Raw genomic sequence first — 42,100 nt, forward strand, 5'->3', positions numbered from 1 at the left:
GCTCGAAAAAATGGAGTAGCTCTTGGTTATCCGAGTTTCGTCTTTCAGTAAGTCCGCATAAATGCTTTCAGCATCATCCCATGCGTCTAATAGTTCATTGTAATTCTCTGGTGCATAGAGAGACAATTGAGCATGGTCTTCAAGCTTGACTTCCCATTCGGAGTAAACGCTTTGGACAGACTGAAATGAACGGACCTCTATTGTAGATTCATTATTGTTGTTTGTGGTTTGGTTCGCGTCTGTCTGCTCTGAGGGTGTGCTTTGACAACCTGAGATAGTAAATAGCATACTGATCGTTAATGCTACTTTGTTCGCTCTCACTTATGCATATCCTTTTTATACAATATTCGCTCAATGCAAATTATTTCTAGTCACAATATATTACAACCACTTAGCAATAAACATCATTGATGATTTAAGCGGGTGCAAATCACCCAATATAACCAAAATAAACCCATCACTCGATGATTAATCAATCAATTTGGTATCACTTATCAATTCTCCTTATTTGCTATTGCCTGAGCCGAGAATGCGCACTAAGGTGAAGGTAGAGAACGTTATGAATATATAGGTTAATTATGAAGTACAACGCTGAACATATTGCTGATTTAAACCTCCTTCTTCAATTTGATGTAAGTAGTGCTGCTACTGGAATTAAAGTTCATCAAGAGGCTGCTCAAGAAACTCAAGACGCTGTTAAGCGCCTATTCGAAAAAAACCTTTGTACTCAGCCAGACGGCGGTTACCTAACAGATGAAGGTATCGAGATGGCAGAGCGCGCAGACAAGCTTCTTCGCGTACTAAACTAAAGCTCCATTGTTCTAGTAAAAACTCCACTTGCTTCGGCCGTGGAGTTTTTTCATTTTTGGGCAAAGCTTTGTTAGGCTTATTGTAAATTCGTCATTTCCAGTTGTGAGGAACACATGGCTTCTATATTTATTGTCGGTGCAGGATGGGTAGGTGCACCTTTATCTGAACATTTAGAAAAACATGGTAACCGAGTGGTGGTCACGAAAACGACCCAAGCGGGAGCAGACGCCATTGGTAGCGAACAAATTCCATGTGAAGTGTTTAGCTTTGATTCATCCGATCCACAACAGACTATCGGGCGACTCTATTCGCTGTTACTCGAAAACAACACTGAAATTGTGATTGGCAGCTTCCCTCCTGGCTTTAGAAAAGGAGCAGGACAAGAGTATGCCGACTATTGGCAGCAACTCACCAATGCATGCCAAAAGGCCAACATTAAAAAGCTCATTATGGTCAGTTCAACTACGGTATACCCAACTAAGCCGGGTGTGTTGAACGAGCTGGATGCATCACTCCCTCTTTCGACATCAGATAACGAGCAAGCGTCTTTATTTTCCGATAACGCGCGAATCATGCTGCAAGCTGAACAGTCAGTGATTGATTCAGGTATCGACTACACCATTCTTCGCTTTAGTGGCTTAATAGGCCCAAGCCGTCACCCATCACGCTTCGCAAGCAAATTAAAACAAGTCAGCACACAAGCTCCAGCCAACATGCTGCACCTTGATGATGCAATTGGTGCTGTCGATTTCGCTATCAGTCAACTGCACAACGAAGTGGTTAACGTGACGACGCCAAATACGGTCAGTAAGGCGGAGTTTTATGCCGCAGCACTGAAAAGCGCCAACAGCAGTGAGCCTCTACCCGCTGTTGTTGATACCCCAGACAAATTAATCTCTTCGAAGAAGATTCTCGATTTAGGTTATTCATTTAAATTCGAATCCACATTGGATGCACTTCATGACTGAACAATCTATAGCTAACAAATATCCCAACATAAAACTGCATCGCTCAGTCGATACCCTTTGGAACTTTATGTCGATGGGTCACAAGGTTACGCCTTCCGACTGTATCTTTGTATTGTGTAGCAACGATACTCGCGTCGCGGAATATGCAGCCGAGCTTTATCACCAACAGATCGCACCTTACATCGTTTTTTCTGGTGGTGTGGGACGCTTTACCGAAGGGTGCTTTACAGAAGGGAATTTTGAGCGCTCAGAAGCTGAAACATTCGCTTCTATCGCACGAGATTGTGGTGTGCCTGACTCTGACATTATCATAGAGAAACACGCGACAAACACTGGGGAAAATGTCCGCTTCACTCATGAGTTACTGAAAGAGCAAGGGTTATCACCGAAGAGGCTAACCTTAGTTCAGAAGCCCTTTATGGAAAAACGAACTTACGCGACCTTTAGTAAACAGTGGCCTGACGAAACGTCCGAGATAACCGTGACATCACGTTGGCAAACTTGGGATGATTACTTTAATGAAGAGTTGCCGTTAGACATGGTGTTAGGTGCATTGATTGCTGATTACGAACGAATCAAATCCTACCCAGAGAAAGGCTTTCAGGTTGAGATGCCCATCCCCGATGACGTTGACCACGCCTATCAAGCATTGAAGAAGCTCGGATTCGAATAAGTCTCCAATAAAGTAAAAACTAGGCTTGGCATAAAGTAAAAACATAAGTTCAGTAAACAAAAACGGTGACGCTTGGTCACCGTTTTTTCATTTTTTCCTGTTAGTAACAACAGCAAATAGTTTTGCTTATTTACCTAATGCTTCTTTGTAGTGCAGACGGCAAACAGAAACGTATTTGTCATTGCCACCAATTGCCACTTGATCACCTTCAGCGATCGCCACACCGTGCTCATCGGTACGAATAACCATGTTCGCTTTACGGCCACAATGACAGATGGTTTTCAGCTCCACCAGCTTGTCCGCCCAAGACAGTAAATAGCGGCTACCTTCAAACAGCTCGCCCAAGAAGTCGGTGCGTAAGCCATAACACAGTACAGGAATATGAAGTTTATCCACTACTTCTGTAAGCTGATACACCTGCTCTTTCGACAAGAATTGACACTCATCGATCAACACACAGTGACGCTTCTCTTCGTCGTTCAGCTTTTTGATCGCATCAAACATGTTGGTGTCATTTTTAAAAAGTTGAGCTTCAGATTGCAGACCAATTCTTGAGCTTACTTTACCGATACCATAGCGATCATCCAATGCAGCCGTGAAGATCACTGGCGTCATACCGCGTTCTTGGTAGTTGAATGACGATTGAAGAAGCGTTGTTGATTTACCCGCATTCATTGCCGAGTAGTAAAAATACATCTGAGCCACAGAAATATTCCTGTTAAATAAAATTGAATATGAAAAGGTGAAATTAGAGAATTTTTGCTAGAAAAAAGGGCTGAAAATCAGCCCTTTTTATAAGATTTACTTACGACGCCAAGTCGTACCTTCTGGGCCATCTTCTAGAACAATACCCAACTCGTTTAGCTTATCACGTGCCAGGTCGGCATTTGCCCAATCCTTTGAAGCACGAGAATCGTTACGCAGTTTGATCAACGCTTCGATTTCAGCCACTTCGTCATCGTTACCAGCCGCATCACCTTGTAGGAAGGCTTCTGGTTCTTGGTGAAGAATACCGATGATGTCCGCTAGTTCACGCATCAATGCACCAAGTCCGCTTGCTTTTTCAATGCTCTCAGGCTTGATACGGTTGATTTCACGTGCCATTTCAAACAGCACTGAGTAAGCTTCAGGCGTGTTGAAATCATCGTTCATCGCAGTAGAGAAGCGAGTTACGTACTCTTCGCCACCAGCAGGAGCCGCAGTAAGGTCTAGGCCACGAAGTGACGTGTATAGACGCTCTAGCGATGCGCGAGCTTGGTTTAGGTTGTCTTCACTGTAGTTCAGTTGGCTACGGTAGTGACCAGACATTAGGAAGTAACGCACTGTTTCAGCATCGTAGTGTGCTAGCACATCACGGATAGTGAAGAAGTTACCTAGTGACTTAGACATTTTTTCTCTGTCTACCATCACCATGCCACTGTGCATCCATGTGTTTACATAGTCAGTACCATGTGCACAGCAAGATTGCGCGATTTCATTCTCGTGGTGTGGGAATTGTAGATCTGAGCCGCCACCGTGGATATCGAAGTGATTACCTAGAATAGACGAGTTCATTGCTGAACATTCAATGTGCCAACCTGGACGACCTGGACCCCATGGTGATTCCCATGTTGGTTCACCTGGCTTAGACATCTTCCAAACAACGAAATCTAGCGGGCTACGTTTTGCAGAGTCTATGTCAACACGAGCGCCAGCTTGAAGCTGATCAAGGTCTTGCTTAGAAAGCTTACCGTATTCTTCGAACTTCTTAACTTCGAACATTACGTCGCCGTTACTTGCAACATATGCGTAGCCACGTTCAATCAGCTTTTCAACAAGTTCGATGATTTCAGTGATGAATTCCGTTGCACGAGGTTCAACGTCTGGACGCTTCATGTTCAACGCATCGAAATCAGCGTGCATTTCGCCGATTAGACGCTCAGTCAGAGATTCACAAGACTCGCCGTTTTCGTTAGCGCGCTTGATGATTTTGTCATCAATATCTGTGATGTTACGAACGAAGTTCAAATCGTAACCAAGGTAACGAAGGTAACGAGTTACTACGTCGAAAGAAACGAACGTACGACCATGACCAATGTGACAGAGATCGTATATGGTTACCCCACAGACATACATGCCGACTTTGCCAGCTGTAATTGGTTTGAATTCCTCTTTCTGTCTTGTGAGCGTGTTATATATCTTCAGCATGATCTCTATCTATTTTATGGATTAATCAAAAATAAGCTCGCAGTATAACAAGTCATACCTTAATAGGTAATCCCCAAAAGCAGGAATTATACCAATCACAGTAAGTAGATGGTCATAAATAGCGCAGAAAAAATGCTTGAGAACAAGGAAGAAATTTTCGATAAGTAGTTATTCTACATTCAAAATTTCTAACGACGTTATCAAGTGTTTTAACAAGCTAGGATGACCAGTTATTTGCGACGATTGGTATTATCTCAAACATCCGAGTTAAGTTAATGATTTGGTGATTTGAAAGTCCGCCAACATGCGCTAGAATTCGAACTTCATATTAAAAAGACAGTAAGGTAACAATCATGATCATCCTTCACACAAATTTTGGTGACATCAAAGTTCAACTTAACGAAGAAAAAGCACCAGAAACAAGCGCAAACTTCCTACAGTATTGCCGTGACGGTTTCTACGACAACACACTATTCCACCGTGTTATCGATGGTTTCATGATTCAAGGCGGCGGCATGACTTCTGGCCTTAAAGAAAAAGCGACTCGTGCAACGATCAAGAACGAAGCAAACAACGGTCTTGCGAACAAAGTTGGTACGCTAGCAATGGCTCGTACTATGGAACCGCATTCAGCGAGCTCTCAGTTCTTCATCAACGTTAACGACAACTCTTTCCTAAACTTCCGTAGCGAAAGCCTAGACGGTTGGGGCTACTGTGTATTCGCAGAAGTTGTTGAAGGCATGGACATCGTAAACAAGATCAAAGGTGTTAGCACTGGTTCTATGGGTATGCACCAAGACGTACCTCTAGAAGAAGTGATCATCACTGGTACTACAATCGAAGCTTAATTCATCGCTTTCGGTTAGTATTGATGAGCCGATAAAATCAGGATATAGGGAGCGAATCGCTCCCTTTTTTTAGACCTATGAAAACATATTTTATATCAGATCTGCACCTTGCTCCGTCACGACAAGACATCACCGACTGCTTCCTAACCTTCATGAAGAAAGAAGCGGTAGAAGCAGATGCACTCTACGTATTAGGTGACCTTTTCGAATTCTGGATTGGTGACGACGACAAAAGTGAGTTCGCGACTTCTATCCGCCAAGCATTTATTGATTTGGTAAAGACAGGCGTACCTTGCTACTTCACTCAAGGTAACCGTGATTTCCTTGTTGGCAAAAAATTTGCCAAGCAAACGGGCGTGAAACTGCTAGACGAAGTATCGACTATCGATATTTATGGCCAAAAAGCGGTTGTGTTACATGGTGATACCCTATGTACTGAAGATGTAAAGTACCTCGCCTTTCGCGAAAAAGTGCATCAGCCATGGTTACAATGGGTCTTCAACCGAATCCCATTTTTCATCAAGAAGAAAATTGTTTCGAAGGTTCAATCAGATATCAAAGATGACAAGCAGACCAAGTCTCTCGACATTATGGATGTGACACAGCAAGAAGTCGAAGATGTGATGGAACGAAACAATGTCGATTTGATGATCCACGGCCATACTCATCGCCCAGACATCCATACATTTAATGCTAATAATTGCACTAAAACTCGTATCGTACTTGGCGATTGGTATACGCAAGGCTCTGTGCTGGTGTTCACGCCGCAAAGTTTTGAACTACAGAATCGAGCGTTTAGCAATAGCTTTTAACATCACGCTTAAACTTTCACTTTGATTATTATTGTCGGTCAGACTTTCTTAGAAAGTGTATGGTAATTTCTAGTGAATTAGCTATTATCTCTCTACCAGAAATAAACCGAACACAGTACCAAGTTGAAATATTCATACGTAGCGCGTCAACCAATACTCGACACAGGCAAGAAAACCATAGGTTACGAGTTGCTATTCAGGGATGGTCCTAAGAACACTTTCCCTGAAGTAGAGCCGGAGCTCGCTACTAGCCGTTTGCTTTCCGATCACTTCTTATCGACCCACTATAATACGTTGGGTGATAAGCTTGGGTTCGTGAACTTCCCATACGCAAGCCTAATCAACTTAGTCCCTACTCTGTTCCCCAAAGAAAGCCTCGTTGTTGAAGTTCTTGAAGACTGTGAACCGACAGACGAGTTACTTGAAGCCATCAAAACCATCTTTGACGCGGGTTATACCATTGCGCTAGACGACTTTGTGCCAAGTAAAGCTTGGAAGCGCTTCTTACCCTACGTTTCAATTATCAAGTTCGATATCCGTTTGACGCCAATTGTCAAAGCAGCGATGTTTATGAACTCTCTCAAAGGGCTAGATATCAAGTTCCTTGCTGAGAAAGTAGAAACGTACGAAGAATACCAAGAAGCGAAAAAAGCAGGCTTCACCTACTTTCAAGGTTATTTCTTTAGCAAGCCAGAAATGATCCAAACGCGTGCGCTCAACCCAGCATTCCTGACGACCGTTCAGCTGTTAAAAGAGATTGCGCACGACCCTATCGACTTTGGTGAAGTCGAGCGTTTGATTACGCTCGATGTGACCATGTCATATAAGCTACTTACCTACGTCAACTCCGCTGGCGGTTCACCAACAACAATTCGTTCATTCCGCCAAGCGCTTATTTACCTGGGTGAACAAAAGCTGCGTAAATTCGTCTCACTTGTGGCTATCGCCTCTGCGAAAGAAGATAAGCCGGACTCACTCTATGGTTTAGCGGTCATACGCGCACGCCAATGTGAACTCTTGGTCGAGAAAATGAATGTTAAGGTAGAGCCTGGACAAGCCTTTTTGACAGGTATGTTTTCTCTATTGGATTCACTCTTTGACCAACCATTGAAACAAGTACTCGATTCAGTGCCGATCGACCTAGAGATCAAACAAGCCTTGATTCAACGTAAAGGCGTGTTGGGTGCAGTATTGGCGATGGTGGTTGCGTATGAACAAGCTCGATGGGATGAAGCGACTCGTATTCGCCAGCTTCTCAAACTGAGTGAAGCTCAACTTGGTCAAGCTTATGACGAAGCGACGACTTGGGCGCAAGAGTTATTGTCTCCAGCTTTGAAATAGTAAACTTCGCGCTAACACTTTGATAATTTCAATAACTTCAATAGAAACTAAACTTTGGTGAGCGATCGTTTCTTGGTAAACTCCCACGCATTCATTTATGGCCTCTTAATAGAGGCCATTTTTACAGGATCTGACTATGTCTTTATGCCCATGCGGTAGCAATAATACTTACCAACAGTGCTGTGAATCAGCGCACCTTAACCACAGTTCCGTTGAAACACCTGAGCAGTTGATGCGCTCTCGTTATTCAGCGCACGTGTTGGGTTTGGTTGACTATGTTGTTGCGACTTACCACCCTAGCTGCAATGCCGAAGCACAAAGAGAAGGCATCGCAGAATCTATCGACAGTGATTGGGCAGGGTTAGAAGTCATCGATACTGCGGCAGGCTCGCACCAAGACGAAGGCTTTGTTGAATTTAAAGCTTACTTCAATGAAGACGGCGCACAATACTGCATGCAAGAGCGCTCTCGTTTCGTTCGTGAAAACGGCCTATGGTTCTATATCGACGGTGAGTTCCCAGAGCAAAGCCAACCAGAACCAGAAATCGATCCTCGCTTAAACCAAACGGTTGAAAGCTTCAAGATTGGCCGCAACGACCCATGCATTTGTGGAAGTGGGAAGAAATATAAAAAGTGTTGCGGGTAACTCGCACGGCTAAGAAGTCAGATTAATAGAAGAGATTCCTGATGTCGCTTAGGCTCCTCGGAATGACGTAAAGTCAGAGTTTAGAAAAGTGACGTAGGGCTTAGAAATCTTGAAATCTTGAAATCTTGAAATCTTGAAATCTTGAAAATTCAAAAGCTAAAAAGCCCCGTAAACATATTTGTTTACGGGGCTTTTATCTATCTGTTACGTAGTTCGATTAATCTAAACAGAGCTTACTTATGGCGCTCTTTTAATTTGTTCACCACATCGTTCATCGATAAGCCTTGGTCTTGTAAAAGAACCATCAAGTGATAAATCAAGTCTGCTGACTCACACACTAATTCCGCCTTATCGCCCGACGTCGCCGCAAGCGCGACTTCAACGCCTTCTTCGCCCACTTTTTGCGAAATACGCTTGGTGCCACGGGCATATAGACTGGCAGTATAAGAAGATTCAGGGTCTGCGTCCTTGCGGGCAGCCAGTAGCTGCTCAAGCTGATGAAGCCACACCATCTGAGACTCTTCTTGCTTGTCTCCATCCCAACATGTTGTTGTACCTGTGTGGCACGTTGGGCCAATGGGATTAACTTTAACCAGTAAGGTGTCGCTGTCACAGTCCAAGGCGATGTTTTGCAGTTGCAATACGTTGCCCGACGTTTCACCTTTCGTCCAAAGACGCTCTTTGGTGCGAGAGAAAAACGTCACATTGCCTGTTTCACCGGTTTTCTCAAGTGCTGCTGGGTTCATGTATCCCATCATTAACACTTGGCTCGATTGGTAATCTTGAACAATAGCTGGCACTAAGCCATCGACTTTTTCCCAGTTAATACGCTCTGACAATGCGCCTACTTCTGTTTTTGATAAGCTTGCGGTTTCAAAACTCATAGTCGCACCTCTACATCTTGTTGTTTTAAATATTGTTTAAGTTCACCAATATTGATGACTTGCTTGTGGAATACCGAAGCCGCTAGCGCTCCATCCACGTTGGTCTTCTTATAGGCTTCAGCAAAGTGCTCCATCGCGCCAGCGCCACCAGAGGCAATCAATGGCACATTACACACTTCACGCACCATGTTTAACTGATCGATGTCGTAGCCGTTACGAACGCCATCTTGGTTCATCATGTTTAACACAATCTCACCTGCGCCACGCTTCTGTACTTCCTGCACCCAATCTTTGGTTTCCCATTTGGTTGCTTTAGTACGCGCTTCATCGCCAGTGAATTGGTAAACCTGATATTTACCGGTTTCTTTATCGAAGTATGAATCGATGCCGACAACGATACACTGCACGCCAAACTTATCAGCAAGGTCAGTGATCAGTTCAGGGTTAGCCAGTGCAGGTGAGTTGATCGATACTTTATCTGCACCAAACTCAAGAATGCGCGCTGCATCTTCTGCTGATTTAATACCACCAGCCACACAGAAAGGAATATCGATCACTTCAGCTACGCGTTTTACCCAGCTCTTGTCGACAACACGGCCATCGCTTGATGCGGTGATATCGTAAAATACCAGTTCATCAGCGCCCTCTTCTGCATAGCGTTGTGCTAGCGGAACGATGTCACCAATAATTTCGTGGTTGCGGAACTGAACGCCCTTAACAACCTGTCCATCACGGACATCCAAACAAGGGATTATTCGCTTTGCCAACATGCAAATGCCTCCTCTGCGGTAAACTTACCATCAAGTAGCGCGCGCCCCACAATCACTCCAGCAACACCGCTGCCTTTAAGCGCTTCGATATCAGCTAGGCTGCCAATGCCGCCCGATGATTGGAACTGAACTTGTGGGTACTGCTTACAAAGATCAACGTAAAGCTCTACGTTTGATCCTTCTAGCGTGCCATCACGTGAAATATCAGTACACAGAACGTGTTTAAGGCCAACCGTGAGGTAGTCTTCAATTAGCGCTTCAATGGTCACGCCTGAATCTTCTTGCCAACCTGAAATCGCCACTTTACGTGTACCACTTTCGTCAATGTTGATGTCCAGAGCCAGCACAATTTTTTCCGCGCCGTACTTCTCCATCCAACCTTTCACCAACTCAGGTTGCTTAACGGCTGTAGAACCAACCACAACGCGCTGTGCGCCAGCTTCTAGCAGATCAACGACATCTTGTTCGTTGCGCACGCCACCACCAATCTGGATATTCGCAGGCGTGCTAGCAAGGAGCTTAGCAATCAAGTCTAACTGACGAGCCGTTGTGTCTTTTGCGCCCGTTAAGTCAACAAGGTGCAGCCAGCCAGCGCCAGCTTGTTGATACAGATTAAACTGCTCTGCTGGGTCTACTTTGTATTCTGTTACTTGCCCGTAGTCTCCTTGGAATAAGCGAACTACTTGGCCTTCAATTAAATCTAACGCGGGAATAATCATTTACATTCCTTATATGGCAACATTAGCCGCTGCCTAATCCTTATTACAATTCCAAGAAGTTCTGAATCAGCTTAGAGCCTGCTTTTGAAGAGCGCTCTGGGTGGAATTGAACACCATAATAATTGCCACTTTGAACCGCCGCAGTGAACGGATTACCGTAATCGCATTGTGCGATTGTGTAGTCGCCCACTGGCATTGCGAAGCTATGAACAAAGTAGAAGTATTCGCCTTCTTCAATGTCTTTAAATAGCGGGTGATTAGGCGTTGCTGTTACTGTGTTCCAACCCATGTGTGGTAATGGTAAGTCGCCTGTTTGAAGTAAACGAACTTCACCATCACACAAACCTAGGCATTCAACTAACTCGTCAGCCTTCTGGCCTTTCTCTTGAGACAGTTTGCCTAACAGCTGCATACCCAAGCAGATACCTAGCAGAGGCTTCTCTACTTGCTTCACAAGGGTCACAAGGTCACGCTCTTGCAGGTTCTTCATTGCCTCACTTGCTGTACCTACACCGGGTAGGAATAGCTTGTCGGCAGCAAGAACCACTTCTGGTGCTTTTGAAATTTCAACTGCGTAGCCCAGGCGTTCAATCGCAAACTTCACCGATGAAACGTTGGCACAACCAGTATCAATAATAACGACTTTTTGCTCTTTCATACCGATCCCTTACAGAACGCCTTTGCTGCTTGGCAACTCGTTACCTTCAACTTTGATTGCTTGGCGAAGAGTTCGGCCAAACGCTTTGAACAGGCTCTCAATGATGTGGTGATCATTATTGCCATCAGAAGACAGGTGTAACGTACAAGCCAATGTGTCGGTTAGAGAGCGGAAGAAGTGAACCACCATCTCTGTTGAAAGATCCCCTACTTGCTCACGGCTGAATTTAGCATCGAACTTCAGGTATGGACGGCCAGAAAGGTCTAGCGCACACTGAGCCAAACACTCATCCATTGGTAGGCTGAAACCAAAACGGCCAATACCACGTTTGTCGCCAAGTGCATCTTTCAATGCTTGGCCTAAAGCCAGAGCGGTATCTTCTACTGTGTGGTGATCATCGATGTGCAGGTCGCCCTTCACAGTCAGGTTCATTTGGAAACCACCGTGTGTCGCGATTTGATCAAGCATGTGGTCGAAGAAACCCATGCCGGTATCGATCTTGTTGCCACCAGTTTCATCAAGGTTTACTGCCACCTTGATATCGGTTTCTTTAGTGGTACGAACTACTTCAGCAATACGCGCATTAACCGTCAGATCTTTAACGATTTGCGGCCAGTTAAGCGTGCCTTCAGTTTCCGCATCCGGGCCATATTGAATACCGCGAATAGCCATGTTCTCTGCCAGTTGAAGATCCGTCATTCGGTCGCCAATCACCACAGAGTGTTGGAAGTCGACTTTACCGCCTTGTAGGTACTCTTTAACCATACCCAGTTTAGGCTTGCGGCAAGAGCAGTTATCTTCGTCAAAGTGAGGGCAAATAAGCACGTCGTCAAACTTAACGCCTTGAGACTCGAAGAACTCCATCATCATATTGTGTGGTGCATCGAAATCTTCTTGTGGGTAGCTATCGGTACCTAAACCATCTTGGTTTGTGACCATCACTAAGCGGTAACCAGCATCTTGCAAAGCAAGCAGGCTAGGAATCACTAGAGGTTCGAATTTTAGCTTGTCTAAACGGTCTACTTGAAAGTCAACTGGCGGCTCAACAATTAAGGTGCCGTCACGGTCTATAAAAAGTATTTTCTGTTGTTTACTCACTTGAACTTCCTTTTAATTTTAAATCTGGTGGCCTAGCTAAAATCAAACGCTAACCCAAAATATTGGTTTCACTTGCCAGCCCAATTAATCAACTCAAACTGGCAAATGTTATTACTGGTAAGCCTTTCGTTACTGATAAAAGTTACGAATGAATCCAAGTGTCTTTTCGCACTCTTCGCGGTTACCAATACTAATACGAACACAGTCTTCAATCGGTGAATTACGCAAAATAATGCCCGTATCCCAAGCCGCTTTAAATAACTCATCGCCGTTCGGAAATTTAACCAGTAGGTAGTTACCCCAACCATCAAATACCGTCACTTGAGGCATGCCTAATAGGCCCGCTTGCAAATACGCTCGGTTAGCACTTAAATCCAGAACCTGAAACTTAGCTCGCGCTAGTCCTTGCTCTGAAAGTGCTTGAACGGCAATGTCAGCAACAGGGATTGGCACAGGATAAGGAGCAATCACTTTTAACAATACATCGATAAGCTCTTTATTCGCTAGCGTAAAGCCACAACGTAAGCCCGCCAAAGCAAAGGCCTTCGATAAGGTGCGCAGAATCGCTAGGTTTGGATATTGCTCAAGCAAATCAACGGTTGACGCTTCTGGACAGAAATCGATATACGCTTCATCCATCACCACAATCGCTTTGTCTTGTGTCATTTCAAGCAACTTGATGATGTCTTTGCGATCAACCAAATTACCAGTTGGGTTATTTGGGCTACAAACAAACACCACTTTTACGTTGTCGAGCTGAGCTTCGATAGCTGGAAGATCCAATTGCCATTCAGATGTCAGAGGCACAACCTTACGCTCAACACCAATCGTCTCTGCACTGATTGCGTACATACCGTAAGTGGGTGGGCAGTAAAGAATAGCGTCTTCGTTCGGCTCACAGAAAGCACGAATCAGTAATTCAATGCCTTCGTCAGCACCACGTGTTGTCAGAGTTTGCTCTGATTTCACGCCTGCGTATTGAGCGTAAGCGTCAATCAGTTCTTTTGGCTGACACTCGCTGTAACGGTTAAGACGAGACAAGTTCAGATTGTACTCGTTATCAAACGGAGATTCGTTGGCGTTCAACCATACATCTCCGCTGCCACCAATGCGTCTTGCAGACAAGTAAGGTGTCAGAGCCTGAACTTGTTTTCTTGCTAACTTTTCCATGCCCTACCCTTATTTCGCTTTATTTAACTTTTCAACTCGGATGGTCACAGCGCGTTTGTGTGCATCCAAGCCTTCGGCTTCCGCCATTGTTACTACTGTTGGCGCTAGGCCTTTCAAGCCGTCAGCTGTTAGCTCTTGCACCGTCATTCGCTTAGAGAAATCAGCCAAACCTAGGCTTGAATACGTCTTGGTATAACCGTAAGTCGGAAGAACGTGGTTTGTACCTGATGCGTAGTCACCTGCAGATTCTGGAGACCAGTCACCAAGGAAAATTGAGCCGGCATTGTCTAACAATGGCAGCAATTCACGTGGGTTCTTGGTTTGAACAATTAAGTGCTCAGGACCGTAGAAGTTCGAAATCGCAATAGCTTGAGTGAGCGATTCAGCAATGATGATTAAGCTTGAAGCCAATGCTTGCTGAGCGATGTTCGCACGAGACAGTTCTTTCAGTTGCTTCTGAACCGCTTCTGTTACTTGGTCTGCAACCACTGGAGATGGTGTTACTAGGACAACCTGAGAATCAGGTCCGTGCTCCGCTTGGCTCAACAAATCCGCTGCAATAAAGTCTGCATCGGCAGTTTCATCGGCAATCACTAACACTTCAGACGGGCCCGCAGGCATATCAATCGCCGCGCCGCGGAAGTCATTGCTCACTTGACGCTTAGCTTCCGTTACGTACGCGTTACCTGGGCCAAAGATCTTATCGACCTTAGCCACACTCTCGGTACCGTAAGCCATCGCAGCCACCGCTTGACCACCACCAACGTTGTAAACCTCATCGATCTTACAAAGCTTAGCGACATACAAGATTTCATCAGCGATTGGCGGAGGCGAACAAAGCACAACCTTACGACAACCTGCGATTTGAGCGGGAACACCTAACATAAGAACCGTTGACGGAAGTGGCGCACTGCCACCTGGAATATAAAGGCCAACAGTATTAATAGCGCGCGTCACTTGCTCACACACAACACCAGGCTGTGTCTCAACCTTAATTGGCTGTGGCTTTTGAGCTTCGTGAAACTTCGCAATGTTGCTATAAGCTTGCTCTAACGCTTGCTTCATCTCTGGTGTTAGACGAGCACACGCCTCTTCAATCTCACCTGAACTGACTCGGATAGATTCTGGAGTCACACCATCAAACTTTGCAGTCAGCTCTCTAAGCGCGGCATCGCCTTCATTTCGTACTTTTGCAATAACATCAGAAACAGTCGCTGTGATGTTTGCACCTTCAGTAATAGCTGGACGCTCTAATACCGAGTCTTGCTGTGATTCACTTAAAGATTGCCAAACAACGGTTCTCATCGTCACTACCCCATCATTTTTTCGATTGGTAATACTAGAATCGAGCTTGCACCCAACTCTTTCAGCTGTTCCATTGTTTCCCAGAACAAGTTCTCTGTACTTACTAGGTGAACGGCAACTTTGTCTTTATCTGTTGATAGTGGAAGAACAGTAGGATCTTCAGCACCAGGCAATAGTGCTTTGATTTGCTCTAGTTGAGATGTTGGCGCGTGAAGCATGATGTACTTCGACTCTTTCGCTTGTTGAACACCCTGCATACGAGTCAGTAGTTTTTCAATCAATGCAGTTTTGTCTGCGTCGAACTCACCAACACGTTGAATCAGTGTTGCTTTAGATTGGAAGATAGCTTCTGCTTCTTTTAGGCCATTTGCTTCTAGCGTTGCGCCTGTAGAAACTAAATCTGCGATAGCGTCTGCTAGTCCTGCGCGAGGAGCAACTTCAACCGAGCCTGTTAGCATACAAGTGCTAAATTCAACACCCTGCTCATCCATGTAGGCTTTCAGTAGTTGTGGGTAAGTTGTCGCAATACGTTTGCCCGCAAGATCTTGTGGGCCGTTGTAGACTTCATCTTTGTTGATTGCGATAGAAAGGCGGCAACCACCGAAATCTAAACGACGTAGTGTGCGAAACTCTGATGGCTCTTTTAGAGCAACACGGTCTAGGCGAACTTCTTCCAGTTCATTTTCACCGATGAAACCAAGGTCAACCACACCATCCATGATAAGACCTGGGATGTCATCATCACGAACTAATAACAAGTCGATTGGCATATTTAGTGAATGAACAACTAGGCGCTCACCCATGATGTTAAATTTAACACCACATTTTTTAAGTAGGTCTTGGCACTCTTTACTTAAGCGACCTTTCTTTTGAATTGCGATTCTTAGGCGTTGTGTCTGCATTGCTGTATCCCTGTGCAAATATTTGAATTTATTGATTATTTAAAAGCGCTAAAACTAAAAAACCCTCGGAAGACTTTGTCATCCCGAGGGTTTAAATCTAAATTCTTTGACTTAACCTCCGGGAGAATTCTTGCTCCCGGGTATACGTAAATCTCCCCGAAAGACTAGATAGGGTGATGATGGTGATGAATGTTCATTACTAATTTACGCATACTTATAAGCTCTTCAGTTGTTTGCTTTCTTATCTCCACACTAACTAAGCTGAGATCCTTTTTCAACCATTTATTCGAACTTTTTTCACGAAACTTAAAATTAAATTAACAAGCACAAAAAAGGGAGGCCAATGCCTCCCTGATAGTTTACTGATTAGCTTTCAGTTTTAGCTTTTGCACGTCGCCATTTTGCAGCGAGAGAAGTAAGCCAATGCAAAACATACAGCCACAAACGTTAGAGACGCTGCGCCAAATGCGATGCCAATTGAAGATGTCATACCTAGGGTAATGAAACCAATGCACGATACGAACGCCACAGACAGCGCGTATGGAAGCTGAGTCGATACGTGGTCAATGTGGTTACAACGAGCACCTGTAGAAGACAGAATTGTTGTGTCTGAGATTGGAGAACAGTGGTCACCAAATACAGCACCTGCTAGAACCGCACTTAGCATCGGCAGAATTAGCGCGATGTCAGATGCCGCAGCCATGTCACCTGCGATAGGTAGCATGATACCGAACGTACCCCAAGATGTACCTGTCGAGAAAGCCATAATGCCAGCTAGAAGGAACAAGATAACTGGTAGCCAGTGGTAATCAATGCTGCCCGTTACTAGAGACGATAGGTAAGAACCTGTTTTCATGTCGCCGATTACAGAACCGATAGTCCAAGCGAACACAAGAATTAGGATAGCGCCAAACATAGAGCTTGCACCGATCCACATCGTTCTTGCGATGTCTGCCATAGACAGCTTCTGTTTGAATACAGTTGCTAGAGCTACGATTAAGCCGATAACGCCACCGTAAACAAGTGACTTGCCTACATCCGTGTTTTCAAACGCACCTAGAAGATTAAATGCTTGACCATCAGCAGTAAGCGCTTGGCCACCGGTGTAAAGCATCGCGGCAACCGTTGCTACGATTAGCGATACGATTGGCATAACCAGATCAGACACTGAACCGTTTTCGCTCTCTTCGATGTCTAGCTCTTCGTTTAGATCGTGCGCTTGCTTCTGGTCGTTATCGCCTTCAAAGCCACGGCCTTGAGATGCTTCGATCTCATGCTCACGCATCTTACCAACGTCTAGACCGAACCATGCCACTGCAAACACCATTAATAGTGCGAATACAGCGTAGAAGTTCATTGGGATAAGACGAACGTATGCACCCAGTGCAGAATACTCTGTCACACCGTGTGTCACTAAGATGCCACCAATGATAGTGATGATGTAAGCACCCCAGCTAGAAGCAGGCATGATCACACACATAGGAGCAGCCGTTGAATCTAGGATATAAGCTAGCTTAGCGCGAGACACATAGAAGCGGTCTGTTACAGGACGAGAGATAGCACCAACCGCTAGGCTGTTAAAGTAGTCATCAACAAAGATGAATACACCTAAAAAAGCAGCAAGTAGTTTTGAACCACGTTTGCTCTTAACGCGAGACTGTGCCCACTCCGCGAATGCGCGAGTACCGCCAGACAGTGTTAATAATGCCGTTGTCATTCCAAGAATAATTAGGAATGCAATGATGCTCATGTTCCAAGTGTTGATGCCGCCATCTTCGATGAAAACACCAGATGCTTTGGTAAACACGTAACTAGCTGCGTTACCTACTGAGTAGTCAGCAAGTAGAATCGCACCCATGATGATACCGACACCCAAAGAAACCAATACACGGCGGGTAACAATAGCAAGGCTCAAAGCCACAAGGGGCGGAAGCAAAGATAAAGGTGATGTTGCAAAATCTATTAAATTCATGATCTTCAAAAACCAGTTTTTTATTTGGCTAGAGATCTACTGCAGATAAACTTGATACGGCTGACCAAGCTCATGTTGAACTAAGCGAAAGGGAAGTGAACACTTCACCCAACCCTACAGTAGCGCTCCATAGTTTAAAATTAAGACTATGGCAGTGTTGTACCTATTGAGCACAACCCCAGCAAATTGCTTAGATATACAATTTACTTCGGCAATTACACCTTTCATTCCCGTTCATTGGCATCACCCCAACGGAAGTTACTTTTTATAATTGCACCTCTACGTGCGATAACATTATTAACCGTGCAAACCAGAGTTTAACAACAAATTAACCAATACCTCGCATCAGGTAGCCGCAATTGTACTCATCAAGAGCAACAATGCAACATATCATTCCGAGAAAAATAGCTTTTTGCTAATGAACTAATCAATAAGAGAATAGTCTACATAAGTTAACTACTCCACCAGTCACATATCAGTTTTTAAGATAATCTTAATAATTATTATAAATTCGATAGAAATACGGCTCTGAATTTTCAACTATTCATCTCACTTTTATATTTAAATATGTAATAGAAGAAATACTATTTGTTTTATTCCTAGGCTCTGTTTATTATTAGGAGGATTATTTAGTTTACCTTGATGGAAAATATCATGTCTGAATTAACAAAAACTCTATTAAATATCCGCAGCCTTCGTGCGTTCTCACGTGAATTAACTCTTGAGCAACTTGAAGAAGCGCTAGACAAGCTGACTATTGTTGTACAAGAGCGTCAAGAGTCTGAAGCTGAAGAGCGTGCTGCTAAAGCAGAGCAAGAAGCTAAGCTTTCTGCTATTGCTGAACAAATTGCAAAAGACGGAATTGATGTTGCAGATCTAATTGCAGCACTTTCTGGTGAAGCAAAATCGAAAACAACTAAAGCTAAACGCGCTCCTCGCCCTGCGAAATACAAATATGTAGACGGAAATGGCGATGAGAAGACTTGGACAGGTCAAGGTCGTACGCCTTCAGCTATCCAAGAACAGCTAGATGCTGGTAAATCTCTAGAAGAGTTTGCTATCTAAACATTTAGTTTACTTAGTGAGTAATCAATTACACGCTAAGCAATAGAATTAATATTTAAGTCGACCGAAGTATTATTTACGACTTCAATATATTCAGAAACAAAAAAGGCTCCTTTCGGAGCCTTTTTTATATTTGTACTATCAGTATTAGAAACCAACTGATACTGATAGTACTACTGATTAAAGAAGGTAACTTATCTTTCCCAGTACGCTTCTTCTAGGCTATCTTCTCTTTCAGGAAGGCCACGAGATAAACGTGGAGAGTGTTGAACCAACACTTCATAGCTAGCACGGTTAGAATATTTACAAACTTGTGAGAACGAAGAGTACGTCAAGAATGAATGTTGGTGCTTACTTGAGTTTGGCACGTTTTCTTTGTGGTACTTATTCGCAGCCATATCATGTAATAAAGCTGATAACGCAGCATCACCTGCACCATTGGTATTTTTGATCTTTTCTGGACCACCCATGTATGGCGCAATGTGCGAATACACTTTGGTTGGGTTTTCACATAAATCTTTATGCGCAGGACGGCTAAATTCAAAACGGTTGAATTCAGCAATTGAACCTGGAAGTAAAGGCAATGATGTTTCTCGTTTCGCTGCGTCTTCCGTGTAACCCGCCATAAATAGGCCAACAGGGCCTGCAGTACATAATACTAGGTCTACCCAGTCTAGCGCTTTATCAGAGGCCGCTAACGGATCGCTTTCGCCAGTTAAGGCTTCGGCTTCATCTTCATTCATTGCAACAACAGTTACGTGTTGCTCAAGGAAATCTTTCCAGAATTCTGGATCATCTTGAATAACAAATTTAGTACCAAGGGTTAAAACAACAGGTACATCGTATTTCTTCGCGTATTCGATCGCTTTCATTGTTGCTTCAGGCATAGGGTCACCTGGCTTACAACGAACTAAATAAGCCGTTAAAACTAAAGCAGAAGCACTTTTGAAGATCTTTTCAGGAATGCTTTCTGGTTTTAATTGGTTCATTTGTCCTTCGCTAATTGCGAAAGTACGTTCACCGTCTTCTGTAATTAATGCAAAGCAGCGACCAATTGCGCCATCTACCCCTTGTAAATGGTTCAGATCCATTCTGCTTGATGTATTACATAAATAGCGGTAACCGTAGCTACCAATCTTAATATCTTGGCTCATTACACCCAGTAGAGTAGAACGGTCATCCGCTAGCACTGAATAGTTGTGTAATGTGTTACCAATTGTGCCACCAGCGTATTCATTGGTAATCAGGCACTGTTCTTTTAATTCTTGATATAAAGATTCAGCGGCTGCGTCACCAATAACCAGTGAATGTCCCTTGCTCAAACCATACTTCTCAATAAGTTCAGAACTCACCTTTGCTTCAATATCCACCAATGTTTGGTCAATACCGATAATATGAGTGCGTGACATTCTTTTACTGCTTTGAGCTTGGCTCACTAGAGGATCACGAGCGTGAACCGGAAAGTAGTGCTTTGATTTACGTTGTCCAGGGAATTTCATAGGGCTAGTCTAAGTCAAGGGGAAATAGGTGGCGGATTCTACCGCGCTATATTTAACGCGGCAATCTTTCAAACTATAGCAAACGTTTGCTGAAGGTTTTTTTTATTCGCCTTCCATAAAGCTCAGATCAGGCAGCATACCCAAATGCTCTGCGTAACGTTTTTGGTTAAACTCCGCGCCGTTTTTCATAACGTCAAAGACTTCAATGGCCAGTGCACATGCCATAGCCGCAATTGCCTCTTCACGAGGAGTACCAGTCATCATTAAACGCATCAGCGTCTCTTTAACTTTTACAGGTTCGCCATCTTCAAGCTGGTTTTCGATAATCTCAATCAGCTCTTCTTCTTGCATAAATTCATTTTGTTCAGACATTTTTTTATCTCCGGTCTTGGATTTCGAGCGACTATGCCACATATACTTCTGACATCCTAGCGACTCACCTCGCTCTCATGCGATTCTCTAACAAAGTCAGCGCACTATTTGTGCAAATGAAACTGTGATTCCGGTCTCGGATCTGTCACGGCGTTTCTCTTTCTGTTAGAATCTGCGACCAAGTAATAGTAACGGTGTTTAGACATGTCAGATATCAGCTCTGGAAACAGCGAAAAGAAAGTAATTGTCGGTATGTCCGGCGGTGTAGATTCGTCAGTATCGGCGTATCTTCTTCAGCAACAAGGCTATCAGGTAGAAGGCCTTTTCATGAAAAACTGGGAAGAAGACGATAACGAAGAATACTGCACGGCAGCTGAAGATCTTGCTGATGCTCAAGCGGTATGTGACAAACTAGGTATCCACCTTCACACTATCAACTTTGCTGCAGAATACTGGGACAACGTATTCGAATACTTCCTTGAAGAGTACAAGGCAGGTCGTACACCTAACCCAGATATTCTTTGTAACAAAGAAATCAAATTCAAAGCATTCTTAGAGTTTGCGGATGAAGTGCTAGACGCAGACTACATTGCGATGGGGCACTACGTTCGTCGTACTTTCCCAACTCAAGAAGAGCTTGATGCTAGCGTAAAACCAAAAATGCTACGCGGTCTAGACAGCAACAAAGACCAAAGCTATTTCCTATACACGCTAAGCTCAGATCAAGTGGCACGCAGCCTATTCCCTGTCGGTGAATTAGAGAAGCCAGAAGTGCGACGCATTGCTGAAGAGCAAGACTTGATCACAGCGAAGAAGAAAGATTCAACAGGCATCTGCTTTATCGGTGAGCGCAAGTTCACTGAGTTCCTAGGCAAATACCTACCAGCACAACCGGGTAACATCGAAACTCCTGAAGGCCAAGTGATTGGTCAACACCAAGGTTTGATGTACCACACACTAGGTCAGCGTAAAGGCCTTCATATTGGCGGCACTAAAGGTGGCGGCGGTAACGAAGAACCATGGTTTGTTGGTGAAAAAGATCTGAAGCGTAATGTTCTGATCGCAGTACAAGGTAAAGATCACCCTCTTCTAAAATCAGAAGGTTTGATCGCTTCTCAGCTTCACTGGGTAAATCGCACACCAATTACTGAAGTTATGACATGCACGGTAAAAACACGTTACCGTCAAACCGATATTCCTTGTACAATCATCCCAATTGATGATGAGAACATTAAGGTTATTTTTGATGAGCCACAGATTGCTGTGACCCCTGGTCAATCGGCAGTGTTCTACCTAGACGACGTTTGTCTTGGTGGCGGTATCATCGAAAAGCGCATCTAATTAAATCGACGAACAACAAACGATAGAAGACAACTAGGAGTTACTACGTGGCTAATACACTTTATGACCGTACTATTGCTTTTGCCGGAATTTGCCAAGCTGTGGCTTTGGTTCAACAAGTAGCGAAAGACGGCCATTGTGATAAAGATGCCTTCGAAGCTTCACTCAATGCTATTTTGAATACCAACCCGGCGAACACCGTGGGCGTATTTGGACGTGAAGCGAACCTAAAACTTGGCCTTGAGTGCTTAGTAAAAGGTATCGATAGTACTCCAGCTGGTAGCGATATTACGCGCTACATCATCAGCTTGATGGCTCTTGAGCGTAAACTATCTTCTCGTAACGACTCTATGTCTCAGCTTGGCGATCGCATTCAAACTGCAGAACGCCAAACTGAACATTTTGATCTGTTTGACGAGCAAATGATCAGCAACCTAGCGAGCATCTATCTCGATGTTGTGAGCCCTATTGGCCCACGTATTCAGGTATCTGGCACACCAGCGGTACTTCAACAGACATCGAGCCAGCACAAAGTTCGTGCACTCCTTCTGTCAGGAATTCGAAGCGCAGTTCTTTGGCGCCAGGTTGGTGGTAAACGCCGCCATCTTATCTTCGGTCGCAAGAAGATGATCGAGCAGGCTCAAATCCTACTAGCTCGAATGTAATTTATTAGCTCGCGCCTCGTCGCGAGCTTGTTTTTTGTATCAACACAACTCTCACGCAAACGATTGCGCAATGTGCGTGACAATTGAGATTGTTACTGGTATAAACCTCTCAAAATTTAGAAAACTCAATTCAGGAGAACACCATGGAACTGTCAGCATTGACTGCTGTTTCACCAGTAGACGGCCGTTACGGAAGTAAGACTATTGCATTACGCAGCATCTTTAGTGAGTTTGGACTACTAAAGTACCGCTCTATCGTTGAAATTCGTTGGTTACAAAAGCTTGCAGCAACTGATGCAATCAAAGAAGTACCAGCGTTCAGTGCAGAAGCTAACCAGTTTCTTGATGAACTAGCCGCTAACTTCAGCGAAGAAGACGCTCTGCGTATCAAAGAGATTGAGCGCACGACAAACCACGACGTTAAAGCGGTTGAATACTTCTTGAAAGAGAAAGTTGCTGGCGTTCCTGAGCTTCACGCAGTTAACGAATTCATTCACTTTGCATGTACTTCTGAAGACATCAACAACACATCTCACGCGCTTATGCTTAAAGAAGCTCGTGACACAGTGATTCTTCCAGAAATTCGCAACGTAATCGATGCTATCAAAGCACTTGCGAACGAGTACCGTGATATTCCTCTTCTTTCTCGTACACACGGCCAGCCAGCTTCTCCTTCTACTATGGGTAAAGAGATGGCTAACGTTGCGTACCGTATGGAACGTCAATTCAAGCAAATCGAAAGCGTTGAGATCCTAGCGAAAATCAACGGTGCTGTAGGTAACTACAACGCTCACCTTTCTGCATACCCTGAAGTTGAATGGCACCAATTCAGCGAAGAGTTCATCACTAAATCTCTTGGCGTAACTTGGAACCCGTACACAACTCAAATCGAACCTCACGATTACATCGCTGAGCTATTCGACGCTGTTGCTCGTTTCAACACGATCCTTCTAGACTTCGACCGTGACGTTTGGGGCTACATCGCTCTTGGTCACTTCAAGCAGAAGACTATTGCTGGCGAAATCGGTTCTTCTACAATGCCGCATAAAGTTAACCCAATTGACTTCGAAAACTCTGAAGGCAACCTTGGTCTAGCTAACGCAGTATTTAGCCACCTTGCACAAAAACTTCCAGTTTCTCGCTGGCAACGTGACCTAACTGACTCTACGGTTCTTCGTAACCTAGGTGTTGGTGTTGGCTACGCAATCATTGCATACACTTCAACTCTGAAAGGTATTAGCAAGCTAGAAGTTAACCGTGAAGCGCTACTTGCTGAACTAGACAAGAACTGGGAAGTACTGGCTGAACCAGTACAAACAGTAATGCGTCGTTACGGTATCGAGAAGCCATACGAGAAGCTAAAAGAGCTAACTCGTGGTAAGCGTGTTGATGGCGAAGGCATGCGTGCATTCATCGACGGTCTTGAAATCCCTGCAGACGAGAAAGTTCGCCTTAAAGAGATGACACCAGCGAACTACATCGGTCAAGCAATCGAGCTGACTGACAAGCTGTAAGATTCGAACAAACGAATAAACAAAGGCTTCCCATGTGGAAGCCTTTTTGTTGCGTAGAACAAATGTTTCGAACAGTAGCCCCTAAGTAAAACAACCGTCGTCAATCTAACCTGACTTCTCCAATTAGCCTACCGCATTCAAATACTGCAAACCGCATTAGACAAACACCCGTTCCTTTTCTTAAGCAGCAAGTACAAAAAAGGCTCCCCGAAGGAAGCCTTTAGAATACATATTACCGCTTAACGAAAGCAGCTTTAGATATTACATGTTACGTAGAGAAGCAATACGCTTATCTAGCGGCGGGTGGCTCATTAGAAGCTCAGTTAGAGACTTCTTACCGTTGATACCAAACGCCATCATAGAACCTTCTAGTTGTGGCTCATGGCTCACTTTTAGACGCTCTAGCGCTGCAATCATCTTCTCTTTACCTACCAAGTGGGCTGCACCTGCATCAGCATGGAACTCACGATGACGGCTGTACCACATCGTAATGAAGCTCGCTAGGAAACCAAATACCAGTTCCAGCACCATAGACACACCGAAGTACACCATCATGTTGCTGCCACCCTCTTCTTCATTGTCATTCGACGCAACAATGTTGGCGATGAAACGAGACAGGAAGATAACAAACGTGTTCACAACACCTTGCATTAGGGTCATGGTCACCATGTCACCATTCGCGATGTGGCTAACTTCGTGAGCTAATACCGCTTCAGCTTCGTCACGCGTCATACTGTGCAGAAGACCCGTTGATACTGCGACCAATGAATCATCACGCTTAGCGCCCGTTGCAAATGCGTTGATGTCTGGCGAATCGTAGATCGCCACTGTTGGCATACCAATACCAACTTGTTGAGATTGACGGCTTACCGTCTCCATCAACCAATGTTCTGTTTCGTTACGTGGGCTCTCAATAACCATGCCGCCTACAGAGCGTAGCGCCATTTTTTTCGACATCATTAATGAAATGAATGAGCCGCCAAAACCAAATACCGCAGCCATCACCAATAAGCCTGAGAGGCTACCGGGTTGCATACCTGTAACTGCGTATACAATATTAAGAACAACACTTAGTACCAATACAACCGCTAGGTTGGTTGCAAGGAACAACATTACTCGCTTCATTACTTATCTCCGCATGAAAGCTGTTTTTATAAAACTTATTGTTATAGACAAGGCAGACAGCAATAGATTCCAACCTTGAAGATTTATACTTACTTATACATATAGTCTTAGATTAAGAAAACAAGGTTAAGCATTAAATTGCAACATTTGATTACGAGACCATATCCGAATTAAACCTAGTCTATTAGACCTAAGTCGTATGGTGTCGATATAACAATCCGTTTACAGTGACTTCAGATGATTTATTGGCTAGTCCATGTACATAAAGGGAAGGATCATGGTTGAAGGTACTAACACTCAAATGGCTATCGATTTACTGTGCTGTCACCTAGGGATTACTGAAGAAGAAGCGAAAAAGCAGATTGGAATCCTAACACCGCAAACGGCACAGACAAAAATCACAGAAACTCAGCAAGCTTTAATGGGACTGACGAAAGAACATTAATTCTAAGCTTGTTTATTAAAAGACCGGTTGTTTATCAACTCGAGGTCTAAAGGCTTAAAATAGCAAAAGGGCTGCAATCGCAGCCCTTTTCTTATTTAGTACATAACGTGATAATTAAAGCGCAAGCAAAGGCTGCACATCAATGTACTTACCAATGTTCTTAGACTTCGCTTTCGGTACGTAAGGGATTTCACCTAACTTTGGTGCACCTAGCTTATCTTCAAGCATCGCAATAATATCTGCGTAGTGCTCAGTACCTGGATTGATACGGTTTGCGACCCAACCTACTAGGTTTAGACCATCAGCACGAATCGCTTCTGCGGTCAGCAGAGCATGGCTCAAACAACCAAGTTTAATACCCACAGTAAGTACTACTGGCAGCTGCTCTTTCTTAACCCAGCTAGACAAATATTCATCATCTGAAACCGGCACACGCCAACCACCAGCACCTTCAACTAATACGATGTCAGAGTTTTGCTTATGCTCTTCCAGCTTTGCAGATAATACGGCTTCATCAATCACCACACCGTCATGCTTTGCAGCGATGTGAGGCGATGACGGTAACAATAGTGCATACGGGTTTACGTCTTCGTAAGCAATATCTTGCGTCGCCGCTTCTTGAAGATGCAGAGCATCACTATTACGTAAACCTTCAGGGTATTTCTCACACCCTGCAGCAACTGGCTTATAACCAATTGTCGATAAATCTTGTGCGGCCAAAGCTTGAAGAATCGCTTTTGAAACCACAGTTTTTCCCACTTCGGTATCCGTACCTGCAATAAATAATGCATCAATCATAATTGAATAACCCCTAAACAAACTTGATATGTTGCTGGCAAGAAACCTTGATGGTTTTTAAACTCTCGATATTCCCGTTCAACAAGCTGCAACATGCTGCGACTTGTTAAACCCTGTGAGCGACCACTTACGTGATTAGCGCCGATGCCTTTAAGGTCGCGCATCAGTTCAAACGCAGTGTCGTACCAAACGGTGATGGTGGGCAAGTCTAGTTGATGAACCGTACAGCTAGATTGCGCTAACGCAATTTTTACCTGATTGATTGTAATAAAATGGTTAACGTGTTGATGTGCGTCAATTTTGGACCATGACTTTTTCAACTCAAACAGTGACCCATCAAGCAAAGTTGAGAAAATAACACGCCCACCAGCCGCTGTAACACGCTTCATCTCTCTCAAAGGCGACGACAAATCGTCACACCATTGCAACGCAAGGCTAGAGAAAACGATGTCAAAACACCCATCTTCAAATGGCAATTGTTCAGCATCGGCTTGTTGATATAAAGAGACAGATGCACCACAACGCTTCTCTGCTGTTGCTAACATTCCAACAGAAAGGTCAGCGCAAACCACTTCGGCGCCTCGTTTTATAAGTTGCTCTGAGAAATAGCCAGTACCACAACCTAGATCCAGCACCTTAAAGCCTGACAGATCGCTGGGTAATTTATCCAGTAATCGGTGGCCAACATCGCGTTGAAATTCAGCGTGTTTGTCATAGGTTGTTGCTGCTTTACCAAAGGCTTCGGCAATCGCACTCTTATCTTGGCCAACGTAATTATGCACTACCGCTTCTTGTGACATTTACTGAGCCTCTTTATTTGATTCAAAGCTTGGATGGGTAGGCGATTTAATGCCTGAGCCGATGTTTCGTTCAATGGCTTGATGCAACGACCTGGTTAACTGGAGAATCTGTTTTTGGCTATGGTTAGCTGTTAACGTGATTCGTAATCGAGCAGTTCCAGCAGGAACGGTTGGCGGCCTTATTGCGGTCACCCAAACTTGGTTTTTCTTTAACTCTTCAGCGATAGATAATGCCGCCTGAGCTTCACCTATCACAAATGGCTTAATCGGAGTCTGAGTATCCACAAAGCCTTTCAAGCCGCTCATCTGCTCTGCATAGAGAGACCCTAACTCAGTCAGCTTTTCTCGGCGCCATTCTTGAGTTTGAATCATCTTACAGGCATGAGACAAAGCTACCGCTTGTGAGGGTGGCATTGCCGTAGAATAAACATGATGACGAGCAAACTGAGTTAGATAGTCACCGACTTCTGACGAACACAAAACTGCAGCGCCAGACAGGCCAAATGCTTTACCAAAAGTGACGACTAGAATATCGGGTGAGATTTGTGCCGCACTGCAACTCCCTGCCCCTTTATCACCTAACACGCCAATACCGTGGGCATCATCAACCGCCAACCAACTGTCGTATTGATTTGTCAGGCTAGAGATACGCTCGAGAGGAGCTTGGTCGCCATCCATGCTAAACACACCTTCAGTCACGACTAACGATTGCGGAGAGCGGCTCAATAGCGACTCTAAATGTTGCGTATCGTTGTGCTTAAAGCGTTTCATGGTTGCAGGACAAAGCATCCCCGCTTCCATCAAAGAGGCGTGATTAAGCTTGTCTTGCAGCAGAGAGTCGTCTTTTTCGAGCAGAGAAAACAACAAGGCTTGGTTGGCGCTGAAACCAGAACTAAAGAGAATGGCACGTTCAAAGCCCAACCATTCACAGAGTTGAGCTTCTAAATTTCGATGAGCAGGACTAAAACCCGTGACCAATGGTGATGCCGCACTGCCAGCACCATACTGAGAAAGCCCCGCTTGCCACGCCTCCACCAATTCAGGGTCGTTCGCCAAGCCTAGGTAATCATTACTCGAAAAATTGATGAAGCGAGAGCCTTCGCAATTAAGCAAAGGACCATTACTGTTTTCGAGCACCTTAAGTTGACGAGTTAGCCCCTGTTCACGGCGTTGAACAAGGGCATCTTTAATACGAGATTTAAACAGTGGCATCGTAGAACATGTCATCTTTCGTTGGACGAGCAGCAACGCGCTCCACCACTTGATCTAACAGTTCGTTTTCTTGAATTTCATCAGGTTTCTGAGCCACTTGCTGGCTGTTGATACCTAACTTCTTAAACAGCTGCATATCCGTGTCTTCATCTGGGTTTGGTGTAGTCAGTAGCTTACAACCGTAGAAGATTGAGTTCGCGCCAGCCATGAAGCACATCGCCTGCATCTGTTCATTCATATTCTCGCGACCTGCAGATAGACGAACCGCAGACATTGGCATCATGATACGAGCAATCGCAATTAACTTAATGAAGTCAAAAGATTCAACATCATCGACGTTTTCCATCGGTGTGCCTTTCACTTTTACGAGCATATTGATCGGCACACTCTCAGGGTGTACAGGAAGGTTCGCTAGCTCTACCAGCAGACCTGCACGGTCATTGGTACTTTCGCCCATACCAATAATGCCACCAGAACAGATCTTCATACCGGCATCGCGCACGTGAGATAACGTATCTAAACGATCTTGGTAAGTACGAGTGGTGATGATGCTGCCGTAAAACTCAGGAGACGTATCAAGGTTATGGTTGTAGTAATCCAAACCTGCATCCGCTAGCTCGCCGGCTTGATCTGGCGTTAACATACCTAGCGTCATACACGTTTCTAGACCCATGCCTTTCACACCTTTGATCATATCAGTCAGGTGAGGCATATCGCGTTCTTTCGGGTTTTTCCATGCCGCGCCCATACAGAAACGAGTCGAGCCTGCGTTCTTGGCTTTTTGCGCTGCATCTAAAACACGCTCTACTTCCATTAGGCGCTCTTTGTCGACATCCGTTCGGTAGTGAGCACTTTGAGGACAGTACTTACAATCTTCAGGACAAGCACCGGTCTTAATCGACAGAAGCGTACTCACCTGCACGTGGTTGTGCTCTTGGTACTGTCTATGAACCACTTGAGCTTCAAACATTAAATCCATAAACGGTTTTTCAAGCAGCGCTGTTACTTCAGCAACTGTCCAGTCATGACGAACTTCCACGTGTCGATCCTTTTTTATTATTTGATGTTTCATCTCTATCAATAGAGATTGCATTTATGCTTGGCTAGTCTACCGACAAGCTTTAGACTGTCAACACATTGATAATATCAAAAGTTTACATCTGGTTATTTTTTAATCACACCAAGAATGGAAGTTACTATGGATCTCGCCTTTGATCGCCAGCATATCTGGCATCCCTACACATCAACGTTAACACCTCTGACCTGCTATCCAGTCACCAACGCAGACGGTGTTTACCTAGAATTAGAAGGCGGAAAACGAATTATTGATGGTATGTCATCTTGGTGGTCAACCATCCACGGCTACAATCACCCTGAGCTAAATGCTGCAGCTCACAGCCAAATCGATAAGGTTTCACACGTTATGTTTGGTGGCATCACCCACCAACCCGCTATCGATTTATGTAAGAAGCTTTTGAATCTCGCGCCAAGTAATCTTGAGCATGTTTTTTTGGCCGATTCAGGTTCAGTAGCCGTAGAAGTTAGCCTAAAAATGGCACTGCAATATTGGCACGCTAAAGGACAACCTCGTTCAAAGTTCCTCACACTAAGAGATGGTTACCACGGTGATACCTTTGCGGCGATGTCAGTGACCGACCCTGACAACTCAATGCACAGCCTCTACAAAGGCTTTTTACCGGAACACATTTTCGCTGATTCGCCAAAAACAGGCTTTTGGGATCAATGGGACACGAACGACATCAACAGCTTTCGAGAAAAGTTGGCAGCACACCATCAAGAAGTCGCAGCCGTGATCTTAGAGCCAATCGTTCAAGGGGCTGGCGGCATGCGCATCTACCACCCTGAGTTCCTAAAACAGGTTCGCTTACTGTGTGATGAATTCAATGTATTGCTGATCTTGGATGAGATTGCGACCGGGTTTGGCCGCACAGGGAAACTGTTCGCTTGTGAGCATGCCGATGTTCAACCGGACATCTTATGCGTAGGCAAGGCTTTAACTGGTGGCTATATGACATTGTCAGCGACGCTGGCGAGTAAAGAAGTCGCCGACACGGTATGTGGCGGTGAAGCGGGCTGCTTTATGCACGGGCCAACCTTTATGGGCAACCCATTGGCTTGCGCAGTCGGTGCGGCAAGTTTATCCATCATAGAGCAAGGCCATTGGAAAAATCAGACTCAACAGATTGAACAGCTCTTTTCTAAGTTACTGCCACCGCTGCGAGAGCATGATCTTGTCAAAGACGTTCGCTGGTTGGGTGCGATTGGCGTTGTTGAAACCCATACGCCTGTCGATATGGAAACCATCCAAGTTCACTTTGTAGAGCAAGGCGTTTGGATCCGTCCGTTTGGTAAATTGATTTATATGATGCCTCCATTTATCAGCGAACCTGCGCACATCGAGAAACTGGTCTCTGCAATTGATAAAGCACTACAACAATCAGCTTGCTTCAAGTCAAATTGATATAAATAAAACCAAATAGAAATTCCGAAAATTTATTAGCATATAAACCGATACGCCGCCTTTAGAGTGCTAAAGGTGGCCTACTCAAAAAGCAAATAATCAGACAGCCAATAAAAACATCTCAAACTGATATTTTATCTATGATTCCCCCCTGAAGAATCTCACAAACAAATTTAATCCTCTCCATAAAAACAATTAGCAAAAGAGTGTTACCTATCGGGTCAATAGCCGCTTAAAATACAAGCCATTTTTTTGTCGGATATTATGATGGGCTTCCTCATTCGATTTCATTCTAGAATCCAATCAGCTAATTCAATTCGACTGTACTTAGATAATAAATATTAACGAAAGCTTGTATCAACTTGGTAGAAACAGAGTTTTCTGTTTTGTCGATCGTGCAAGACAGCAACGCAACCCGTAATCGCTGCGGAATTCACGTCAGTAAATAATTTAAAGTAAACATGAAATTAAACCAACTCAATGCACTTATCGTTGATGACTCATCGATCGTGCTATCAACCATCCGCAATATGTTGATTCATATCGGCTTTTCAGAGCGAATGATTTCAATTGCTAAGTCCCCTCGCATCGCTATGACGATAACAAGCGAGACGACGTTTGATGTGATTATCTGCGACTATAACTTTGGTAATACCATCAATGGCAAGCAGTTGTTTGAAGAGCTTAAACAATCGAATAGATTGAAAGACGATGGAATATTTATTCTAGTTACCGGTGAGAACTCCGCTTTATCGATCCGCCCTATTCTAGAGCTTCGACCAGATAATTATTTATTAAAACCATTCAATCGTGAAACCTTAAAGCAACGAATTACAAGCTCTCTAAAAAAGAAGCTGGTGCTACAAAAAATCTATAAGGCCGAACGAGAAAATGACTATAAAGCCGGTCTTGAGTTCTGCGAAGAGCTACTCGCCTTTAACCCAGAATACTTCGCCACAATTCAGCAATTTCGCGGAAGCTTTTTGTCAAAGCTCAAGCTTTACGAAGAAGCAAAGAACGTATATGAGAAGGCGCTTGATGAAGGCAGTTTTGATTGGGCTCAAGCGGGTCTAGCAAACAGCCTTGCGAATTTAGGTCAGATCAATGAAGCACAACAAATGATCGAAAGCTTGATTGATTCAGCACCCACCAGCACCTTGTATCGAGATCAAGCAGCTCAAGTGAACCTTATCAGTAATAAAGTTCCTGCTGCGATTGCCCATTTTAAATTGGCAAGTGAACTCACACCGGGTAACTCAGAAAGGGAACTGGCAATCGCAAACCTGTGTCTCTCCGTGAATGATACCAAGGCAGCGTTAGCTCACTATCAGAACTATGTGCAGATCAATAGAGATACCTTTCGAGATAACCTCTATATGAAGCTCAACCATATTCGATTTTTGCTCTATTGCGCATCTGGTGAGAGCAACAATAAAGCGACACTCGATCAAGTAAACTATCTGATTTCGAAGATCCCTACAGACGCAAGAGCAGGTCTTCAAACGGATTTGGCGCTTATCGCAGCACACATTGCAATGGAATCAAAACAGTACCAAAAAGCGGTGACTATTTTGACTGCGCTGCATGACAGAAATAGCTTTAATGCATTCCCGGTTATCTATCACCACACCTGGTTGCTGGACAGAATGAGTTGTGAGAATGAGTTTAAAGTCGCAGAGAGCCGCTGTGGCATCTTGATCATCCAAACGGCGAACGAAACCGTTGTTTCTAGCCAAATGACCATGTGTAGTGAGATGAAACGCCGTAACGCAGAAAAGATGGAATGGCTCAAACAGAGCAACATCAGCATTAAGAAGGCTTCGTCGGATTATAAGCAGGTATTGCTCGCTTATTTAGAGATTCACAAGCGATGCCCGATGATCAAAAACGTATGCATGAACATCGTCAAACTGCTCTCTGTTATTTGGCCTGACGCAATGGGCGCGAAACAGGTTTTAACGATTATTCACAAGTGTGATGGCGTGGTCACTCAACTTTATACGCTTGATGAACTGACCCAAAACAATTATCAAAATTACTATCGAAAGGCGTTGCTAGCTTGTAAGCAAGCAGACGAAGCAACCAAAGCGAGTTTCTCTTTTATGTAGCTTCTCGTTATACAGCTTCTACTTGGGTAGTTCCAGATACAAAAAAGGCTTTGCCATTACAGCAAAGCCTTTTAAATATTTTGGCAAGTCAGGTTAATCTAAATTTGATTAACCTAAATTGGCATTAACCGATGTGCGTTACGCCGCCCATGTATGGTTGAAGTACTGTTGGGATAGCAATACGGCCATCTGCTTCTTGGTTGTTCTCAAGAATAGCAACCATAGTACGACCAACAGCAAGACCGGAACCGTTTAGTGTATGTACAAGTTCAGGTTTCTTCTCGCCTTTACGACGGAAACGAGCTTGCATACGACGCGCTTGGAAATCCCACATGTTTGAACAAGAAGAAATCTCACGGTAAGTCTCTTGTGCTGGAACCCATACTTCTAAGTCGTAAGTTTTCGCAGAACCGAAGCCCATGTCACCTGTACATAGAATCACTTTACGGTAAGGAAGCTCTAGAAGTTGAAGTACTTTCTCAGCGTGACCTGTTAGCTCTTCAAGCGCTGCCATTGAGTCTTCTGGCTTAGTGATTTGTACTAATTCAACTTTGTCGAATTGGTGCATACGGATAAGACCACGAGTGTCACGACCGTAAGAACCCGCTTCAGAACGGAAACATGGCGTGTGAGCTGTCATCTTAAGTGGCAGTTCAGCTTCATCAGTAATCGTGTCACGAACCATGTTCGTTACCGGTACTTCCGCAGTAGGGATAAGCGATAGCGTCTTAAGAGGCACGTCACTTACTTGCTCAGTTAGCGGGCTTGTGTGGAACAAGTCTTCGCCGAACTTAGGAAGTTGACCAGTACCGTAAAGGCTATCGTGGTTCACTAGGTACGGTACGTACATTTCTGTGTAGCCGTGCTCATCAGTGTGAAGATCCAGCATGAACTGAGCAATCGCACGGTGTAGACGTGCAAATTTGCCTTTCATCACGATGAAACGAGAACCCGAGATTTTTACTGCGCTAGCAAAATCAAGACCGCCAGACATTTCGCCTAGGTCAACGTGATCTTTTACTTCGAAGTCGTAAGTCTTAGGTTGGCCCCAACGAGAAACTTCTACGTTGTCATCTTCATCTTTACCATCTGGCACTTCTGCATCAGGTAGGTTAGGAATCGACATTGTGATCGTTTCTAGCTCAGATTGAAGGTCAGCCAATGCTACTTTAGCTTGGTCTAGTTCTGCACCTAAGTTGCCTACTTCTGCAAGGATACGCTCAGCTTCTTCATGGTCGCCTTTTGCTTTCGCTTGACCAATGGACTTCGATCGAGAGTTACGTAACGCTTGTAGCTCTTCAGTTTTCATCTGAAGGGACTTACGTTTTTCTTCAAGTTCACGAATTGTCTCTACATCAAGGGCGAAGCCTCGACGTGCTAATTTTGCCGCTGTTTCATCCAGCTCAGCTCGAAGTAATTTAGAATCCAGCATTGCTAATCCTATGCTTTAGTTATTTGAATATTCAGTAGTTTGCTACTGAATCACTGCTAAACCCCTAAAACTGGTGTTATTTCGACCAATTTATAACGATTTAATTGAAATTTTATGACTAGGTAACGATATCCAAAAAAGACTACTTTTCATAGCGTTTTTGTGGGCTTTTTGCGTCCAAATCCGCCAGATAATCTAGCTTCTCGCCAATTTTGGTCTCTAAGCCTCGTTTTGTTGGGAAATAGTATTGCTTCTCTCCCATTTCAGGAGGCAGGTACTTTTCACCCGCCGCGTAGGCTCCTGGTTCATCATGAGCATAACGGTATTCTTGCCCGTAGCCCATGTCCTTCATCAAAGTTGTCGGTGCATTTCGCAAATGATGGGGGACTTCATATTCAGGAAGATTGTGAGCATCCGTTAACGCTTGTTTCCACGCGGTGTAAACAGCATTACTCTTTGGTGCACACGCAAGATAAACTACCGCCTGCGCAATCGCACGCTCCCCTTCAGCAGGGCCAATGCGCGTGAAGCAATCCCAAGCCGACATCGCCACCTGCATGGCACGAGGGTCAGCGTTGCCAATATCTTCAGAAGCAATCGCTAGCAAACGTCTTACGATATACAAAGGGTCACAACCCGCCGCAATCATTCGCGCCGACCAATACAACGCCGCATCAGGGTTTGAGCCACGAATTGATTTATGAACCGCAGATATTAGGTCGTACCAAATATCGCCCTTGTTATCGAAACGTGCGACTTTCTCACCAGCCACTTCAGCCAACAACTGCAAGGTTATCGCTTTCTCGCCTCGATCGTTATCTTCTGCCATGTCATACAGCAGTTCAAGATAGTTAAGCGACATACGTGCGTCACCGTTAACCAGTTCTGCAAGGCGATCTAAAACATTATCAGCAAAATCTGCAGGTACATCACCTAGCCCACGTTGCTTGTCTTCAATCGCTTGGCGAATAACGAGAGAAATATCATCTGTATTCAAGGACGTCAGTTTGTAGACACGCGCACGTGACAACAAAGCGTTGTTCAATTCAAAAGAAGGGTTTTCTGTAGTCGCACCAATAAAGGTCACGGTGCCATCTTCGATATGAGGCAGAAAAGCATCTTGCTGACTTTTGTTAAAGCGATGGACTTCGTCCACAAACAGGATGGTTCTGCGCCCTGCTTGCTTGTTCTCGCGCGCTTTTTCAATTGCAATACGAATGTCTTTTACGCCCGAGGTTACCGCCGATACGCGTTCCACTTCAGCATTCGCATAGTTTGCTGCTACTTCGGCTAACGTCGTTTTACCGGTGCCCGGTGGCCCCCACAAAATCATCGAGTGGATATGGCCCGCTTCCAACGCTCTGCGAAGTGGTTTACCTGGGCCTAATATATGCTGCTGACCGATGTACTGTTCGACAGTTTCCGGTCTCATACGAGCAGCAAGGGGACGAAAATCTTCGTCCCCCGCAAAATCTAAGCTGTAATTACTCAATTGCAATCTCTTGATTCGTTGATGGCATTAATGCCTATCGACGTACTACCAAACGATCTGCTTGTTTAGATCAGTTTCTTTGGTCGTCGACCTCGACACCTTCCGGTGCCACAAAAGTAAAGCGGTCTGCTGCAGGTTTACCCAAGTCAACATTGCTAAAGGTAAACTCACCTTTTTGACCGTCTTGTTCAATCACATTAAAGCCCTGAACAATGCCCTTTTCGGTGATATTAATCTGGAAGTCGCCCTGATTAGAATCGACAGCAGTTGGCGTTAGCGTGAATTGGTTACCCGTTTGCGCCACATTATAGTTATCCCAATCACTTTCTTGGTTACGTGTAAGCAGGACAAAAGGTGTTTGTGATGTCGCTTGCTCTTGCCAGTAAATGCTCACTTGCTCAATGAACGGGCTGTAGTACCACAAGCTTTGGCCGTCAGATACCAACAAGTTTTCATCAGGAAACGTGGTCTCCCAGCGGAACAAGCTTGGGCGTGCAATCTCTACCGTGCCCTCACCTTCCATAACAACATCACCATCAGGGCTGGTCACGACTTGTTTAAAGTCAGCGCTAAAGCCTGCATTTAATGCTAAACGGCTACTCAACTCTTCTTTCGGAGAAGCAAACACTGAGAAGCTCATAAATAAAAGTGCGAATACTTTTTTCATCAATAATCCTGTTAGAACATAAGTCGGTCATATTTTCGATTTGACCGACTTAATGGGTATGAGTTCCTAGTGGAACTAATCTTTTGGTGGAGCTGGTGCTAAGACTTCTCGGTTACCGTTATGGCCTGGAGCACTTACGATACCTTGAGCTTCAAGTTGCTCGACAATACGTGCAGCACGGTTGTAGCCAATCTTGAATCGACGTTGCACGCCTGAAACTGAGCCACGACGCGAATGAACAACGTGTTCTACCACTTGATCAAACAGAGGATCCACCTCTTCGTCACCTTCCATCTTCTCACCCGGAAGCAAGGTTTCTGGAGTTTGTTCGCCGTTGGTGATCTCATCAATATAGTTTGGCTTACCACGCGCTTTCCAGTTATTCACGACTGCGTGTACATCATCATCAGATGCAAAGGCACCGTGAACACGAGTTGTATGGCTAGAACCCGGTGGCAAGTAAAGCATATCACCCATGCCCAATAGTGATTCTGCACCACCTTGGTCAAGGATAGTTCGTGAATCCGTTTTGGTTGATACCGTAAAGGCAACACGGGTTGGAATGTTCGCTTTGATAAGGCCAGTAATAACATCCACTGATGGACGCTGCGTCGCTAGAATCAAGTGAACACCCGCCGCACGTGCTTTTTGTGCCAAACGTGCAATCAGTTCTTCAACCTTCTTACCAACCACCATGATTAGGTCGGCAAATTCATCAACGATAACCACAATGTAAGGCAGCTTCTCAAGTAATGGCGCTTCTGGGTCCATGCTGTCGCCCGGCTTCCACAGTGGATCGTGAATTGGGTGACCAGCTTCCGCTGCCATCTTAAGCTTATCGTTATAACCTTTAATGTTACGAACGCCTAATGCTGACATCAGCTTATAACGTCGTTCCATCTCGCCAACACACCAACGAAGGGCGTTCGACGCATCTTTCATGTCGGTTACCACTTCAGACAATAGATGAGGGATGCCTTCATAAACCGATAGCTCAAGCATTTTCGGGTCGATCATGATGAAGCGAACATCTTCCGGTGATGCTTTGTAAAGCATACTCAGAATCATTACGTTCACACCTACCGACTTACCAGAACCGGTTGTACCTGCAACCAGAACGTGAGGCATTTTCGATAGGTCAGCAATAACGGCTTCACCTGCGATGTCTTGTCCTAGGACCACTGTCGTTGGCGATTTTGCTTCTTGGAACTGAGGGCTAGCAACCACATCTGAGAAGAATACCGTTTGGCGGCTCATGTTCGGCAGTTCCAAGCCAACATAAGGTTTACCCGGAATCACTTCTACGACACGTACTGCCAATGCAGAGAGTGAACGCGCTAAGTCCATAGAAAGGCCTGAGATACGGCTTACTTTCACACCTGGAGCCAAATCTAATTCAAACCGAGTTATCACTGGACCTGGGAAAATGTCGACAACGTCTGCTTTGATCTTGTAGTCCGCTAGCTTAGATTCAACAAGACGAGCAATTGCCTCTAATGCGTCACGGTCAATAAAGGTTTCACGCTTTTCAGGGTGGAATAACAATTCAAGCGTGGGTAATGGCTCAGCAGGCTTCGGTAAATTAACATCTTGTTGAACCAAGAACGGGTTCTGCGCCGCTGCCATATTCGCTTGTGCTTCAGAAACAATGCTTTGGAATGCGGCGACATCCTGATCTTGATGGGAAGGCTCTTCTTCCGTAACTTCTTCCCAAGGAAGATCAACAGCTGGCTCTTGGTTTTGTGCTGTTGACTGTTCAGGCTCTGAACGTTCTTCTTGATAAGAGAAAGGTTCAAATTGCTCATCCGCTAACTCTGCATCAGCCTGCTCGGTTTCAGTCTGCTGAGCTTCAGGAGCGAAAGTCTGTTCGTCAGCACGCTCTTCCGTTACATCAAATGGTGAAGCTTGTGCAGAGAAATCGTCTTCCACAGTTGCTTCTGGCTCACCCATTGGTGAAGTGTATAGAGATTCTGGCTGAACATCTTCAACATCGAATTCATTCGTTACTTCTGGCGAGCTATTGACCTCTGGTTCTGCACTTTCAAGAGCCGTATCAGTAGAGGTAACGTCTTGTTGCTCATTCTGCATGTATTGCTGATACGCGATTTGAGATTCATGCGCATCAACCTGTTCTTGCTCCGCAAGGTCATCTTCATACATAGCGGCGTTTTCTAGCTGCTCGATAGTGGCATTAAGCTGCTTCGAGCGCTCAATACCTTCTTCTAACGGTTCTTCTGGCGCTTGGTAAACAGGTGCTACAGGGATCGACTCAGGTGCAACTTGAGGTTGGCGCTGAACCTGAGGTTCTTCTTGTTCTGAAGCTTCTTGCTTCGCTGGCGCCTCAACAGGCATGTGAATATTGTAATGACGCTTCGGCGATGCTGCATTATCTCGCGCATTTATCGCTACGTCTGACGAATCATTGGTCGCAGAAAAGCTCATTGCAGGATCTAGTGGATCATGCTCTGTTGATTCCTTGTTGTCTTCTATAGCAGGAACATCGCGGTAAGTTGGCTCTTGATGCTGGTGATGACGTTCTTCGATTAAATCGCGGTCTGCTGATTCCCTTAATTGAGGCTCAAGCAGCTCTTGGTCTTGGCCACGAGCCTTATTAACAGCAGACGTGAAGAATTTGATGGCACATTCACCCAACCATTCCACAATGCTTAGCCAAGAGATACCGGTTAATAGAGTGAAGCCAGCACCCCATAAGAAAAGAAGAACCAGCGTACTACCAAGAACATTCAACGTTGGAAGAGCAAGGCTTGTTAAAACGTCACCTACCACGCCACCGGATGAAAAGTACCAGATGTCATCAAAGTTGATATCCGCGAGACCACAACTAGTCAGAATAAGGATAGTCAGGCCAAGCAAGCGAGTGCCCCACAGCATGAAGTCGATCTGCTCGTCTTCATTACGTTTGCGGAATAAAACCCACGCAGCGACCGTCACTAAGATAGGCAGAGGGTAAGCCAAAGAACCAAATACGAAGAAAAGCGTATCCGCCAACCAAGCACCTAGGTAGCCACCCGCATTTTGAATGTCACCACCCCACGCCGTTTGTGACCATGATGGGTCTGCAGGACTAAAAGTTAATAACGCAACGGCAAGTAGAATAGAGAAGAGAACACCGAGAATCAGACTGCACTCTTTGAGACGTTGAGAACCACTCAAACGAGGAGACTGAGGCTCTTCACTCGTTTTAATGATTGTTTCTACTTTATTACTGCTCTGCTTGAACATAAACCAACTTAATAATTAAACGGGATAAAAACATCTCGAGCGGCCAAAGCCGCTCGTTTCAATGAAACTACTGTTGATTTAACCATATCAAACAGAAAAACCCAATTCCAGAAAGCAAGAAAGCGGAACAAATGTCCGCTTTCTTTCATTTCACCAATTGTGACTAACGAGTTTTAATCACAAGTTGATTAGTTTGTTTCACTTCTTCCATTACTACGTAAGTTCGAGTGTCGTTTACGCCCGGTAGACGAAGTAACGTATCACCCAGTAGCTTACGGTAAGCACCCATATCAGATACACGTGTTTTTAGAAGATAGTCAAAATCACCCGACACTAAATGACACTCTTGGATGTCATCCAGTTTCTGCACAGCGGTGTTGAATTGTTCGAACACATCTGGCGCACCACGGTTCAACGTAATTTCAACAAACACTAACAGTGAAGCATCAAGGTACTGTGGGTTCAGCAACGCTGTGTACCCAGTAATGTAACCTTGACGTTCTAAACGACGAACACGTTCAAGACATGGAGTTGGAGAAAGTCCTACTCGTTTTGAGAGTTCAACGTTTGAGATACGACCGTCTTTTTGCAACTCATTAAGAATGTTGCGGTCAATACGATCTAGTTCCTTGGACGGCTTCTTATAATTGTCTGCCATTTTTTATTCCACCTTATTACTTCCTTGCAAAAAAATATACTACAACTTTTTAATATTCAGTATCAAATTTTATCTGAACCTATCTATACTAGATATTAATTCGACAGAATTACCCTACACATAGATAAAACAACCAAAATAAAATGAGGAGTCAGGATGATCATTGGCGTACCTAAGGAAATCAAGAACCACGAATACCGCGTTGGTATGACCCCAGCTAGCGTGAGAGAACTAATCTCACACGGCCACCAAGTTTTTGTAGAAACCAATGCCGGTACTGGTATCGGTTTTTCAGACGATGATTACATCGCTGTAGGCGCATCCATTCTTCCTACTGCTGCTGACGTTTTCGCGAAAGCAGAGATGATTGTAAAGGTTAAAGAACCTCAAGCTGTCGAGCGAGCTATGCTTCGCGAAGGGCAAATATTATTTACCTATTTACACCTTGCACCAGATTTTCCACAAACTGAAGAGCTTATCAAGAGCAAAGCTGTCTGCGTAGCCTATGAGACTGTAACAGATAATATGGGTCGCTTGCCACTATTAGCACCAATGTCTGAAGTAGCTGGTCGTATGTCTATTCAAGCAGGTGCACAAACATTAGAGAAATCTAACGGTGGTTGTGGTCTTCTTCTTGGTGGCGTTCCAGGTGTTGAACCAGCAAAAGTTGTTGTTGTTGGTGGCGGTGTTGTAGGTGCTAACGCAGCACGTATGGCTGTAGGCCTTCGCGCTGATGTTACAATTCTTGACCGTAACGTAGATACACTGCGTCGTCTTGATGAAGAATTCCAAGGTCGCGCAAAAGTGGTTTATTCTACTGAAGACGCTATTGAGAAGCATGTTCTAGAAGCAGACCTAGTAATTGGTGCAGTACTAATCCCTGGCGCAGCCGCTCCTAAACTGGTTACAAAAGAGCACATCGCTAAGATGAAGCCAGGTTCAGCAGTTGTTGATGTTGCAATCGACCAAGGCGGTTGTTTCGAGACTTCTCACGCAACCACTCACGCAGACCCAACTTACATTGTTGATGACGTAGTTCACTACTGTGTTGCAAACATGCCTGGCGCTGTTGCTCGCACTTCAACTTACGCACTAAACAATGCAACACTTCCTTACATTGTTAAGCTAGCGAACAAGGGCTACCGCGAAGCACTTCTATCTGATGAAGGCTTCCTAGAAGGTCTAAACGTTATTCACGGTAAAGTAACTTGTAAAGAAGTTGCAGAGAGCTTTGACCTTGAATACGTAGACCCAGCAGAAGCAATCGCAATGTTTAACTAATAATGTAATGACTAACTGAACGCAATAATCTTCTCGTTGAAGCGTTCAGTTAACTCATACACTGTCTCGTCCTAAAATACGTTGACAGTATTTCTACTAAGCCAACAGCGTCAGCTGTTGGCTTTTTTCATGCACCTC

General features: G+C 44.6%; 39 protein-coding genes, 1 riboswitch and 1 other annotated feature (1 of these 41 cut by a window edge). Of the genes, 15 read left to right on the plus strand and 24 right to left on the minus strand.

Features of this window, described 5'->3' with window-relative positions:
• Positions 1 to 321, minus strand: partial view of an ATPase gene (locus tag MSG36_RS13420; RefSeq protein ID WP_248368292.1) — the 5' end (the start) only. It extends 987 nt beyond the left edge of the window; 321 of the gene's 1,308 nt are visible here — the first part of the coding sequence; the start codon lies at positions 319 to 321; its stop codon lies off the left edge, out of view.
• 257 nt (positions 322 to 578) lie between these two features.
• On the opposite strand from MSG36_RS13420, the gene MSG36_RS13425 reads away from it, so the two are divergent.
• The 3 genes from MSG36_RS13425 (at position 579) to MSG36_RS13435 (ending at position 2,451) form a co-directional block, all read left to right on the plus strand.
• Positions 579 to 809, plus strand: coding sequence for a TIGR02647 family protein (locus MSG36_RS13425; protein ID WP_017060280.1), 231 nt, complete (start codon positions 579 to 581; stop codon positions 807 to 809).
• A 114-nt stretch (positions 810 to 923) separates the two neighbouring features.
• Positions 924 to 1,778: an NAD(P)H-binding protein gene (locus MSG36_RS13430; RefSeq protein ID WP_050621865.1), complete on the plus strand. Its 855-nt coding sequence runs from the start codon at positions 924 to 926 to the stop codon at positions 1,776 to 1,778.
• Positions 1,771 to 2,451, plus strand: a complete 681-nt coding sequence (locus MSG36_RS13435; protein WP_248368293.1) for a YdcF family protein — start codon at positions 1,771 to 1,773, stop codon at positions 2,449 to 2,451. The genes MSG36_RS13430 and MSG36_RS13435 overlap by 8 nt, the downstream gene beginning before the upstream one ends.
• A gap of 126 nt (positions 2,452 to 2,577) precedes the next feature.
• Here the strand turns inward: MSG36_RS13435 and MSG36_RS13440 are convergent, their stop codons facing one another.
• On the minus strand, positions 2,578 to 3,156 hold the full coding sequence (locus tag MSG36_RS13440; protein WP_048658319.1) for a thymidine kinase: 579 nt from the start codon (positions 3,154 to 3,156) through the stop codon (positions 2,578 to 2,580).
• A 96-nt stretch (positions 3,157 to 3,252) separates the two neighbouring features.
• Complete coding sequence (gene cysS, locus MSG36_RS13445; RefSeq protein ID WP_248368294.1) at positions 3,253 to 4,638, minus strand: cysteine--tRNA ligase; 1,386 nt, start codon at positions 4,636 to 4,638, stop codon at positions 3,253 to 3,255.
• A 353-nt stretch (positions 4,639 to 4,991) separates the two neighbouring features.
• On the opposite strand from cysS, the gene MSG36_RS13450 reads away from it, so the two are divergent.
• From MSG36_RS13450 to MSG36_RS13465, 4 genes are all read left to right on the plus strand, one after another.
• Complete coding sequence (locus MSG36_RS13450) at positions 4,992 to 5,486, plus strand: peptidylprolyl isomerase (protein WP_017060275.1); 495 nt, start codon at positions 4,992 to 4,994, stop codon at positions 5,484 to 5,486.
• Between the two features lie 77 nt (positions 5,487 to 5,563).
• A complete protein-coding gene (gene lpxH, locus MSG36_RS13455; protein WP_248368295.1) occupies positions 5,564 to 6,298 on the plus strand; it encodes a UDP-2,3-diacylglucosamine diphosphatase in 735 nt (244 codons plus the stop codon).
• Between the two features lie 123 nt (positions 6,299 to 6,421).
• Positions 6,422 to 7,639 carry an EAL domain-containing protein gene (locus MSG36_RS13460; RefSeq protein WP_248368296.1) on the plus strand — a complete coding sequence of 406 codons (1,218 nt, stop codon included), beginning with the start codon at positions 6,422 to 6,424 and terminating at the stop codon, positions 7,637 to 7,639.
• Positions 7,640 to 7,775: 136 nt separating this feature from the next.
• On the plus strand, positions 7,776 to 8,285 hold the full coding sequence (locus tag MSG36_RS13465; RefSeq protein WP_248368297.1) for a YchJ family protein: 510 nt from the start codon (positions 7,776 to 7,778) through the stop codon (positions 8,283 to 8,285).
• Between the two features lie 233 nt (positions 8,286 to 8,518).
• On the opposite strand, the gene hisIE is transcribed toward MSG36_RS13465, so the two are convergent.
• From hisIE to MSG36_RS13510, 9 genes are all read right to left on the minus strand, one after another.
• The gene (gene hisIE / locus MSG36_RS13470; protein ID WP_009848800.1) at positions 8,519 to 9,169 is read right to left on the minus strand and encodes a bifunctional phosphoribosyl-AMP cyclohydrolase/phosphoribosyl-ATP diphosphatase HisIE; all 651 of its coding nucleotides are present in this window, start codon (positions 9,167 to 9,169) and stop codon (positions 8,519 to 8,521) included.
• A complete protein-coding gene (hisF, locus tag MSG36_RS13475) occupies positions 9,166 to 9,939 on the minus strand; it encodes an imidazole glycerol phosphate synthase subunit HisF (protein WP_048609396.1) in 774 nt (257 codons plus the stop codon). The genes hisIE and hisF overlap by 4 nt, the downstream gene beginning before the upstream one ends.
• Positions 9,921 to 10,658, minus strand: coding sequence for a 1-(5-phosphoribosyl)-5-[(5-phosphoribosylamino)methylideneamino]imidazole-4-carboxamide isomerase (hisA, locus tag MSG36_RS13480; RefSeq protein WP_248368300.1), 738 nt, complete (start codon positions 10,656 to 10,658; stop codon positions 9,921 to 9,923). The genes hisF and hisA overlap by 19 nt, the downstream gene beginning before the upstream one ends.
• A gap of 43 nt (positions 10,659 to 10,701) precedes the next feature.
• The gene (hisH, locus tag MSG36_RS13485) at positions 10,702 to 11,316 is read right to left on the minus strand and encodes an imidazole glycerol phosphate synthase subunit HisH (protein ID WP_132762641.1); all 615 of its coding nucleotides are present in this window, start codon (positions 11,314 to 11,316) and stop codon (positions 10,702 to 10,704) included.
• A gap of 9 nt (positions 11,317 to 11,325) precedes the next feature.
• Entirely contained in the window at positions 11,326 to 12,414 is a 1,089-nt protein-coding gene (gene hisB / locus MSG36_RS13490; protein WP_048609394.1) for a bifunctional histidinol-phosphatase/imidazoleglycerol-phosphate dehydratase HisB, read from the minus strand.
• A 129-nt stretch (positions 12,415 to 12,543) separates the two neighbouring features.
• Positions 12,544 to 13,584 (minus strand): histidinol-phosphate transaminase, encoded by a 1,041-nt coding sequence (gene hisC / locus MSG36_RS13495; protein WP_048609393.1) that lies wholly within the window; start codon positions 13,582 to 13,584, stop codon positions 12,544 to 12,546.
• 9 nt (positions 13,585 to 13,593) lie between these two features.
• Positions 13,594 to 14,895: a histidinol dehydrogenase gene (gene hisD / locus MSG36_RS13500; RefSeq protein WP_048617710.1), complete on the minus strand. Its 1,302-nt coding sequence runs from the start codon at positions 14,893 to 14,895 to the stop codon at positions 13,594 to 13,596.
• Complete coding sequence (gene hisG, locus MSG36_RS13505) at positions 14,895 to 15,791, minus strand: ATP phosphoribosyltransferase (RefSeq protein WP_048617711.1); 897 nt, start codon at positions 15,789 to 15,791, stop codon at positions 14,895 to 14,897. The genes hisD and hisG overlap by 1 nt, the downstream gene beginning before the upstream one ends.
• A 53-nt stretch (positions 15,792 to 15,844) precedes the next feature.
• Positions 15,845 to 15,980: a sequence feature (His leader region), on the minus strand.
• Between the two features lie 190 nt (positions 15,981 to 16,170).
• Positions 16,171 to 17,763: a Na+/H+ antiporter NhaC family protein gene (locus tag MSG36_RS13510; RefSeq protein ID WP_048609390.1), complete on the minus strand. Its 1,593-nt coding sequence runs from the start codon at positions 17,761 to 17,763 to the stop codon at positions 16,171 to 16,173.
• 112 nt (positions 17,764 to 17,875) lie between these two features.
• Positions 17,876 to 18,053, minus strand: a riboswitch (Lysine riboswitch).
• A 364-nt stretch (positions 18,054 to 18,417) separates the two neighbouring features.
• On the opposite strand from MSG36_RS13510, the gene MSG36_RS13515 reads away from it, so the two are divergent.
• Entirely contained in the window at positions 18,418 to 18,828 is a 411-nt protein-coding gene (locus tag MSG36_RS13515; protein WP_102433210.1) for an H-NS family nucleoid-associated regulatory protein, read from the plus strand.
• A gap of 194 nt (positions 18,829 to 19,022) precedes the next feature.
• Here MSG36_RS13515 and MSG36_RS13520 read toward each other — a convergent pair whose 3' ends face one another.
• Entirely contained in the window at positions 19,023 to 20,327 is a 1,305-nt protein-coding gene (locus tag MSG36_RS13520) for an inosine/guanosine kinase (RefSeq protein WP_017060261.1), read from the minus strand.
• A gap of 102 nt (positions 20,328 to 20,429) precedes the next feature.
• The gene (locus MSG36_RS13525; protein ID WP_010439986.1) at positions 20,430 to 20,699 is read right to left on the minus strand and encodes a hypothetical protein; all 270 of its coding nucleotides are present in this window, start codon (positions 20,697 to 20,699) and stop codon (positions 20,430 to 20,432) included.
• Between the two features lie 204 nt (positions 20,700 to 20,903).
• On the opposite strand from MSG36_RS13525, the gene mnmA reads away from it, so the two are divergent.
• The 3 genes from mnmA (at position 20,904) to purB (ending at position 24,219) form a co-directional block, all read left to right on the plus strand.
• Complete coding sequence (gene mnmA / locus MSG36_RS13530; RefSeq protein WP_248368302.1) at positions 20,904 to 22,040, plus strand: tRNA 2-thiouridine(34) synthase MnmA; 1,137 nt, start codon at positions 20,904 to 20,906, stop codon at positions 22,038 to 22,040.
• 47 nt (positions 22,041 to 22,087) lie between these two features.
• Positions 22,088 to 22,705 carry a high frequency lysogenization protein HflD gene (gene hflD / locus MSG36_RS13535; RefSeq protein ID WP_019822494.1) on the plus strand — a complete coding sequence of 206 codons (618 nt, stop codon included), beginning with the start codon at positions 22,088 to 22,090 and terminating at the stop codon, positions 22,703 to 22,705.
• A gap of 143 nt (positions 22,706 to 22,848) precedes the next feature.
• The gene (gene purB / locus MSG36_RS13540; protein ID WP_248368305.1) at positions 22,849 to 24,219 is read left to right on the plus strand and encodes an adenylosuccinate lyase; all 1,371 of its coding nucleotides are present in this window, start codon (positions 22,849 to 22,851) and stop codon (positions 24,217 to 24,219) included.
• A 261-nt stretch (positions 24,220 to 24,480) separates the two neighbouring features.
• Here the strand turns inward: purB and htpX are convergent, their stop codons facing one another.
• Positions 24,481 to 25,344, minus strand: coding sequence for a protease HtpX (gene htpX, locus MSG36_RS13545; RefSeq protein WP_048617716.1), 864 nt, complete (start codon positions 25,342 to 25,344; stop codon positions 24,481 to 24,483).
• A 277-nt stretch (positions 25,345 to 25,621) separates the two neighbouring features.
• Between htpX and MSG36_RS13550 the strand changes: the two genes are divergently transcribed.
• Positions 25,622 to 25,789, plus strand: a complete 168-nt coding sequence (locus tag MSG36_RS13550) for a hypothetical protein (RefSeq protein WP_017078977.1) — start codon at positions 25,622 to 25,624, stop codon at positions 25,787 to 25,789.
• A 114-nt stretch (positions 25,790 to 25,903) separates the two neighbouring features.
• Here the strand turns inward: MSG36_RS13550 and bioD are convergent, their stop codons facing one another.
• Genes bioD through bioB form a run of 4 tightly spaced genes read right to left on the minus strand, consistent with a single transcriptional unit; the run spans position 25,904 to position 29,638 of the window.
• Entirely contained in the window at positions 25,904 to 26,587 is a 684-nt protein-coding gene (gene bioD, locus MSG36_RS13555) for a dethiobiotin synthase (protein WP_048617718.1), read from the minus strand.
• Positions 26,584 to 27,387 carry a malonyl-ACP O-methyltransferase BioC gene (gene bioC / locus MSG36_RS13560; protein WP_248368307.1) on the minus strand — a complete coding sequence of 268 codons (804 nt, stop codon included), beginning with the start codon at positions 27,385 to 27,387 and terminating at the stop codon, positions 26,584 to 26,586. The genes bioD and bioC overlap by 4 nt, the downstream gene beginning before the upstream one ends.
• Positions 27,388 to 28,599, minus strand: coding sequence for an 8-amino-7-oxononanoate synthase (gene bioF / locus MSG36_RS13565; protein WP_248338163.1), 1,212 nt, complete (start codon positions 28,597 to 28,599; stop codon positions 27,388 to 27,390). It lies immediately after the preceding gene.
• Positions 28,586 to 29,638, minus strand: a complete 1,053-nt coding sequence (gene bioB / locus MSG36_RS13570) for a biotin synthase BioB (protein WP_016792500.1) — start codon at positions 29,636 to 29,638, stop codon at positions 28,586 to 28,588. The genes bioF and bioB overlap by 14 nt, the downstream gene beginning before the upstream one ends.
• A 159-nt stretch (positions 29,639 to 29,797) precedes the next feature.
• Here bioB and bioA point away from each other — a divergent pair, with 159 nt between their 5' ends.
• Positions 29,798 to 31,081, plus strand: a complete 1,284-nt coding sequence (gene bioA / locus MSG36_RS13575; protein WP_248368309.1) for an adenosylmethionine--8-amino-7-oxononanoate transaminase — start codon at positions 29,798 to 29,800, stop codon at positions 31,079 to 31,081.
• 461 nt (positions 31,082 to 31,542) lie between these two features.
• Positions 31,543 to 33,189, plus strand: a complete 1,647-nt coding sequence (locus MSG36_RS13580) for a response regulator (RefSeq protein WP_248368312.1) — start codon at positions 31,543 to 31,545, stop codon at positions 33,187 to 33,189.
• A gap of 124 nt (positions 33,190 to 33,313) precedes the next feature.
• On the opposite strand, the gene serS is transcribed toward MSG36_RS13580, so the two are convergent.
• From serS to lrp, 5 genes are all read right to left on the minus strand, one after another.
• Positions 33,314 to 34,621, minus strand: a complete 1,308-nt coding sequence (serS, locus tag MSG36_RS13585; protein WP_248368314.1) for a serine--tRNA ligase — start codon at positions 34,619 to 34,621, stop codon at positions 33,314 to 33,316.
• 142 nt (positions 34,622 to 34,763) lie between these two features.
• Positions 34,764 to 36,119, minus strand: a complete 1,356-nt coding sequence (locus MSG36_RS13590) for a replication-associated recombination protein A (protein WP_231625735.1) — start codon at positions 36,117 to 36,119, stop codon at positions 34,764 to 34,766.
• Between the two features lie 64 nt (positions 36,120 to 36,183).
• Complete coding sequence (gene lolA, locus MSG36_RS13595) at positions 36,184 to 36,780, minus strand: outer membrane lipoprotein chaperone LolA (protein ID WP_017060248.1); 597 nt, start codon at positions 36,778 to 36,780, stop codon at positions 36,184 to 36,186.
• Positions 36,781 to 36,855: 75 nt separating this feature from the next.
• Complete coding sequence (locus MSG36_RS13600) at positions 36,856 to 40,023, minus strand: DNA translocase FtsK 4TM domain-containing protein (RefSeq protein ID WP_248368316.1); 3,168 nt, start codon at positions 40,021 to 40,023, stop codon at positions 36,856 to 36,858.
• Positions 40,024 to 40,186: 163 nt separating this feature from the next.
• Positions 40,187 to 40,681: a leucine-responsive transcriptional regulator Lrp gene (gene lrp / locus MSG36_RS13605; RefSeq protein ID WP_004734558.1), complete on the minus strand. Its 495-nt coding sequence runs from the start codon at positions 40,679 to 40,681 to the stop codon at positions 40,187 to 40,189.
• Between the two features lie 156 nt (positions 40,682 to 40,837).
• Here lrp and ald point away from each other — a divergent pair, with 156 nt between their 5' ends.
• On the plus strand, positions 40,838 to 41,962 hold the full coding sequence (gene ald / locus MSG36_RS13610; protein WP_017060246.1) for an alanine dehydrogenase: 1,125 nt from the start codon (positions 40,838 to 40,840) through the stop codon (positions 41,960 to 41,962).
• Positions 41,963 to 42,100 lie beyond the last annotated feature (138 nt).

It is taken from the genome of Vibrio sp. 1CM8B, assembly GCF_023161685.1.
Taxonomy (GTDB): domain Bacteria; phylum Pseudomonadota; class Gammaproteobacteria; order Enterobacterales; family Vibrionaceae; genus Vibrio; species Vibrio coralliirubri.

Excerpts from the sequence above, each read along its gene's own strand:
- MSG36_RS13425 (WP_017060280.1), top strand. The coding sequence starts at position 579 with ATGAAGTACAACGCTGAACATATTGCTGATTTAAACCTCCTTCTTCAA.
- MSG36_RS13430 (WP_050621865.1), top strand. The coding sequence starts at position 924 with ATGGCTTCTATATTTATTGTCGGTGCAGGATGGGTAGGTGCACCTTTA.
- MSG36_RS13435 (WP_248368293.1), top strand. The coding sequence starts at position 1,771 with ATGACTGAACAATCTATAGCTAACAAATATCCCAACATAAAACTGCAT.
- cysS (WP_248368294.1), bottom strand. The coding sequence starts at position 4,638 with ATGCTGAAGATATATAACACGCTCACAAGACAGAAAGAGGAATTCAAA.
- MSG36_RS13450 (WP_017060275.1), top strand. The coding sequence starts at position 4,992 with ATGATCATCCTTCACACAAATTTTGGTGACATCAAAGTTCAACTTAAC.
- lpxH (WP_248368295.1), top strand. The coding sequence starts at position 5,564 with ATGAAAACATATTTTATATCAGATCTGCACCTTGCTCCGTCACGACAA.
- MSG36_RS13465 (WP_248368297.1), top strand. The coding sequence starts at position 7,776 with ATGTCTTTATGCCCATGCGGTAGCAATAATACTTACCAACAGTGCTGT.
- hisIE (WP_009848800.1), bottom strand. The coding sequence starts at position 9,169 with ATGAGTTTTGAAACCGCAAGCTTATCAAAAACAGAAGTAGGCGCATTG.
- hisF (WP_048609396.1), bottom strand. The coding sequence starts at position 9,939 with ATGTTGGCAAAGCGAATAATCCCTTGTTTGGATGTCCGTGATGGACAG.
- hisA (WP_248368300.1), bottom strand. The coding sequence starts at position 10,658 with ATGATTATTCCCGCGTTAGATTTAATTGAAGGCCAAGTAGTTCGCTTA.
- hisH (WP_132762641.1), bottom strand. The coding sequence starts at position 11,316 with ATGAAAGAGCAAAAAGTCGTTATTATTGATACTGGTTGTGCCAACGTT.
- hisC (WP_048609393.1), bottom strand. The coding sequence starts at position 13,584 with ATGGAAAAGTTAGCAAGAAAACAAGTTCAGGCTCTGACACCTTACTTG.
- hisG (WP_048617711.1), bottom strand. The coding sequence starts at position 15,791 with ATGCAGACACAACGCCTAAGAATCGCAATTCAAAAGAAAGGTCGCTTA.
- MSG36_RS13510 (WP_048609390.1), bottom strand. The coding sequence starts at position 17,763 with ATGAATTTAATAGATTTTGCAACATCACCTTTATCTTTGCTTCCGCCC.
- MSG36_RS13515 (WP_102433210.1), top strand. The coding sequence starts at position 18,418 with ATGTCTGAATTAACAAAAACTCTATTAAATATCCGCAGCCTTCGTGCG.
- MSG36_RS13520 (WP_017060261.1), bottom strand. The coding sequence starts at position 20,327 with ATGAAATTCCCTGGACAACGTAAATCAAAGCACTACTTTCCGGTTCAC.
- MSG36_RS13525 (WP_010439986.1), bottom strand. The coding sequence starts at position 20,699 with ATGTCTGAACAAAATGAATTTATGCAAGAAGAAGAGCTGATTGAGATT.
- mnmA (WP_248368302.1), top strand. The coding sequence starts at position 20,904 with ATGTCAGATATCAGCTCTGGAAACAGCGAAAAGAAAGTAATTGTCGGT.
- purB (WP_248368305.1), top strand. The coding sequence starts at position 22,849 with ATGGAACTGTCAGCATTGACTGCTGTTTCACCAGTAGACGGCCGTTAC.
- htpX (WP_048617716.1), bottom strand. The coding sequence starts at position 25,344 with ATGAAGCGAGTAATGTTGTTCCTTGCAACCAACCTAGCGGTTGTATTG.
- MSG36_RS13550 (WP_017078977.1), top strand. The coding sequence starts at position 25,622 with ATGGTTGAAGGTACTAACACTCAAATGGCTATCGATTTACTGTGCTGT.
- bioD (WP_048617718.1), bottom strand. The coding sequence starts at position 26,587 with ATGATTGATGCATTATTTATTGCAGGTACGGATACCGAAGTGGGAAAA.
- bioC (WP_248368307.1), bottom strand. The coding sequence starts at position 27,387 with ATGTCACAAGAAGCGGTAGTGCATAATTACGTTGGCCAAGATAAGAGT.
- bioF (WP_248338163.1), bottom strand. The coding sequence starts at position 28,599 with ATGCCACTGTTTAAATCTCGTATTAAAGATGCCCTTGTTCAACGCCGT.
- bioA (WP_248368309.1), top strand. The coding sequence starts at position 29,798 with ATGGATCTCGCCTTTGATCGCCAGCATATCTGGCATCCCTACACATCA.
- MSG36_RS13580 (WP_248368312.1), top strand. The coding sequence starts at position 31,543 with ATGAAATTAAACCAACTCAATGCACTTATCGTTGATGACTCATCGATC.
- serS (WP_248368314.1), bottom strand. The coding sequence starts at position 34,621 with ATGCTGGATTCTAAATTACTTCGAGCTGAGCTGGATGAAACAGCGGCA.
- lolA (WP_017060248.1), bottom strand. The coding sequence starts at position 36,780 with ATGAAAAAAGTATTCGCACTTTTATTTATGAGCTTCTCAGTGTTTGCT.
- MSG36_RS13600 (WP_248368316.1), bottom strand. The coding sequence starts at position 40,023 with ATGTTCAAGCAGAGCAGTAATAAAGTAGAAACAATCATTAAAACGAGT.
- lrp (WP_004734558.1), bottom strand. The coding sequence starts at position 40,681 with ATGGCAGACAATTATAAGAAGCCGTCCAAGGAACTAGATCGTATTGAC.
- ald (WP_017060246.1), top strand. The coding sequence starts at position 40,838 with ATGATCATTGGCGTACCTAAGGAAATCAAGAACCACGAATACCGCGTT.